We start from the raw sequence: 56856 nt of genomic DNA on the forward strand, positions 1-56856 counted from the left end.
TACAACAGAAGCTTGTGATTTTAGTCAAAATTATGATCGTTTTGGTGATAAAAATGCTGTGATATTAGGTGTAAGTCCAGATAGTATTTCTAGTCATGAAAAATTTATCTTTAAATTTGATTTAAAACATATTCTATTGAGTGATAGTGAAAAAGAGGTGGCAAAGCTTTATGGTGTCTGGGGGCTTAAGAAAAATTACGGAAAAGAATATGAGGGCATTATTCGTTCCACTTTTGTAATTGATGAAAATGGAAAAATTGCACAAATTTATAGCAATGTTCGTGTAAAAGACCATGTTTTAAAAGTGCTTGAAAGTCTTTAATGCTTGTACATATTTGTTGTAGCGTGGATAGTCATTATTTTATAGAGGAATTAAGAAAGGCTTATCCTAAGGAAGAAATTATAGGTTATTTTTATGATCCTAATATTCATCCTTTAAGCGAATATGAGTTGCGATTTTTAGACGTTAAAAGAAGTTGCAAAAAGCTTAAAATTAAACTTTATAAAGGTAAATATGAGTATGAAAAATGGCTTGATGCTGTGCGTGGATTTGAAGATGAGCCTGAAAAGGGAGCAAGATGTAAGATTTGTTTTGATTTAAGAATGGGATCTAGTGTAGAATTTGCTGCTAAATTGGGTCAAAAAAAACTTACAACTACGCTTTTAACAAGTCCAAAAAAAGATTTAGAACAATTAAAAAATGCTTTACAAAAAGAATGCGAACCTTATGGTATAGAATTTTTAGCTCCAGACTTTCGTAAAAATGGAGGCACTCAAAGACAGTTTGCCTTAGCTAAAGAACAAAAACTTTATCATCAAAATTATTGTGGATGTATTTATGGACTAAAAAAGCAAAAACAAGATAAAAATTTTATTGATGAATTAATGTCCCCAATCAATAGACAAATTTTGCCAGCAAGTATAGAGGCTAGAATAGCTTTTTATAAAAAAATTAACACTCTTGAAAAAAAAGGAAAAAAATTTGAAATTAAAAGGGATAAATTTTTAAATTATCGGCTTTTAAATGCTTTAATAAAATTTGATAAAAAACCGATTAAGTCCTATATTTTATTTTATTCTCATTTTAAAAATTCTTACACAAAATTGAGTATAGAAGAAGATAAAGCAGATTTTTATGTTAGTTTTAAAGATGAAATCAATTTTTGGAGTTTTAAATATTTTAATTCTTTGTTAAAAAATAAATTTAAGACTTTTGAAGAGTTTTTAAATAAACCTTTAAAAATTAATCAAGAAATCAATTTGAGACATAGGTTGTTTAATTCTTATAATCTTTCTCCTGTGATTATCTTGGATCAAATCTGTCAAGGGCGTTATGAGATTTATGCTAAAAGTGAGATTTATTTTGATACAGAGGAAAAAATTCTTTTAATTTAAAAATAATTTTTATGCTTTTGTTAGTATTTTTTTTGTAAAATTTCGATTTTCTATAAAAACACACATGAGGCTTAAAATGATAAATGTATCGCAAATTCAAGAAATTTTACCGCATCGTTATCCTTTTTTATTGGTCGATAGGATTGTTGATTTGAAGAAGAATGAAATAGTTAAAGGATATAAAAATATTAGCATTAGCGATCCTATTTTTTTAGGTCATTTTCCAGATCATCCTATTTACCCAGGTGTTTTAATTCTAGAAGGAATGGCACAAACTGGTGGAGTCTTGGCCTTTGAAAGTATGGATGATAAAGTAGATCCTAAAAGTAAAGTTGTATATTTTACCGGCATTGATGGGGCAAAATTTAGAAATCCAGTACGTCCAGGAGATAGACTTGATTATGAAATGAAAGTAGTGAAAAATCGTGGAAATATGTGGGTTTTTAAAGGTCAAGCTTTTGTGGATGAAAATTTAGTTGCAGAAGCTGAACTTAAAGCTATGATTGTGGATAAGTAATGACAAAAATTCATCCTAGTGCAGTGGTAGAAGAAGGTGCAATTCTTGGTGAAGATGTTACAATTGAAGCCTATGCATATGTGAGCAAAGAAGCAAAAATAGGGAATAATGTTACCATAAAGCAGGGGGCTAGAATTCTTTCAGATACGACAATAGGGGATGATTCTAGAATTTTTTCTTATGCTATTGTGGGAGATATTCCACAAGATATTTCTTATAAAGATGAGCAAAAGAGCGGTGTTATTATAGGTAAAAATGCAACTATAAGAGAATTTGTAACTATTAATTCAGGCACGATAAAAGGAGATGGCTTTACTCGTATAGGAGATAATGCTTTTATTATGGCTTATTGTCATATTGCTCATGATTGTATTTTGGGTCATAATATAATTTTGGCTAATAATGCAACCTTAGCGGGTCATGTTGAACTTGGAGACTTTTGTGTGGTTGGAGGCTTAACACCAATTCATCAATTTGTAAAAGTAGGGGAAAGCTGTATGATTGCGGGCGCAAGTGCCTTATCTCAAGATATTGTTCCATTTTGCTTAGCAGAAGGAAATCGTGCTAGTATTAAGAGTTTAAATTTAGTAGGTATACGCCGACGTTTTAATAAAGATGAAGTAGATATTTTAAATAAGGCTTTTAAATTTTTATTTAGAAAAGGGAATTTAAAAGATAATGCCCAAGAGCTTTTTAAAATTACCCAAAGCGAAAATGTTAAAAAAATGTGTGATTTTATTCTAACAACAAAGCGCGGAATTCCAGTATATAGAGGTAAGAGTAATGCCTAGAAAATGTAGTTTTTGTAATGAATTTGAAAATTCTCAAAGAAGAATTTTAGAAAATGGTGATCATAATTCTTTTATCTGTGAGTGTTGTGTTGAGGCAGCTTATAATATTATTTTTGGAGAAGAGAAAGAATCCAAAGAGGTTAAAGAAGGGTATAATATCAATTTTAATGATATGACACCAAAAATTTTAAAAGAGCATCTTGATCGTTATGTTATTGGACAAGAAAGAGCTAAAAAAGTTTTTAGTGTAGGCGTTTATAATCATTATAAAAGATTATTTAGATCAAAACTTGATGGAGATGACACAGAACTTTTTAAGTCAAATATTTTACTCGTAGGCCCAACTGGAAGTGGAAAAACTTTGCTTGCACAAACTTTAGCTAAATTTTTGGATGTGCCTATAGCAATTTGTGATGCAACATCTTTAACTGAAGCAGGTTATGTCGGAGAAGATGTTGAAAATATACTTACGCGTCTTTTGCAAGCTGCTGATGGGGATATTGAACGTGCTCAAAAAGGTATTGTTTTTATTGATGAAATTGATAAAATTGCAAGGATGAGCGAAAATCGATCTATTACTAGAGATGTAAGTGGAGAGGGAGTTCAACAAGCTTTGCTTAAAATTATAGAAGGTAGTCTTGTTAATATACCACCAAAAGGTGGAAGAAAGCATCCAAATCAAGATTTTATTCAAATAGATACTTCAAATATTTTATTTGTGTGTGGAGGAGCTTTCGATGGCTTAGATCTTATATTAAAACGCAAATTAGGCGATAAAGTTGTAGGTTTTTTTGATAATATTCAAGAAAATAAAGCTTTGCTTGATAAAATTGAACCAGATGATTTAGTTCATTTTGGTCTTATACCTGAATTAATCGGACGTTTGCATGTTATAGCATCTTTAAATGAACTTGATGAAGATGATATGGTGAGAATTTTAACAGAGCCAAAAAATGCTATTGTTAAACAATATCAAAAGCTTTTTGCAATTGATAATGTTAATTTGAAATTTGAAGATGAAGCCTTAAGGGAAATTGCCAAGTTAGCTCTAGAAAGAAAAACTGGAGCTAGGGGGCTTAGAAGCATTATAGAAGAAATGATGGTAGATTTAATGTTTGAATTACCAGAATATAAAAATTATGATATTATTATTACAAAAGAAGTTGTAAGAGATAATGCTAAAGCATTATTAATCAAAAAGAAAATAAGTTAAAATAAAGGAATGTGATGATTTTAGATCAACTTATAGGATTTTTTTCGAGCGATATGGGTATAGATCTTGGAACGGCCAATACTCTTATTTTAGTTAAAGATAAGGGTATTGTTATTAATGAGCCTTCTGTTGTTGCGGTTGAGCGTGAAAAATATGGCGCCAAGGCTAAAATTTTAGCTGTAGGAAAAGAAGCTAAAGATATGGTAGGTAAAACTCCTGGAAATATAGAAGCTATTCGTCCAATGAAAGATGGAGTGATTGCTGATTTTGATATCACTGAAAAGATGATTCGATATTTTATAGAAAAAACTCACAGAAGAAAGTCTTTTTTACGTCCTAGAATTATTATTTCAGTTCCTTATGGTTTAACTCAAGTTGAAAGAAAAGCGGTTAGAGAAAGTGCTTTAAGTGCTGGAGCTAGAGAAGTCTTTTTAATAGAGGAACCTATGGCAGCAGCTATAGGAGCAAATTTACCTATTGATGAACCTAAAGGAAGTTTAGTTGTGGATATAGGTGGTGGAACAACAGAAATTGGTGTAATTTCTTTAGGTGGTCTTGTAATTTCAAAATCGATTAGAACAGCTGGCGATAAATTAGATATGAGTATTGTAAATTATGTTAAAGAAAAATATAATTTAATTATCGGGGAAAGAACAGGAGAAGAAATAAAAATTACAATAGGATCGGCTATTCAACTTCCAAAAGAACTTTCTATGGTAGTTAAAGGTCGAGATCAAGTGAGCGGACTTTTAAGCCGTATAGAGCTTACAAGCGAAGATATCAGAGAAGCGATGAGGGAACAACTTAAAGAAATAGCAGATGCTTTAAAAATGGTTCTTGAAATGATGCCACCTGATTTAGCAAGTGATATTGTTGAAAATGGAGTTGTTTTAACTGGAGGAGGAGCTTTAATTCGTGGTCTTGATAAATATCTTTCAGAGATTGTTCGTTTGCCAGTATATATTGCTGATGAACCACTTTTGGCTGTGGCTAAGGGAACGGGTAAAGCATTGGAAGAAATTTCAATTTTGCAACAGCTAACTAATGAAGAATAAGCTCATTTTTATTCTTATTTTATTTTTTTTAATATTTATATCTTTTTATTATGGAGGGTTGATTAAAAAAAATATTCTTTTTGTAAATGATGTAGTTATAGAAAAATTTTACGGAATCAAGGATTTTATTTCTGAAGAATTTTCTAAACATTTTAATCAAGCAGAGCAAATTGAAAAACTCAAAGCTAGAAATCGAGAATTAGAATATATGGCAGTTTTAACCACAAGTTTTGCTAATCAACTCAATCGAATTTTGGAGGATAAAAATTCAACCAAATATTTACCTCAAGTTTCTTTAACAAGAGCTATTTCTTATGTACGATTAAATGATTATAAGAGATTGTGGCTTGATTTTGCTAGAGTTCCTCCTGATAAAAATAAAGGTTTAATCTATCAAGGATATACAGCTGGTATTGCTATAAATAAAAATGATAGGGCTATGGCAATTTTACAGGGTGATGAAAAATGTGTTTTTGCAGTCTATATAGGAAAAGATAAAATTCCTGGACTTCTTCAAGGTGAAAATGGTAAGATTATAGTTAATTTTATTTCAAAATCTGCAAAAATACATATAGGGGATGAAATTTTAACTAGTGGACTTGATAATATATTTTTTTCAGATATTCCAGTGGGTAAAGTGATTGAAATTAATAATGGAGAAATTTATAAAAGTGTTATAGTAAAACCTTATGTTAAAATCAATATTCCTGCCTATCTTTATATTGTTGATAGTGTATAATTAAAGAATTTTTCTTCTTATAAATTTAAAAAAATATATCAAAACTCAAAGTAAAATTTGTTATAATTATGGCTAAATTTACGCTACTTAGGAAGGATTTATGCCAAAAAGAACCGATATAAAAAATATTTTACTTATAGGAAGTGGACCTATTGTTATAGGACAAGCTTGTGAGTTTGATTATTCTGGGACTCAAGCAGCTAAAACCTTAAAAGAATTAGGCTATCGTATCGTGCTTATTAACTCCAATCCTGCAACCATTATGACAGATCCAGAATTTGCGGATGCAACTTATATAGAACCTATTACAAAAGAAAATATTTTAAATATTATTAAAAAAGAAAAAATTGATGCCATTTTACCTACTATGGGTGGACAAGTAGCACTTAATGTTGCAATGGAAGTTTATGAGAGTGGACTTTTAAATAATGTTAAGTTTTTGGGTGCTAATCCTGAAGCAATTAAAAAGGGAGAAGACCGTCAAGTTTTTAAAGAATGTATGAAAAAAATTGGTATGGATTTGCCAAAATCGATGTATGCGTATAATTATGATGATGCTTTAAAAGCTGTTGATGAAATCGGTTTTCCTTTAATGATACGTGCTTCTTATACTTTAGGCGGTGCTGGAAGTGGCGTTGTTTATAATATGGATGAATTTAAAGATCTTGCTAATACAGCTTTAGCTTTATCTCCTATACATGAAATTCTCATAGAGGAAAGTTTACTTGGGTGGAAAGAGTATGAGATGGAGGTTATACGTGATAAAAATGATAATTGTATCATTGTTTGTAGCATAGAAAATCTTGATCCTATGGGAGTGCATACGGGTGATAGTATCACTGTAGCACCCGCTCTTACCTTGACTGATAAAGAATATCAAGTTATGAGAAATGCTTCTTTTGCTATTTTACGTGAAATTGGAGTGGACACAGGCGGAAGTAATGTCCAATTTGCTGTCAATCCAAAAAATGGCAGGATGATAGTTATAGAAATGAATCCAAGGGTTTCAAGATCAAGTGCTTTGGCAAGTAAAGCAACAGGATATCCTATAGCAAAAGTGGCTACTCTTTTAGCGGTTGGTTTTACTTTAGATGAGATAAAAAATGATATTACAGGGACACCAGCCAGCTTTGAACCTGTACTTGATTATATTGTTACGAAAATTCCTCGTTTTACTTTTGAAAAATTTCCAAATGCAGATGCAACTTTAGGTACAGCAATGAAAAGTGTGGGTGAGGTGATGGCTATAGGACGGACTTTTAAGGAAAGCATCCAAAAGGCACTTTGCTCTTTAGAAAGATCTTTGAGTGGATTTGATGAGATTAAATTTGAAGATAGAAATGATCTTATATTTAAAATTCGAAATCCTAATGAAAAAAGATTGCTTTATATTGCACAAGCTTTTAGAGAAGGATTTAATATAAAAGATCTTTATGAATTAAGCAACATAGATCCTTGGTTTTTATCTCAAATTAAAGAAATTGTAGATTTTGAAAAACAAATTGACATGGATATTTTAAATGATAAAATTCTTTTAAGAAAAGCAAAAACTATGGGCTTTTCTGATAAGATGATCGCATTACAAGTTAATTTGAAAGACAATTTAGAACTTAGTCAAAATGATATTTATTATGCAAGAATGAAACATAAAATTATAGCAGAATTTAGCGAAGTGGATACTTGCGCGGGCGAATTTAAAGCTTTAACTCCTTATTTTTATTCTAGTATTAATGCGAGTGAATTAACTCAAAGCAAACAAGAAGCAAGAGATAAAAAAGAAAAAAAAGTTATGATTATAGGAGGTGGGCCAAATCGTATAGGACAGGGTATAGAATTTGATTATGCTTGTGTACATGCTTCTTTTGCTTTAAAAGATATGGGAATAAAAACTATTATGTATAATTGCAATCCAGAAACTGTTTCAACTGATTATGATACGAGTGATATTTTGTATTTTGAACCTATTGATTTTGAACATTTAAGAGCTGTAATTGAGCGAGAAAAACCTGATGGAATTATTGTGCATTTTGGTGGTCAAACTCCATTAAAATTTGCCAAGCGTTTAAGTGCTTTTGGAGCCAAAATTATAGGAACTAGTGCAAGAGTGATCGATATGGCTGAAGATAGAAAGAAATTTGCTGAATTTATTGAAAAATTAGGTATTAATCAGCCTAAAAATTCTACAGCAATTACAGTAGAAGAAGCAGTATTAAAAGCGGGAGAAATCGGTTATCCAGTTTTAGTTCGTCCAAGTTATGTTTTAGGCGGTAGAGCTATGCGTGTAGTAAGCAATGAATCTGAACTTCGAATTTATATGCAAGAAGCAGTAAGCGTAAGCGATAAAAGTCCAGTTTTAATTGATCAATATTTAGATAATGCTACAGAAATTGATGTGGATGCAATTTGCGATGGAAAAGATGTTTATATTGCTGGAATTATGGAACATATTCAAGAAGCAGGAGTTCATTCTGGTGATAGTGCTTGTTCTTTACCGCCTTGCAATATAGATGAAAAAATGCAAAGCTTAATTTCAGAAAAAACAGCAGATATAGCTTTAAATTTAGGAGTTGTTGGACTTTTAAATATCCAATTTGCTATTTATAATAACGAACTTTATATCATAGAAGTTAATCCTAGAGCGAGTCGAACTGTGCCTTTTGTCAGTAAAGCTACAGGTCTTCCTTTGGCTAAAGTAGCAACACGTATGATGTGGCAAGGTGATCTAAAAGAAGCTTTAAAATTTTATGATTGTTTTAAAGTTGTTGATTTTGCACGTAAAATTTTACAACCTAAAGCTTTAAGATATGTTAGCGTAAAAGAAGCGGTTTTTCCATTTGCAAAGCTAAGTGGTAGCGATTTGGAGCTTGGACCTGAAATGCGTTCTACTGGTGAAGTAATGGGGATTAGTAAAGATTTTGCTAATTCTTTTGCAAAAAGTCAAATTGCGTCATTTAATCATTTGCCAGAAAGTGGAGTTGTATTTATTTCTTTAAAAGAAAAGGATAAGAAGTATGCTAAAAAAATTGCTACAGAGTATGCTAAATTAGGTTTTAAATTAATAGCAACGAGTGGAACTTGTAAAGAAATACAAGCCAATGGTTTTGATTGTGAACTTGTGCATAAAATTTCTGAAGGTCGTCCAAATGTTGAGGATAAATTAAAAAATGGTGAAATTAATCTGGTGATTAATACAAGTGATAGCCATAGTTTTCAAGGAGATACGAAAAAAATCCGTGAAAATATTATACGCTTTAAAATTCCATATTTTACCAACTTACGTTCAGCTATGGCAGGTGCTAAATCAATTAAAGCTATACAGGAAAAAACTTATTTGGAAATAAAAAGCTTACAAGAACATTTAAAAGCTTAAAAATCCATGATCTATTTAGCGCAAACAGATACGACAGCTGGTTTTTTAAGTAAAAATTTAGAAGAAATTAATATCTTAAAAGGCAGGGCTAAAGATAAGCCTTGTCTTATTACTTCAGCAAAGTTAAGTGAGTTACAAAATCTCACAAGGGTGCCAAAAGGTTTTAAAAATTTAGTGCGCCGTGCTAAGAAAACTACTTTTATTTATCCTAATCATCAAGCTATTCGTATTGTTAAAGATTGCAAACATGCTGAATTTTTATCTCAAAATGGTTTTTTTTACTCGAGTTCTGCCAATCAACATGGAAAAAAATTTGATGAAATATGGGCTAAAAGCGTAGCTGATGTGATTTTAGATCAATTTTTTTTTGAAGGTACTCCCTCTAAAATATTAAAAATTAGAGGGAAAAGAAAACTAAAAATCCGATAAAGCTTTTAAAATTTCTTCAAAAGCTATACAAAATTGCTCTAAACCTTCTTGCAATAAAATATCATAAGATTGTTTTAACTCATTTTCTGCGATTATTTGATTAAGTTGTGTTTTAATTTCTGCATCATTTAATGGATTTTTAAAATTATATTCCCAATTAAATGCTTTTATAGCATCAAGTGGAGCAGTATTTACACTGTTTTCAAAAAGAAGTTCTTTAATATAATAATCTTTTACTAGATCATCTCCTTTTACTCCAGTGCTAGCAAAAAGTGCGCGGATATTAGGTTCATTTTGACTTACAATATAATTATAGGCTAAATTCGCATTTAAGATGCCTATGCGATTTTGTTCTTTTGCTTTTGCATTTAAGAGTCTATCAAAGCGACTTACAAAGATACTAATTACAGCTTTTGGAGTATTTAGATTTCCTTTTAAGTGAGCTTGAGATTTTCTAAATTCTACCAAGCCTTGGTTAAGAGCTTCAAAGCATTGTTTATTTTGTTCTTGTGAAAAAATTAGTGTTGCATTTACATTGATACCGTTTTTCATAAGTTCATACATGACTTCATAAGAAGCTTTAGTTGCTGGAATTTTAATCATAACGTTTTCTTTAGCGATGGCTGTATAAAGTTTTTTTGCCTCTCCTAAACTTAAAGCAGTATTATCATAAAATCTTGGATCTATTTCTATACTAATAAAACTATCATTTTTTTGATAAAATAAAGGGGCAAGTTTATCAGCAGCCTTTTTAATATCGCAAATAGCAAGTTCTTCGTAAATTTCTTTTGCTTTTTTACCTTTTAAAGCAGCAATTTTGCTTTGGTAAATTGGAGAATTTAAAATAGCATTTTTAAAAATTGCTGGATTAGAGGTTGCACCATTAATCCCAAGAGATAAAAGGTTTAAAAAATCATGATCTAAAAAACTATTTTCAATAAAATCACACCATAAAGAAAAATTTTTCATTTATATAGCCTTTATTATTTCTTTTAAATCTTTTTTATTTATACAAATATCGGCTTTAGATTGCAAAAGTTTATTGGCGCAAAATGCAATTTTTAAGCCACTTTCTTCAAACATAGCGATATCATTAAAGCCATCTCCAACACACATAACTTCTTCATTTTTTAAGCAAAGCATTTTTTTAAGTTTTTGAAGCATTAATCCTTTAGAATTTAAAAACATCATTTCTCCGCCTACACATCCAGTAAGAATATTATTCTTATGATGTAGATGATTAGCAAAACCTAAATCAATATTTAATTTTTGCATGGCTGGGTTAATACCTTCATAAAAACCACCGCTAAAAATTACTAAAAATATATTTTTAGATTTTAAAAATTCGCAGAGTTCATAAGCTCCATTCATCAAGGGAAGTTTTTGTCCTATTTCTAAAGTTTTTGTATAAGACATGCCTTTAAGATAAGATACTTTTTTAACAAGAATTTCAAAAAAATCAAGTTGTTCGTTAGAATTTGTGTAAGTGATATTTTTTACTTTATCACCTACACCATAAGAATCAGCTAAAATATCTATAGTTTCGCCATCCATCAAAGTGGAATCAAAATCAAAAATACAAAGCTTTATCATTAAAATTCACGTTTAAGTAAGGCTTCAACCTTTAAGATGGTTAAGATATTTTCATCTCTTTTGCCAATGCCATATATCATACCTTTTTCTTTTAATAAAGTTTCAGGTGGCGGATCAATGCGGTTTCTGTGAATTTTGATAGCTTCTGTTAATCTATCTATCACAAAACCCGCATTGCCAGAAGCATTACTACCCGCGTCAGTTGAACCTCTTAAAACGATATAACGAGTTTGAGGAGTCATTTTTGAACTACCTAAATGAAATCGTTGCGCTAAGTCAATAAGAGGCATAACATTACCACGCATATTAAATACACCTAGAACATAATCAGGTACACTTGGAACCCTTGTATATTCTATAGGTTTAATAATTTCTTGGATATTAAGGATTGGAATAGCATATTCTTCATCTCCAACCACAAATCCAACAAGTTGAATAATATCATCTTCTTTTTGATCGATATCAGGACCAGCTATCTGAGTTTGCTGTTTTTGCAATATTTGCTCTAATTTTTCATTACTCATATTCTTATCCTAGTTTTAAATTTTTTCTCACCACATTTTCCAAATATTCTGGAGAATAAGGTTTTGTAATATACTCAGTCATACCTACTTCTACCCCTCTTAAACGATCTGTTTTACTTGTTCTAGAGGTTACAGCTATGAGTGGTAAATTGCGATATTTAGAATATTTTCTAATTTCAGCTGCTAAGGTATAACCATCCATTCTCGGCATTTCAATATCTATAAGCATAGCATCGATATCGTATTCGCCAGATTTAACAATATTAAGCGCCTCAGCTCCATTAGTTGCTTCGATTAAACTTACTCCAAGTGGTTCTAATGCTTTTTGCATTAAAGTTCTATCCATTTTAGAATCATCTACGATTAAAACTTTATAATCGCTTGGTTGTTCTTTTACCTTTTTAGAACTAGCTTCGAGTTGAGCTTTAATATCAACTTTGATTTCTTTGGCCATATCCATCATAGCACCTACATCAATGATCAATGTTACTCTACCATCACCACGTATTGTAGCTCCAGCTATACCTTGTATATTTTGTAAATATTCTCCCATAGACTTGATAACAATTTCTTCTTGTCCTACGAGTGTATCCACTATAATACCAAGCTTACTTTCAGCTACACCGATAACTACAACATAGGTTTGATCGCCACTTTCAAGTACTTGTTTGACGCCAAATACATCAGAAAGTCTTACAAGAGATAAGACTTCATCTCTTAAGCGTAATACATTTTTACCTTCAATAGTATAAATATCATCAACCGGCACTCTAACTGTTTCAAGAACACTTGCCAAAGGAATAGCATAAAATTCCTCTTGAGTTCCAACAAGTAAAGATTGAATGATTGCCAAAGTAAGAGGAATTTTAAGTTTAAAAGTGCTTCCTTTACCTAATTCACTATCAATTTCAATAACACCATTGAGTTTTTCAATATTAGTTTTAACAACGTCCATACCAACGCCACGTCCAGAAACATTGGTAACTTTAGCTGCAGTTGAAAAACCTGGTTTAAAAATAAGTGCAAAGGCTTCCTTGTCTGTCATTTGATCCGCTTCTCTTTCTGTGATCAAATTTTTCTCCATAGCTTTTGCTTTTAAGCCATTTGGATCAAGTCCTTTACCATCATCAGTGATTTCAACAACTATATGATTTCCTTCATTGTAAGCTTTAAGTTGGACTATACCTTTCTCAGGTTTGCCATTGGCTACACGAGTTGCTGGATCTTCTACTCCGTGGTCGCAAGAATTTCTAATCATATGCATAATTGGATCGCCAATTTCTTCAACAATAGATTTATCAAGTTCTGTTTCTTCACCAGAAATTTCAAGCTCTATTTGTTTGCCAAGCTCACGACTTAAGTCTCGAACAACCCTTGGAAATTTATTGAAAACTTTTGCAATAGGTTGCATTCTGGTTTTCATAACTGCTAATTGAACATCAGTTGTAATAATGCTAAGTTGGCTTACAACTTGGTTAAGTTCCTCAAGGAATTTTTCACCTTCATAACGCTCTTCAACATCATCATAAATTTTAAGTAAGCGGTTTTTGCCAAGAACAAGCTCTCCAATTAAATTCATCAAATGATCTAATCTTTTAACTTCAACACGTATAGTTTGATCCATACCACCGCCACTACTTGATGCTGGAACTTTTTTTTCACCACCGCTATCTGTTTTTTGTGGAGTTGGTGTTGTTGCACTTTTCTTTTTTTGTGCGCGACGAGCTTGATCTTCAGCTTTTCTTACTTTTAATAATCTTTCGATTTCAGCTTCCACTTCAGAATCGCTTAATTGATTAACATCCACTTCTGGCTCTTGCGCAGGCTCTTCTTTAGGAGTTTCTACTGGTTTTTCTTCCACTGGAGCTGAATTTCCAACTGGAGCTTCTCCTTCTGAAATAGCCGTCAATCTTGTACAAATTGGATCTATATCCATGCCTATGGCTGTGTCATTTCCATTATCACGGATAGAGTTAAGCAAAGTTTTCATTCTATCAATAGATTCTAAAACTACGTCCATGATATCTGGAGTGATTTTTAATTCCCCGTGTCTTGCTTTATTTAAAACATCTTCCATATGATGGGTTAATTTTGTTAAAACATCAAAATTTAAAAAGCTTGATGAGCCTTTTACTGTATGTGCAACACGGAAAATTCTATTAAGTAATTCTAAATCTTCTGGATTTGATTCAAGTTCTACCAAATCATGGTCGATTTGCTCAACTAGCTCAAAAGCCTCAACTAAAAAGTCTTCAAGTATTTCTTGCATATCTTCCATATTTTACCCCTGTTCTTGTGATTGGTGTTTTTTTAAAACTTTAGTTATTTCGCTAAAGAAATCACTAGCATTAAATTTAACCAAATAGCCTTCTCCACCAGCTTCTTGGACACCCTTTTCATTCATAAACTCATTTGACAATGATGAATTAAAGACAATTGGAATATCTTTAAAACGTGCATCATCCTTAAGACGTGCTGCAAAATGGAAACCATCCATTTGAGGCATTTCAACGTCACTAATTATAATTTTTAAAATATCACATAAATTTTCACCATAAACTTGACTAAGTTCTTCAAGTTTATTTAAACCTTCAACACCATCTTTAGCTTCGATAACTTGCAAACCTAATTGTTGCATCATATCTTTTACACGTTTTCTAGCTGTTAAGCTATCGTCTAAGATAAGTGCTGTTCCGCTAAATTTTTCTAATTTATAATCAACATCGGTTTTAGGTGAATAAATTCCTAGTTCCTCTATCACGCTTTCTAAATCAAGTATTAATAATACTTCATCATTTTCTATACGTGTAACCCCAGTAATTTTACCTTTATCTAAGGCACCAGAACCTGCTGAAAAACTTGCTGGTTCTATATCTCTCCAATTAATACGACGAATTCTTTTAGCTTCATGAACGATAAAGCCTATAAGAATATTGCTAAATTCGGTAATAATTACTCTAGGTTTTAGCATAGTACTTTCTGGCTCAGTGATTTGCATCCATTTTGCAAGATTAACTACAGGAATAACAATACCACGAAGATCAAAAATTCCTTCGATATATTCAGGTACCCCTGGAAGTTCTGTAAGAGTTGGAATTTTGATAATTTCTCTAACTTTAGAGACATTTACTCCATAAATTCCTTCATAAATCTTATCTTGTCCTTGCTTAAAGATACGGAAATCGACAAGCTCCATTTCATTTGAACCCGTTTTCACGATATTTTCATCAAACATTTTGACCCCTCAATTTCTGTTCTCGAAATTCAATTTCTTGTTTGTATTCTACTAAAAAAAAACTTTCCTTATGTGCAAAACTATCAGGATTAAAATATTTAATGTTTTTTTTGTTAAGAATAAAATTTTGATGATAATGTCCCTCGCACACCCAAGAGCCTAAATTATTGTATTTGAGATATCTTTCATTAGCTAAATTTTCAAAATTTTGAATTTTATAAAATAGATTTTTTTGATTTTGATTTTTTAAGATTTTTTTTGATATAGCATGAAAACTAATTTGATTTATCCAATTTAAAAATACAAGTAAATAATGATTTCTAAGGCTTTTTAAAAGAATTTGTAAGCATGGAGATAAAAAAATATCTCCATGTGCTAAAAAAATATAAGAATTTTCATTTTTAACTTTACTTGTATGCAATTTAAGTTTTAAAGGTTGCGTTTTTATAGGAAAAATTTTTACTTTTTTAAAAAAGCAAGAAAGATTAAAATCATGGTTTCCTTCAAGATAAATAATTTCTATAGTTTGTGCTAATTCTTCAAGCAGATAAATATAAGGTTTTGCAAAATCATGAGTAGCAGAAATTTCTCCAATAAGCAGATCAAAAATATCACCCATTAAGATAAGTTGAGGCGTGGAAATTTCATTATTTTTCAAAGCTTGTAGAAATTTCCAAAAACCTCTTCGTTGAGTATTTTCATGTGCATCGGCAATTAAAATTGCTTTATCTTTTAGGATTAATTCTTGCATCCTTAGAATTTCAAAGGTTCATAGCTAATAGAAATGATTTCAAATTCGCTTTCACCTTTAGGTAAGCGAACTTTAAATTCATCGCCTTCTTTTTTTCCAAGCATGGCTTTTGCTATAGGTGAAGCAATGGAAATATAACCTTTATCAAGATCTCCTTCACAAATTCCAACAAGAGTGTATTTACTTTCTTTTTCAGTATCTAAATCCATAATCACAACACTAGATCCGAATTTTACGCTATCGTGTTCATAACTTGCAGGGTCTATAACTTGCGCACGAGCTAGCAAATCGCTAAGTTCTGCTATGCGACTTTCAATTAAGGCTTGTTTTTCTCTAGCCGCGTGGTATTCTGCATTTTCTTTTAGATCCCCATGACTTCTTGCAGTGTCGATTTCTATGACGACTGCTGGGCGTTGATTGTCTTTTAAGTCTTTTAATTCAGCAACTAATTTATCATATCCAAATTGACTCATTGGTTCTTTTTGCATAATTTATCCTTTTAATTTTCATCAAGTATTTTAGCTAAATTTTTTGCACTTCCAAATTTTAAATATTGTTTTAAAAAATTAACTTTAGCAAAAAAACTCTTATAATCGTATTTAAGATAAGCTTGATATAAATTTTCTACATTGACTTCATTTTGTAAGAATTCAGGGTTTAATTCTTCTTTTCCTGCAAAATCACAAAAAATATTTGCAAGACCGATGTGTTTTAATTTCACAAAAAGCTTTGCTATAAAAATATCAATCGCCTTTGCCTTGTAAGCAAGCACAAAAGGAGTTCCGACCAAAGCCGCCTCCAAAGTTGCTGTGCCGCTGCAAATAAAGGCAAAATCTGATTTTTTTAAAACTTTAGGTGTATTACTCTCTATTTTAAATTCGCTAATATCGCCATAAATATCGAGTTTATTAAGATTAAAAGGAGGGATACAAAGGATCTTTTCACCTTGAAAATTTTTAGAAAGCTCTTTAAAAATAGGCATTAAGCGTTTGATTTCACTTCTTCTTGATCCAGGTAAAAAAGCAACGATTTTTTCACTTTCTTTTTTTGAAAGTAAAATTTGTGCATCTTTTTCATCTTTAAATTCTTTGATTTCGTCTAAAAGCGGGTGTCCAACGTAAATACTTTTGCTAAAAAACTGATCGTCAAAAGGTAAGATAGAAGCTAAAACATCAAAGTGACTTTCTATGATGGGAATTCTTCCTTTTTTCCATGCCCAAACTTGAGGTAAGATATAATAAATTCTTTTTATTTTAGAATTTGCTTTTTTTAAAGCTTTCGCAAAAGGGATGTTAAAAGCGGGAGAATCTATGCACAAAATTGCATCAATTTTTTGAGTAAAAGCTAAATTCACAAGCTCTTTTATCGCGCGTTTTGCCTTAAAGATAAGAGGTAAGATCTCTACAAAACCCATAGCACTAAATTCGTGTGAGCTGTAGAGGGGTTTTGAGCTTAGATTAAACTCATCACATAAGTTTTCGTCATAAATTCCTACTAAATTAAATTCTCTATACTCATCTTTATAAGCTTTTAAAACTTCTTTGAGGTGCAAATTTGCTGAAGGTTCTAAGGCACAAACGAGAAAGGTTTTCATTTTTTACCCTCTTTTAAATTTTTAGAAAAAGAATCATAGCTAATTTTCACTTAAAGAATTTGCTTGAAAATTAAAATCATATATTATTAATAATTATTGTCAATAAATAAATTTTTACTTAATATTTTTCTGATATAATCTTTATCATGGAATTTACAATCAATCAAATTTTAATAGCGATGATTTTGACCATTTTGGCAGGATTTTCAACAGCTATTGGTTCAGTGATAGCATTTTTCAGCAAAAATGATAACCTTAGAATCCTTTCTTTTGGACTCGGTTTTTCTGCTGGTGTGATGATATATATTTCTTTCATGGAAATTTTACCTTCGTCTTTTATAGATTTTAAAAAATATTATAATTCAAGTTATGGAGAACTTTTGGCACTTTTGTGTTTTTTTGGAGGAATTTTTTTATCAGCTATCATTGATAAATTTATCCCTGAAGATGTTAATCCGCACGAACCAAAAGAGGATTTAAGTGAGCTTAAAATTTGTCCTTTGCCTAAGAAAAATGAAAAAGCTCCCGCTTTTCATGCAGGAGAACCTCTTAAAAAAATTAATACCAAGGCTTTAAAAAGAACAGGAATTTTTACCGCACTTGCAATAGCAATACATAATTTTCCTGAAGGTTTTGCAACTTTTATTTCAAGTCTTGATAATCTTAATTTTGGTGTAGCTATTGCCGTAGCTGTAGCGATACATAATATTCCCGAAGGAATGGCAGTTTCTTTGCCAATTTATCATGCTACAAATGATAAGAAAAAAGCCTTTGTTTATTCAGCACTTTCTGGTATAGCAGAGCCTATAGGAGCATTTGTTGGAGCATTTTTGATTTTGCCTATTATGAATGGACTTACTTTAGCTATTACTTTTGCTATAGTGGCTGGAATTATGGTATTTATTTCTTTTGATGAGCTATTACCTGCCGCAAAAACTTATGATAAAGCCCATGATAGTCTTTATGGACTTGTTTTAGGAATGGCTGTGATGGCGATAAGTTTGATTTTATTAAATCCTTAGGTTAAATCAAGAGTTAAAAACACCTTGTTTTGATTTCTTTTACTGGTTTTTTAATTAAAAAGTCATCATTTTGTAATAGAAATTTGAGATATTTTTTCTTAAAGATTATCTAAAATAAGTTTTTATATTTTATTATTTAGTGTTTTAAACCATTTATAAAATTTGTCCAATTCTTCACATTTGATAGAACTAGGATATTGCTGTCTTTTTAAAATCATCTTCTTGGCGAATTTTTAAATTTGCAAAAATTTTCTTTATTTAATTCTCTTTTTTAAAATACTCTTTTGCATCACTTCTATATTATAATTGAATTTAGAGTATCTTCGCTTTTACTTATATCAAAAATCTTTCCCAAATTAAAACAATTTTTAACTACTCAACAACATCTATGAGAATATTTTTTCTCTTATATCTTCTATGTAATTAAAGGCTTCAATTAGCTGTGTAAAAATAGAATAAATTTTCTAAGTTGTTCTCATCATTTAAAACACTTTTTAATATTTTTCCTGTATATTCCATGATAATATAAGCTGTATAAATATTTTCATAAAGATAATAATTAAAAATTCTAACAATATTTTTATGATTTAACTTATATAAAATTTTATCTTAGTATGTTATTGATGCATTTTTCTTGGTATTCTTATTTTTAAAAAAATTATTTAATTTCTTGCAGATAGTAGCGAAATTTGACTTAAAATGCAGAGAAAATCTCTGCGTAAATTATTTTCTATATCCGTATTTTTTAAATACTTTATAAGCATCATCACTTTTAAGATAAGTGATAAAATCTTGAATTTGTTTATCCGCATCATTTTTTGCGACTACATTAAAAGTTCTATATACGACTAATTTTTTTTCGATATTGACAACGTCGCCATAATCTGGATTTGCTTTAGCCCAATCAATCCAAGTGATCCACGCATCTGCTTTTTTTTCTAAAAATAATTTTTTGGCAGCACCACTATTAGGAGTGAAAGCAACGATATTGTTTCTAAAATCTTGAATCATTTTTATATTTTGAGTTCTTCCTATCATATCTTCCCAAACGCCAGTTCCTGAAGTATTGCTTTTTCCTGCACCTTCTGGGACAACGATTTTCACTCCTTTTTTGGCAAGATCTTCTAAGCCTTTGATTTTTAAAGGATTGCCTTTTTGAGTAAGAATGATGGCTTTTCTAAAATACAATGGTTCGATTTTTTTAACATCAAATTTTTTATCAAAATCTGTTGTAATAGCTAAAGCTGATTGATCTGAAGCGCCAAATAAAATATCTGCATCTTTTTTTGCTTTTTCTACCCAAGTGGCTTGAGGACCAAAGGTAAGATTAACTTTTGTGCCAGTTTTTTTCTCATATTTTTTTGCTATTTCTTGTAGGGCAAAGTGAGGACCACCTGGACCATACATATTAATATCTGCAAAAGCTAAGCTTGCAAAAACTGCACAAGCACCAAATAAATTTAGTATTTTTTTCATTTTTCATCCTATTAAAATTTTTAATGAAATGTGATTATAATACAAGATAATTAATTCTTTTTCCTAAATATAAAAATTTTTAAGGAGTTTTTATGGATATTGTTCAAAGATTTATTAATTATACTAAGATCAATACTACAACTCATAAAGAAAATGGTTTAGCGGGTATTATGCCTTCAAATCCTAATGAAATGCAACTGGCTAGTTTGCTAGAAAAGGAACTTAAAGAGCTTGGATTGAGTCAGATTATTAAAAGATCAAATTCTATCACAACAGCACTTTTACCTGCTAATGTTTCCAATGCACCTCGTATAGCTTTTTTTGCACATTTAGATACTAGCAGTGAGCAAAAAAATGATACTAAGGCACAAATTACGCATTATGAAGGTGGAGATATTTGTCTAAATAAAGAATTAGATCTTTATCTAAGGGAAAGCGAATTTAAAGAGCTTAAAAATTACAAAGGAGATGATATTATCCATACTGATGGGACGAGTTTGCTTGGAGCGGATGATAAAGCTGGTATTGCTGCAATTATGGATATGCTTGAATTTTTTGTTAAAAATCCTTCTTTAAAGCATGGAGATATTATTGTGGGTTTTTTACCTGATGAAGAGCAGGGATTAAGAGGGGCTAAAGCTTTTGATGTGAAAGAAGTTAATGCTGATTTTGGGTATTGTTTAGATTGTTGTGGCATAGGAGAATTTATCTATGAAAATTGGAATGCTGCAGATGCTATAGTAACTTTTCAAGGAGTTTCAGCACATCCTATGAGTGCAAAAGGTAAGCTCGTAAATTCACTTATTTTAGCCCATCAATTTATTTCTATGCTTCCAAGGGGTGAGGCGCCTGAATACACAGAAGGTAAGGAAGGGTATTTTTGGGTAAAAGAATTAAATGGAAATAGTGCAAAAACGATTTTAAAAATAGATATTAGAGAATTTGATGAAGAAAAATATAATCAAAGAATACAATTTTTAAAAGATTTGTGCAATTCTTGTGAGAAATTATGGGGCAAACAAAGCATACAAATTCATCTGTCTCATCGTTACAAAAATGTTTTTAATGCCTTAAAAACTAAGGATTGTCTTCCTGTAAAATTGGCCTTAAAAGCCTATGAAAATTTAGATATAAAAGCAAAGATTATTCCAATGCGTGGCGGTTATGATGGGGCTGTGTTATCTGAAAAAGGGCTTATGTGTCCAAATATTTTTACTGGAGCACATAATTTTCATTCTATTTATGAATACTTGCCACTTAAATCCTTAAAAGCAGCAAGTAAAGTTTTGCAAGAAATAATTCTTTTAGCAAGTGAAACTAAAGCATAATAAAAGCAATTACTATAAGAGAGATAATTGAACCTAATGCAGTTCTTTTTACAATTTCTATTGTATTAACTCCAGCGATACCTGCTACAATAATGCTTGCTGCCATGATAGGTGAAACAACCCTTCCAAGCACTCCAGCAACTGTAGCTACCATTCCCAATGCGACCTGATCAAATCCTAGAGCTTGTGCGTGTATGGTGATTGATTGATTAAAGGCCATAGTTGGAGCATCGCCTGAGCCTGTTACCATAGCCATTAAAAAAGGTATAAAAGTCCCTCCAAATCGGACGTAATGTTGTTCATTTTTTAAAATTTCAATCACAGCATCGATGGCTCCACAGGCTTTTAATCCAGCAGCAAAAACACTTGCAGCTACAATAATACCTACAACATTAGCATAAGAGCTTCCCATACCATTGAAAAATTCTTGACAAATTTTACTCGGACTACTCATGGTTATTACCATAGCTAAGATAGCACCTAAAAGCATTGCTTCTGCGACTTGAATTTTTGTTGTCCAGTCTAAAATAGGATTTAAAAATTCAATTTTTGGTAAATCACTAGCACCAATGATTAAAATGATAATAGGAACTAAAGGCATTAAAGCATATAAAAAATTTGCTTTTTGAATTCCTTCTTTTGTTTGTGTCTTACTCTCATAAACAATTCCTTTTGTATAGTCTTTAAAAATAAGAGCCATAATGATTAAAGAAATACAAGTGATGATTGCAGAAACTAAAGTATAATTAAACTGGACGCTTAAAACCTGAGGAATACTTAAACCACTCATATCAGCAATGATGCCATTATGAGAAGTTCCAGGGCTTAAAGCACTTCCTAAGGTTCCACTTACTACAGCAGTTGCCGCCATAGCAGGTTTTATCCCAGAAGCCATCAATAAAGGGATCAAGGTTGCCCCAACAGCCGCAGAACAACCTGCTGCAGAAGGAATAGCTATAGAAATAAAAAAAGTTATTATAAAAGCAATAGGAATTAAGAAAAAACCTAAATTCTTTAAAGGAGCAGTGAGTAATCGGACTAAATGAGCATCACATTGGGTAAATTTCATTACAAAAGCAAAGCCCATACTAGCACAAATAGCTTTAAGTAAAGAAGCTTGAGTCATTGAAAAAGTAAAAGCATTTAAAGCATCAATTGGTTTTAAAGAAACTAAGCAAAGAATAAAACCAACACCAAATAAAGTAGTTTTTGTTTCAGCTTTTTTAATAAGTAAAATAATAGTAACTAAAGTTCCTATAGCTGCTAATATCAGATAAAAATCATGCATTTTATTTTCCTTTAATAAAGATACTCTTGATCAAGATTTAAAGTTGTGCTTTTCATAGGATATTCAAATTTAAGTACTGAATTATGTCCTAGAATTTTGATTTTATCATCTTTTATTCTAAGGGCTGATCCTTCTGGTATAGCGTAAATTGTTTCTTTAGGATTGGCAATAAGAAATTCTTCCAAGCGTTCTTCGCGGCTTTCTCCATTATGTCCTTGAATTTTTCCACTGATAAAATGAGGATTGATTTGATGAGGAAAGAGATTGAGCGCATCAAAGCTTTTAGGCATAATAATAGGCATATCATTGGTTGTTTTTATGCTTTTTCCTGCTATATTAGAACCTGCACTCCAACCTATATAGCACGCTCCTTCTTTGATACGTTGAGTTAAACAATTTAGAAGATCATATTTGTAAAGTTTATATAAAAGCATAAAAGTATTTCCGCCACCTACTAAGATAACTTTGGCTTTTGAAATAGCTTCTTGGGGATTATTAGAATGATGAATTGAGATAATATTTTCTTTATTTAAACTTTCTTTTACTTTTTTTTCATATTCTTCGTTAGTTCTTCTTACTCCAGCATAAGGGATAAATAAGATTGGATCTTGTTTAACATCGCATTCTTCTAAAAAATTTTCTATAAGATTTTTAGCATGAGTTAAATAACCCGTTTCTTTGTAGCTTGAACTGCTTAAAAGTAAAATATTTAACATAAGAATTTCCTTTTTAAGATAATTTTTTGGCAATTATATCAAAAATCATTGTTTTTAAAAAAATATATTGTTTTAAAATTTTTACTTTATTTATAATTTAAATAAAAAATTAATTCTTAATTTACCTAAAAAGGTAAATTAATTAAGAGGAGTAGCTTCTACTATAGCAGGGGTAAAGAACATTAATTGAGATGGATCGATAAAAAATCCAGGACCAATGATACATTTTTTAATTCCTATGCGTTTTTCTAAAGCAACTTGAGGATTATAAAAAGTTGACATACATTCAACCCCGCCTAAAACTAAAGAACGAATTTGCAAAGCTGAACTTGTTGTAGGCATGATAGAAAAAACAGTTTCTAATTTTTCATCTTCTAAATCTTTTTTACAAGATTTAGCATCAAAAAAGCCACTTTCTAAGATGGCTAAGCAAATATCATCATCATTTGGATTAACAAATTGTACATATCCAAAAGGAAGTTTATCGGCTAAAGTGTCTTTTGCTTTTAATTTATCGCTTAAGATAATCTCTCTTAAAACCCAATTTTGATCAGTTAAATCTTGTGAACTTTCTCTAAAAACACTGACTGAAATACCTGTATCTAGTGACCTTATTGCAAACATAGGTGTGTAATCAGGTAAGTCTCCTTTGGGTTCAATACCAAAAGCTAAGCTCATTAATGCGGCACATAAAATTAAAATTTTTTTCATTTAAAACCTCCTAAAATTTACCGGAAAATGATCAGAAGCTAAAAAACTTCTAATACCTGCTAAAGCTAAAACAGCTGTAATTAAAGGAGGTCTATAAGCAGCAGCTTGGTTAGAGTTTCCTGTTACAGCATAATCAATTGTATTGCCCGAAGTTTGAGTAAAAGAAGGTGGATATACTACATTGATACGTCTTCTTAAATCAGGATCTAATAAAGGGGTTAGTTGATCAGGATTGCGATTAAAATCTCCCATAATCATCCAATTAATATCAGGCATATTTCTAAAATGCATATCTACAGCTGTTACTATAGCACCAGCGTCATTCCCACCCCTAGCTAAAGCATGGATACTAAAAAAAGCATCATTACCTATTCTAATTCCTATAATAGGTCGTGAGGCTACTGTTGGTGGAGGCAAAACGATGACTTCATCAGCTCTTATTCTACTAACTATGGCCATATTTACTCGATTGGCGCCAACATCTACTCTTGAATAGTAAATATAAGCAATATTTGGACGTGATAAAGAACCTAAATTCCACTCATATTCATGTATAGGAATTCCAACGCCTACGGGTTGGACTTGTCTTGTAGTCATAATAGCTGTTGCTGGCAAAACACCAGCTTCTTGTATGGCAACTATATCTAAAGGATTATCTCCAGTAACAAGCTGTCTTACACTGATATTCCATTTGCTTTCAGTTGAGGCTGAAGAACCTTGCATATTCCATGTTCCTGTAGAGTAATTCTCTAAAGCTGCAAAAACAAAACTAATATTAATAGCCAAGAATAAGATAATTTTTTTCATAATTGCTCCTTAAGATAAGGCGAATTTGTTCCATAAGCAGGAGTTGTAATATACCATTGTTTATCTAAAGTTGTTTCACCAGCCTTAGCACAATTTTGCAAAAAGATTTGATAAGAATCAAGATTAAATTCATGCATAACATCTTTTACAGGGGTTTGTATGCATTGTTCTGTGCCAAGATTTTTAATCTGATAAGCTCCATTGCTCATAGGAATGAGTTTCCAAAATTGTGCTTGATTGCTTTGGTCGCAAGGATAATGAACTATACCATTACCATAAGCATTTAAACAAGTATTTGTTTTGGCGTTTTTAATCATAACAATATCACTAGTAAATTCAATCAATTGCCATACTCTAGCATCTTCTAATTTTCTACTATTATATAGACTATAGCCCCATATCCAATTTCCTGGATTAATTCCCCATACAGTAAGCGCTGCTCCATTAGGATTCATAATGGTTACAAAATCACTCGTATAGCTAATACCTCCTACAGCTGAAACATCGTTAAAATCTCCATTTGATTTTAATCTTGGTCTTGGAGTTTGAGTTGAATTTGCATCAGCAGAATCAAAACGAATGACAGGTGGCACTAAAGGTATATCTGGAAATTTTTCTCCTTCAACTAAACTAGGAGTATCTTGCTTGGCTGGTTTAGTTGGCTCTTTACCTATTTTTAAAGGATCATTATCATACATATCTCCATAAGAGCGTCCTAGAGGATTGAGTTCTTTAGTCGAACAAGCCGAAAATATTACAGCAAAAACTAGAAAAAATAAACTATATTTAATTTTTTTCATAGGCAATATCCTTAATTTTGATATTTAATATCATAACATATATTTACAAATATTTACAAATAATTTAATTGAAAATTTAAGTAAATATTAATTAAAGTAATAAAAATTATTATTTTTTGAATATAATTTCATCTTAATTTTAAAAATAAATGCTATATTTAAAATTTTTAGATTCTTCAGTCTAAATTCTAAAGGGTTTAACTATGAAAGAAATTCTTATTACTAATGATGATGGATATGAAAGTAAGGGTTTAAAAAAACTTGTTGCAATGCTAAAAAAGGAATTTAAAGCAAAAATAACTGTAGTAGCACCATCAAGCGAAAAATCAGCCTGTTCTCACTCCATTACTTTGGTAAGACCTCTTCAATTTGTAAAGGTAAAAAAAAGATTTTATAAACTTGATGATGGAACTCCAGCTGATTGTATTTATTTGGCTTTACATGCTTTTTATAAAAAGAAATTGCCTGATCTTGTCATTAGTGGTATCAATAAAGGAGCAAATGTAGGAGAGGATATTACATATTCTGGGACTTGTGCGGGTGCTATGGAGGCTGTTTTGCAAGGAGTTCCTGCTATTGCTTTTTCGCAATTTTATAAAAATCATGAAAAGATAGATTATGAAAATGCATTAAAAATAATTAAAAAACTTGTAAAAAAAATTTTTAATCAAGGGTTCCCTTTGGATAAAAAAGAATTTCTTAATGTGAATTTTCCTTCTTCAAAAATTAAATTTAAAGGAATTAAAATCGCTAAAGTGGGAAAAAGAATTTATAATTATAAAGCCCATTGCAATACCAATCCAAGAGGAAAAAAATATTTTTGGCTTGCAAGTGCTAATTTGGATTTTGAGGAAGAAAAAAAATCTGATATTGCTCTTTTAAAAAAGGGCTATGCAACTATTACACCAATAATGCTTGATTTAACAGCTTATAAAAAATTAAAACAAACAAAAAAATGGCTTAAGGAAAAGTAATGTATGATAGATTTACACGTATTAAATGGTTAATTACAGAAGAAAATTTAGACAAAATTTTAAAAACCAAAGTTTTGGTTTGTGGTCTTGGAGGAGTTGGCGGAATTTGTGTTGATGCGTTATTTAGAAGTGGTTTTACAAATCTTACTTTAATCGATGGAGATTATTTTGAGGTTACAAATCAAAACCGTCAAATTCATAGCGAACATATAGGCGAGGAAAAAGCAAAAGTTTTTGAAAAAATTTATAAAGCACGGGGTATTGTAGCAAGAATTGATCAAGAATTTCTTGATCAATTTGATTTAAGTTCTTTTGATCTTATCATTGATGCAATTGATGATATTCCGGCTAAAGTAGCTTTAGCAAATTCGATTGATTTTGAAAAACAAATTTTTATTTCTTCTACAGGTGGAGCAAGAAAGCTTGATCCTACTCGTATTAAAACGACAAGTATTTTTAAAACTTATGGTGATGCTTTAGCAAAAAAATTTCGTTATGAACTTAGAAAATCAGGTTTTAATAAAGATTTTGATGTAGTTTTTTCAGATGAGGTGCCTTGTTGTAAAGATCTTGGTTCTTTTATGGGAGTTACAGCTTCTTTTGGTTTGGCTTTAGCTTCTTTAGCGCTTAAAAAAGTTATAGATAAAAAATGATAAGAATATTTATTTTATTCTTACTTTTTCAAAATTTTATTTTTGCTAAGAATTTGCCAGATTTTTTTAAAGAACAAAATCTTAGCGGAGTGATGATTTTTTATGATGGTAAAAATTTTTATAGCAATGATTTTTTAAAAGCCAAAGAACGTTTTTCTCCAGCTTCAACTTTTAAAATTTTTAATGCTTTAATCGCTTTAAATTCCCATGTAGTTAAAGATACAAGCGAAGTATTTTATCATTATGAGGGTAAAAAAGTTTTTTTGCCCTCGTGGGCACAAGATGCGAATTTAACTTCAGCCATAAAAAGATCTCAGGTTCCTGCCTTTAAAGAACTTGCAAGAAAAATAGGCAAGGTAAAAATGCAAGAAAATTTAAACAAGCTTAATTATGGTAATAAAAAAATTTCTAAAATAGATACCTTTTGGCTTGATAATGCTTTACAAATTTCAGCCAAAGAACAAGCGGTTTTACTTTTTAAACTTGCTAATTTAAAACTTCCTTATTCTAAAAAAATTCAAGAAGAAGTTATTAAAATGATTGAATTAAAACAAAATGATGATTTTATTCTCTATGGTAAAACAGGGTTTAATGATAATATCGCTTGGGTTGTGGGATTTGTTTATTTAAAAAAAGTTCATTCTTATCGTTCTTTTGCTCTTAATGTAAAAATTTCAAATTTTAAAGATTTGTATAAAAGAGAAGAAATTTTAAACCAATATTTAAATAAAATTTTTTAAGCTAATCTATACCTTAAATAAGGCATAGGATAATATTTATTTTTGAAAATACAAAATTATTTGGATAAAATAAACCAATTAAAAAGGTTTGTTATGTATGAAATTATTTATTATAATAATAAAATTATTAAATTTATAAACAATCTTGAGCCAAATTATAAAGAAAAAGCTTATAAAATGATACAAGAATTAGCCATAAACGGCAACAAGCTCGATGAACAACACAGCAAAACAAGATGTGATGATATTTTTAAGATCAGGTTAAAAACTCCAAGGCATTCGATCAGAATTTTTTATGCTTTTGAAACGAAATTATTTATTTTACATGCTTATGCTAAAAAAGACAATGCGACTAAAAATAAAGATCTTGAAATTTGTGTTAAGAGATTAAAAGATATTAAAAGAATGCTTGCTTAGCTATTCTTTTAAAAATCCATACTCATAAATTTTTGGCTCTATTTTTTTAGCTAGGGTGTTTAAAGATTCGTTGAGTTGGCTAAGTAAAAATTTATAGTGTTCATCTTTTGCTTTAGCAGGAGTATTCATCTTGCCTTTTTCATCCCTACCTTGAAAGAATTCTTTGATATCATAAAAAGAAGCATTGACTAGATAGTTTTTATCTTCGCTGTGCGTGTGATAGTATTTAAAAAGTTCTTTTCCCGCTTTTAAAAGTTCTTTGGCTTGGGGGCTAAATTCTATCTTTGCTAACTCATCACCAAATAAAGAATTCTCATCTTTGATTTTGCCATTTATAAATTTATACATAAAATCACTTTCGAAAGCTTCTTTTGTGATGTTTAATTCTTTTTCGCTAAAAGGGATGAAGTGATTTATCCCTTCTTTTGAGCTTATGCGATTTTGCCCATGAAAAAGCATAAAAGCTAGACAATCACTTTTAAATTCATCATCTTTATCGTATAGTTTATTTGGATACAAAAACTGATCTCTATCGTTTATCCAAGTAGCTGCTATAGCGTGACGCACTGAAAAATATATAGCTATATTAATTAAATTAGAAATATATATTTTTAAATTTATATCTCCATTTCCAAATGATTTTTTACTAGAACCAAAACATATTCTATTATTGTGCTGAAAATCATTAGCTTTAGCATTAAAAAAAATAATAACTTTTTTAGAATTTATATTTTTACAAAAACTATCCAACCATTGATTTATAAATAAACTATTCTTATAAGAGAAAAAATTTTTCTTACCTAAAAAATTTCCATTTTCATTAAATACATCAAGTTTTATTTTTTTAATTTCTTCTTTTTTGCTTGTATCCCATATCAAAAATCCTATGGGAAAATTTCCTTTTACATTATCAAAAGTATAAGCAGGTGTTATAAAACCTTTTAAAAACTTAGCCTTAAAACTCTCTCTAAATTTTATAAAATTGGTAGAATTGACATATTTTAATTTAGAAAAACTAGCCAGTATGGCACCTTCGATCTCACAATAAATTCTTATAAAAAATTGTGCAAATAACTCTCTACTAGATTTTCCTAATATATCTTTATATTTATCATATATACTAGAATATTGCACGCCTGTTTTATTAATCCCACCACTAGATAAACCTACCTCTGCATAAGGTGGATTGATAAAGATTATTAGTTTTTTGCGCTTGTTTTCATCCTTTAAAATCTCTTGCAAATTTAAAGGTAACTTTGATTTTTTGATAATATTTCCTTTATTGTCGCACTCATCAAAAAATTCATCATTTAAAAAGTCAAATTGAAAAACTTGCTTTTCAAATAAATTCGCTCCATTTTTTATACGCTCATGTATTACATCGATATCGGCTTTATCAAGAGTGGAGCAAAAAATATTTTTTTTATTTGTAAAATTGGCGAGTAAATTTCCAGTTCCACCAGCTAAATCCCATATATAATACTCATCTTCATAATCTTCCCCAAAAGTTTTTGATAGATATTCACAAGCCTTATCTACCCAAATTCTAGGAGTAAAAAACGCTCCCTTTCGCTCTCTTATATCTTGATCGACAAGCAAATCTCTACGTTTTATAATATAATCCCAAAATTCTTCTCTTGGCGGACGCTCATAAATAGCCCAAAATTCTTTATGGGCTTTTTGATGGTCTTTAAATCCTGTTTTTTCGGCGATGATAGAGCCTAATTCTGTCTTTTTTTCATTAAATTCATAATAATCTTTTTTCAAAACAGCAAAAAGCTTTTCAACTATGCTAACATTATCTTTTGATAATAAATCAGCCAAATAAAAATCAGCGTCGATTATCCCACTTTTTTTAGCCAAATCCCAGTCTATACTGATACTATCTTTTACACTTTTGCTCCATTTATAATATATACTTACAAAATTGTTTTTATCGATTTTAAATTTACTTATATTTTCGCTTGTGAGATTTTCTTTGATAAAGGCTTTTAATTCTTCATCATTTTTTTCATAGTAAAAAATTTGTGCTTCTTCTAAAATAGTGTTAAGTTGCTTTAAAAGTTTTAAAAATTGTTCGCTTTTGTGATTACTTGGCGTAACGCTAAAATCTATATCATTTTGATAAAAAACTTCTTGAATTTTTATAAAAGGTAAAAAAGCCATTTTAATGCCATCAAAGGCACAAAGTAAATTTGGAGTTTGTTCTGTGTAAAATTTATATTTTCCTATGGTGAGTATAAGCTGTATGAAGGATTTTTTTATATCGCTTTCTCCTTTTTTTGCTTCAGCCCAAAGTAAATTAATCTCGCCTAAATTTTTATGTTTGTAAGTTATGGTAAAATCGATTTTGGAACCAGAATAACTAAATTTTGTAAAATAGGTATCTTTGATTTTGCTTTTTAAAGGTTCTTCGCTTAAATGGATAAAATTCATTGTTTTTCCCTCTAAAATATTTATGAAATTATATTAACAATACTTAAAAAAATTATTTAATTTTCCCTACAATGATAGGATTAAAAGCTTTTATGGAAAGTAAAAGCGTATCGCCGATTTTTACATCTTGATAATCTTTTAAAAACTCTTCTTCGCTAAGTGTGATTTTAACGATATCTTGATTTAAAAGTAGGGTAAAAATGATCAAAATATCGCTTTTTTTAACTTCAAGCAAGGTTGCATTTAAGCGTAATTTAGCACTTAAATTTGCTTGTGTAAAAAATTCATTTTTGATTAAATTTTTAATGATTTTGCCATTTTGAATTTCTATGATTTTATGGCTTAGTTTGTAAATTTCAGCTATATCATGGCTTACGAGTAAGGTTGTGATTTTAAAATGATGTAAAATTTTTGCAAGTTCATCTTGTAAATTCATACGCATTTTAAAATCTAAAGCGCTTAAAGGTTCATCTAAAAGTAAAATTTTAGGTTCTCTTATTAAGGCTCTTGCTAAAGCGACTCTTTGAGCTTGTCCGCCTGAAAGTTCTTTAGGATACGCTTTGGCTAATTCTTTTAAATTCATAAGTTCTAAAAATTCATTGATTTTTGTTTCGTTTTTGTTTGCATAACTTAAATTTTCTTTGACATTCATATTAGGAAATAAGGCATAATCTTGAAACATAAAGCCTATTTTTCTTTTTTGTATGCTTAAATTGATATTTTTCTTACTATCAAACCAAATTTCATTATCTACTTCTAAGTACCCGCAATTTGGTTTGATTAGTCCTGCTATGATTTTAAGCAAGGTTGTCTTTCCAGCTCCACTTTCTCCAAAAATAGCTGTGATTTCTCCTTGATTGATTTGGGTTTTAAATTCAAATTCTTTAGAATTGATTTGATGTTTTAGATCAAGCTTTAGCATTAAAATTCCTAAAAATTTAACTTTTTATTGACAAAATATAAACTTAAGAGTATGGCAAAAGAAAGAATGAAAAGCGTAAAAGCGTATTGATGTGCTAGGGTATAATTTAAGGTTTCAAGTTCATCATAAATTGCAATACTAGCGACTAAAGTTTCTCCTTGTTTGTGTCCACCTATCATCATTACAACTCCAAATTCTCCCATAGTGTGAGCAAAACTCATTGCACAAGCTGAAAAGATACCTGCTTTACAATTGGGCAAAATGACTCTAAAAAGAGTAGTTATTTTGCTTTTGCCTAAAGTATAAGAGGCGTATAAGAGATTTTGATTGATTGATGAAAAAGCACTTTGTAAAGGATTTATCATAAAGGGTAGAGAAAAAATGATAGAAGCAAAAACGAGTCCTTCAAAAGTAAAAACTAAGGAAAGATGAAAATATTTTTGCAAAAATTCTCCTAAAAAAGTATTGGTTGAAAAAGCAATCAAAAGATAAAAACCTAAAACACTAGGAGGTAAAACCAAAGGCAAATTGATACAAGTTTGCAATAAAGCTTTAAAAGGAAAGCGAGTAAAGCTTAAAATATAAGCTAAAAAAACACCTATAAAAAAAAGTATAAAAGTGGTAATAAAAGCTAGTTTAAGAGTTAAAAAAAGTGTTTGCAAAAAAGCAGGATCAAGCATAATTGGTCCTTAAAATAATATCATTTGATTTAATAAAACAAAGCCATTCTTGTTCGAGAGAAAGTTTTAATTCTAAAGCTTTTTCCTTGGTGATCAAGCTAGAAATTTTTTGATCGTGGAATTTGAAAAATACATGATACAAAAGCTTTCCTTCTTTGATTTTTGAAATTTTTGCTTTAAAAGAATTTTCTACACTTAAACTAGAATTTAAGGTAGCAAAGCAAAGCTCATGTTCTTTAAAAAGCATCTGAATTTCTTGATCTAATTTAAGTTCTTTAAAGGGGCTAAGCATTAAAACTTGAAAAATTTCATCTTCGCAATTTATTTTTACAAGTATCAAATCATCTTGATAGATGAGATCACAAACCTTACCTTTTAAGGTATTCATGGAGTATCAAATCCATATTTTTTAAAAATTTCCCTTGCTTTAGCTGAACTAATAAAATCACTAAATTCAAAGGCTAGTTTTTTATTTTTGGCGTATTTTGTGATTACAAAACTTTGTTTTAATGGAGTGAAATATTTTGGATCGATAATACTTGCTTTACCTTTAGGATGGTTGATAGGAGAAACTAAAGAATAAGCTACAATACCAAGTTCAGATGCTTTAGAATCAACATATAAAACTGGCTGAGCAATGTTATCTCCTAGGATAATTTTATTTTTTAAACTTTCACCTAGATCAAGTTTTTCTAAAATTTCTTTAGCAGCAACTCCATAAGGAGCGATTTTTGGATTTGCTATGCTTAGATGATTGATTTTTGTTAAATTTTTTTTAAGATTTTCAAGATGGATTAAATTTGGGTCTAAGCTATATAAGGCTAAAACACCCAAAGCATAAATTTTTGGTTTTTCTAAAGCGTTTTGATCTTGAAAAATTGCCTCAGCGTATTTAGCATCAGCTGAAAAAAATAAATCAAATTTTCGCCCTTGCTTTAAAAGTTGGTAATATTTGCCAGAAGCGCCAAAAATCATTTCTATGGTATCATTTGGGTGAGTTTTTAAAAATTCATCTTTAATTGCACTCATAGCCTTTGAGGCTGAAGAAGCAACAAAAATACTAAGATTTTCTGCTTTAAGGCATAAAAATAAAAACATACAAAAAAATAATATTTTTTTCATGAGTAATCGTTCCTATCGAAATTTGCTAGGATTATAACAAAATAATTTTTATACTTTTTTTACATAAATAAAAATAGGATGATAGGTGAGTTTGTTTTGAAATTTTTTTTCATAGTCTTTTAAAAAAGTTTTCGTTAAGGTATGATGGCCTAAAGAATTTACCCCACTTAGTTTTAAATGCCTAAAAACTTCTAAAGGACTTTCAAATTCTAAAGTGATAAAATCTTCTTCTATAAGGATTTCAAAAAAATACTCTTGTAAGATTTTTTTTATTTCAAAAAGAGAAAGATATTTCAAAGAAAAGCCTGTGCTTTTTGTGATTTGTTCTAAATTTTTTTCGCCAAAAGTGGATAAAAGCAAAATACCTTTTGTATCAAGCATATTTGCAAGAGTGGGAAGTATTTTTTTAAAATTAAGCCATTGTAAAGTTGCATTTGAGGCGATAAGATCGAATTTTTGAGTGCTTAAAGGATGCTGAGCTATATCATTCATATCAAAAATTTCTACTTTATCTTGAGATTTATAATCTAAAATATCATTTAAAATGTATTTTTTAAAGATGATTTTCTTTTTTAATTTTCGTGTGAATTCTCCTTGTGCACAACCAAATTCAAAGACTTGATCAAAAAATTTATTTGCAGGGATTTTTTCGCAAAGTCTATCTCCCATCCAATTTTGCACTTTTGCAGCTTTTTCATAGCTTGATTTGGCTTTTAAAAAATTCAAAACTCATCCCAAGAATGAAAGTGAAAAAAAGCAAAATGAGGTTCATTTAAAAAAATTAAATTTTCAAAGCTTTTTTTTAAAGCATTTTGTGGAAAAATTTCATCTTGATTACTTGAGTAAATTTTATCCCAAGTTAAATAATCTTTTTGTTCTTTTAAAGCAAAATTAAAAAGCATATTAAGTTCATTTTTTAAAGTATTTTCATCTTTAAAGATAAAATTTTTAGTTTTTTCTTTATGATTTTTAAATAAAGAGTTTTTAAAATTTTCTAAATTAAATTTTTTTATAGTTTTACTAAAAAGTGTAGGATGGATACCTTTTTCTTTATCTATGCCTAAGTTGGTTCCATTGATGGCAATTTTTTGATCAAAATCATATTCTTTTAAAAGATAATTAGCAAGACAAACTCCCATAGAAAAAGCTATTAATTTAATTTTTGAAAAAGCTTTAAAATCGAATTTAAAATCTAAATTTTCAAAATCATAAAACAATACAACATTTTTTTCACTTTTTAAGTGTGAAAAATGGCTCGGATGACTTGCAAAACCTCCAAAAACAATAATAAGTTCATCGCAATTTAGATTTTTATATAAAAAAGTATTTTTCATAATAACTCCAAAATTTGCTCAAGATCATTTTGATCAAGTCCTGCGTGTAAAGAAAAGCGAATTCTGGCTGTATTTTTGGGCACAGTAGGTTCTTTGATTGCTGGAGCAAAGATACCACCTTTTTCTAAAATTTGAGCTATCGCTAAAGCTTTTTTATTATCTCCTAAAATCAAGGAAATAATATAAGAATCCCCTAAAATTTGCAGATTTTTTTCTTGGAGTTTATCTTTTAAAAATTGACTTAGATGATATAAATTTTCTCTTTTATTTTGAAATTTTGCCATATTTTTAAAAATAAAAAGTGTAAAAGCAACATTGATAGGAGGTAAAGCTGTAGAATAGATAAAAGCACGTGCTTTATTGATGAAAAAATCTTTATATTTTTTAGCACAAATCATACAAGCACCCATTGAAGCAACAGCTTTTCCAAAGGTAAAAACTAAAAAATCAATTTCGTTTTCTAAACCAAGGGATTTTGCAAATCCTAAACCCTTTTTATCAAAACATCCAACACTATGAGCTTCATCAATATAAAGTTTTATTTTTGGATAATTTTTTTTAAGTTCAACAAGAGCTTTTAAATCGCTAAAATCTCCATCCATGCTAAATAAAGCTTCGCTAAGTATGATGATATTTTCATATTTCTCATAATGTTTTTGGATCAAAGATACTAAATGATCTAAATCATTGTGTTTATAACGGAAAAAATCAGCCCCATTAAGTCTTAATCCATCAATCATACTCGCATGGATCAATTTATCAGCCAAAAAAAGAGTTTTATTTAAGCTTGAAAGTGCGGCTATGCAGGATAAATTTAAATGATACCCGCTGTTAAAATGAAGTATTTCTTTATCTTTAAAATCGGCTTTTAAATAATCTTCTAATTCTTCATAAATTCCAAAATTTCCACTTAAGCTTCTTGAGCTTGAGCTTGAAAAATAGTTATATTCTTTTTTTAAATTGCTTAAAAATTCTTCTTTTAATTCTTCATCATAAGAGAGTGCTAAGTAATCATTTGAAGCTAAATTTAAAAGTTTTTTACTTTCTTTGTAAACAAATTTTCCCTCATGACGTAGATGAGGTAGAGTTCTAAAATTGTGATCATTTTTTAAATCTTGTAAGATTTTATCAACGGACATTTTTTTCCTAAAAATTTAGAATTTTAAAGTATTATTTTGCCACATTATTTTTAAAAAAGAAGTTAGATTATGGATAATGAATTTTTAAAACAGCTTGATTTAAAACATATTTGGCACCCTTGTACTCAAATGAAAGATCATGAAAATGTGCCTTTAATCCCTATAAAAAAAGCTAAGGGAGTTTGGCTTTATGATTTTAATGATAAAAGATATTTAGATTGTATCAGTTCTTGGTGGGTGAATCTTTTTGGGCATTGTAATGAAAAAATCGCAAATGCCATTAAAAAGCAAGTTGATGAGCTTGAGCATGTGATTTTAGCCGGTTTTACGCATGAGCCTATTATAAAGCTTTCAACTAAGCTTTGTGAAAAAGTTGGGAGAGATTTTAATAAATGTTTTTATGCGGATAATGGATCAAGTGCTGTAGAAATAGCACTTAAAATGAGTTTTCATTATCATTTAAATCAGGGTTTTAAAAAAAATAAATTTTTATCTCTAAGCAATTCTTATCATGGTGAAACTTTAGGAGCATTAAGCGTAGGAGATGTTGCGCTTTATAAAAATACTTATAATCCTTTGCTTTTAAAATGCCTTAATACTCCAGTTCCAAAAAGTAAAAATTATGAAGAAGAGCTTTTTATTTTAAAAGAGATTTTAGAAAAGCATTCTAATGAAATTTGCGCTTTTATCTTAGAACCTTTAGTGCAGTGTGCTGGAAATATGCATATGTATGAGGCAGGATTTATTGATGAAGCCATAAAACTTTGTCATGAATTTAATGTGCAAGTTATCTTTGATGAAATTGCTGTAGGTTTTGGACGCACAGGGACACTTTTTGCTTTACACCAATGCAAACAAACTCCAGATTTTATTTGTCTTTCAAAGGGAATTACTGGCGGATTTATGCCTCTTTCTGTAGTGCTTACTAAGGACGAAATTTATCAAGCTTTTTATGCGCCCTATAAAGAGTATAAAGCTTTTTTGCATTCTCATAGTTATACAGGAAATACTTTAGCTTGTGCTGCTGCTAATGCGGTTTTAGATATATTTGAAAATGAAAATATTTTAGAAAAAAATAAAATTTTAAGCACCTTTATCGAGCAAGAATTTTCAAGACTTAAAAAATTTGATTTTCTTGGTAATTTTAGAATTTGCGGGATGATTAGTGCTTTTGATATTTTAAATGCAAAGTATGAAAGAGCTGGGCTTGAGGTTTTTAAAAGAGCTTTAAAAAAAGATTTGCTTTTAAGGCCGCTTGGAAATACGATTTATTTTATGCCTCCTTATGTGATTACAAAGGAGCAAATTTCTTATGTAGTGGATAGTTTAGAGCAAATTTTTAATGATTTTTGAAAGTTTTTCGCAAACTCTATCATTAAAATCTATGATAGGAATTTGTGTGTATTTGCTGATAAAATCCTTACTAAAATGATCCTCACTTTTTAAAACTAAAGCAAGGATAGGTATATCTTTTTGTTTTAAAGCTTCTATACTTAAAAGAGTATGATTGATGCTTCCTAGATAATCTTTTGCAACTAAAATAGTAGGGCGTTTAAATTTTTGCATAAAATCAATCATGGTTTTTTCATCATCAATAGGTGAAAAAAGACCACCTGCAAGCTCTATAATGAGTTTATCACTTTGAGGCAAAGCAATATCAAAAGCTTTATAATTTAATCCTTCTAAAGTTCTTGCCTTATGGGGTGATACAGGAGTTTGTAAAAATATACCTTCTTTAAAAATTTTAGTTTTTGGGCTAAATTGAGCTATGATATCACTATCTTTTGGAGTGCCTGCTTGAATGAGTTTAAAATAATCAAAATCCAATTCTTTGCAAATTCTAGCGCTTAAATATGTTTTTCCAACATCAGTATGAATACCGCTGATATAAATTTGCATTTTAATCCTTTAAGAAAGTAATTTTAAAGCTATAGTAGAAACTAAAATCACTAAAATAAAAAAGAGCTTTAAGAAATTTTTACTCTCTTTAAATAAAACCACACCCACTACAACGCTACCCACAGCACCAATACCCGTCCAAATAGCATAAGCAATACTCATTGCAATGCTTTGCATACTCAAACTCAAACTCATAAAAGAACACATAAAACACACTATAAGAGCTAAAAGATATTTTTTTGCGTGTGTATTTACGTATTTTTTCATGATGATAACACCTATAATTTCACAAATTCCAGCAATGATTAAAAATACCCAAGCCATTAATTCTCTTTAGAACTGAATTTTAAACCTATTACACCGAGCAATAAAAGCAGTATGAAAAAGATTTTTAAAATAGAAAATTTTTCATGAAAAATAGCAATTTCAGCCACTACAATACCAGCGGTTCCAATGCCTACAAAAACACTATAAGCTATGCTAATTTCTATTTTTTTGCATGCTTTTAAAAAACAATTAAAAGAGATAAAAATTCCAATAGCTGTTAAAAGATAGTGCCAAATTTCATAGGAGTATTTTAAACCACTCACCCAAAAACATTCTATTAAGGCTCCAAAAATAACCCATAACCAAGCAGTATTTAATTCTTTTTTCAAAAAAATATCCCAAATACAGTTTTAAATCGTAATTATATACTTTTTTACTTTTAACTAAGCCAATATTAGATAAAATTAACGCTTATTTTTTTGAAAGGATAAAAAGATGTTAGAAGGTATCGTTAGAGAGAGTATCGGTAGAAAAGCAGCTAAAGCTTTAAAAAGAGATGGTTATCTAATAGCAAACATCTATGGTAAAGGACTAGAAAATATCCATGCTGCTTTTAAGGTCAATGAATTCATTAAAGAAGTTCGTAAAAAAACAACTTTAGCTTTTGATGTTAAAGTAGGTTCTCAAACTTTAAATGTTGTGGTTGTGGATTATCAAAAAGATCCAGTTACAAGCGATTTAAAACACGTGGACTTAAAAGTTGCACAAAAAGGTGTAATTTCTAAATATATGGTTCCAGTTAAAATCACAGGAACCGCTATCGGTCTTAAAAATAAAGGTGTTTTAATCCAATCTAAAAGAAGATTAAAAGTTAAATGCAAGGCTGAAAATTTACCAAATTTCTTTGAACTTGATGTTAGCAAACTTGATGTAGGTGATGCTTTACTTGTTCGTGATGTAGTAGTTCCTGAAGGTGTTACTATTTTAGACGCTGATAGGATAGCGGTTGTTGGCGTAGAAAAAGCTAGATGATATTAGTCGTAGGGCTTGGCAATATAGGCGAGGAATATAAAAATACTCGCCATAATGTAGGCTTTATGCTCATTGATTTAATCTTAAAAGATCAAAATTTTACAAATCTTACGAATTCAAAATTTAAAGGAGAACTATTTAAAATCGGTTCTTCTTTGCTTCTTCTTAAACCTAGTACTTACATGAATAATTCAGGCATTAGTGTTAAAGCGGTTAAAGATTTTTACAAATGTGAAAGAATTATAGTTATACATGATGATATCGATATTAATTTAGGGGCTTTGCGTTTTAAAAAAGGTGGATCAAGTGGTGGACATAATGGGCTAAAAAGTATCGATTCTTTATGCGGAAATGATTATGAAAGAATACGTATAGGAGTAGGAAAAGGAGAGGATGTTATTTCGCATGTTCTAGGACAATTTAACAATGAGGAAAAAATAATTTTAGATAAAATCTTAGAGCACTCTAAAAAAGCATTATTTAAACTAGTTGAAAAAGATTTATCAAGTGTTTCATCTTTGTATAGTTTAAGAGCTTAAAATGTGGATTTTTTTTCGTTTTATTTCAGAAATTTATCTTAAGAATTTTTTTATAATATTTTTATCTTTAATTGGTTTTTATTGCGGTATTGATTTACTTTTAAATTTTAAAGATTTGCCACAAAGTGTGAATCTTCAATTACTCTATACAGTTTTTTTAGCTTGTTCTGCTGTACCTTATATTTTACCACTTTCTATTGTTTTTGCATTTATATTATCGCTCATTTCAATGATTAGAACCAATGAGTTTGTAAGTTTTTATGCTTTGGGTATCAGTAAAAATTTGGTTGTTATTTTCCCTTTTTTATGGGCTTTGTTTTTTTGCTGTATTTATATTGGTTTAAATTTTACTTCTTTTGCTTATGCAAATGATTATAAAAAAAATATTTTAAAAAATGGAGTTTTAAATAAACAAGGTGGAGAAGTTTTTTTAAAATTTAATAATGATTTTGTTTATATTTCCAAAATAAATAATGGTCAAAATAGTGTCCAAAATATAAAAATTTTTGATCTTAATAACTCAACCTTAAATTCTTTTGTTGAAGCTAAAACAGCATCCTTTAAAGATGGAAATTGGATCTTAAAAGATGGAAATTCAACCACACTTCCTAAAGAATATATTCTTGGAGCCAAAGGGCTTGATGTGCAAGAATTTAAGGAATTGAGTGCCTTGGAAGGTTTTAAACCAAAAATTATTGAAAGTGTTGCAAGCAACAGTAATTATTCTATTTTAGATGCTTGGGAGAGTTTAAAGCTTTTTAAAGATCAAAATATTAGTATAGAAACACTAAAGATTAATCTTTATAAACTTATATTTATGCCTTTTTTTGCCCCTTTTTTAATGCTTATTATGTATTATTATTTTCCTGTTATTTCTAGATTTTTTAATCTTGCTTTTGTCGCTTTTGTCGCTTTTATTGTGACATTACTGTCTTGGGGGCTTTTATTTTTGTTTTCAAGATTAAGTGAAAATGGTGTTATAATCAGTGAAATTGGTATTGTTTTACCTATTGTATTATTAGGTTTTTTTAGTTTAATGAAATTTTATAAAAATCGCTGATTAAATATTAAAATTTAAAGAAGGAAAATATGGATTATAAAAAACTTAAAAATGAATTTCAAACCCCTTTTTATATTTATAATTTTGATGCGATTAAAGAAAAATTTTTAGAATTAAAAAATGCTTTTAAAGCTAGAAAGTCACAAATTTTTTATGCAGTAAAAGCTAATTCAAATTTAAGTCTTTTACAAATGCTTGTAAAATTAGATAGCGGATTTGATTGTGTAAGTATAGGTGAAGTTAAACGCGCTTTAAAAGTTGGTGCAAAACCTTATAAAATTATTTTTAGCGGAGTGGGTAAAACTGCAGAAGAATTAAAACTTGCTTTAAAATATAATATTTTATATATTAATCTTGAAAGCGAAGCTGAAATGATGCTTTTAGAACAAGTAGCTAAAGAATTAAATACTAAAGCAAGAATTAGCATCAGAGTTAATCCTAATGTAGATGCAAAGACTCATCCTTATATTTCTACTGGATTAAATGAAAATAAATTTGGAGTTGAAATTGAGTGTGCTAAGAAGATGTATATTTATGCAAATAATTCTCCTTTTTTAGAGCCTGTTGGGGTGCATTTTCATATAGGTTCTCAGCTTTTAAATTTAACTCCTATATATGAGGCAGCTAGTATTGTTTCAAAACTTGTTAAAGAATTAAAGGCTTTAAAAATTAATCTTAAATTTTTTGATATTGGTGGAGGACTTGGTGTAGCTTATGAAAAACAGGATTTAGAGCCTAATCTTTATGAGTATGCTCAAAGAATTTTATCTAACCTTAATGGACTTGATGTGACTATTGGAATGGAACCTGGACGATTTTTAGTAGCCAAAAATGGAGAATTTGTTTGCTCAGTTCTTTATGAAAAATATAATAAAACAAAGCGTTTTATCATTGTTGATGGAGCGATGAATGATTTAATACGTCCAAGTTTATATGAGGCTTATCATGAAATTTATATGCCTTACAATCAAGGAGAAGAAACCCCTTGTGATGTTGTGGGCGGGGTTTGTGAAAGTGGTGATTTTTTTGCTAAAGCAAGATTGTTACCTTATACACAAAATGGTGATATAATGGTTATTAAAAATGCTGGAGCATATGGCTTTAGTATGAGTAGTAATTATAATACTAGAAATAAAGTTTGCGAATTAGCTTTAGAAGATGGTATAGTAAGATTGATTCGCCAAAGAGAAAGCTTTGAAGATCAAATTGCTTTAGAGGAGAAGTTTATAAAGGTTTAAAATGTTTTTTTTAGATGTTCAAGGAACGCTTATTTCAGATGCTGATAAATCTTTAATTTTTGGAGCCAAAGAATTAATTGATTTTTTAAATACAAATAATTTTGCTTATGTGATTATCACAAATAATACTAAAAAACTTGATTTTTTAGAAATTTTAAGACAAAAGGGCTTAAATATAAAAGATAATGCTTATTTGGATCCTTTTTGCATTTTAAAAACTCTTTTTAAGCCTTGTAAAGTTTCTGCTTTTGGTGCTAATGAGTTTTTGCAAAGTCTTGAAATGCTTGGCTTTAAGTTGGATTTTAAAAATCCAGAATTAGTTCTTATTGCTAGTTTTGATGATTTTAAATTTAATGATTTTGCTAGCATTATAAAAATGATTGAAAATGGAGTTAAAATTGTGGCTATGCATGAAAGTAGCATTTATAAAAAAGACAATAAATCTTACCCAGGGGTAGGAAGTATAATGGCTATGCTTAAAAACGCAATTCATTTTGAATATGATGTTGTGGGTAAGCCAAGTGTGATTTTTTATAATGAGGCTTTGAAATTGTTAAAAACGCAAAATCAAAATGCTCGATTTGAAGATATAAAAATAATCAGTGACGATTTTAAAGGGGATTTGTTTAAAGCAAAAGAATTAAATATGAAAACTTATTTAGTTTTAAGTGGAAAACTAAATAATACTAAAGGCATTGATACAAGCGTTCTTGATGGAGTTTATCCGAGTGTTTTTGAAATTTTAAAGGAAGAGCAATGCTTGATTTAAAAGAATTAAGAGAAAAAATTGATAAAATAGATGATGAAATTTTAGAGCTTTTAAATGAAAGAATGACTTATGTTAAAATTATAGGAGAAATTAAAAAAAAACATAATAAAGAAATTTATTATCCCAAAAGAGAAAAAGAGATTATTGATCGTTTAAAAAATAAAAATTTAAAAAATTTAGATCATGATGCTATAGAATTGATTTATGACAAAATTTTTGCCATTGCAAGAACTTTGGAAAGATTTTAAAATAAACTTTATATTTTTTATAACAAAAATATAAAATTAAATGTAAATTTTTAAAAATTATAAAGTGCTTTTTGCTAAAATGTTTGATAATGTAAAATAATTTATGAGTTTAATAAATAAATTTGGTAAAATTACATTAAAATTGATAAAATTTGCTGATTTTATTGAAATTTAAAGAATTAAAAATATAAAAATCATTAAGCTGGGGACTAGAAATTAATGGATTTTAAAGAAATGCTACACCAAATCGGACAACTTTTTCAAAAATTAACTCGTAAGCAATTGATTGTTATTGCTGCGTCTATAGTAGTGGTTGTAGGTTTTTTGGTATTTTTAGCATTATTTCGCGGAGGTGGAAACGGTTCTAGCGATGGATATGCAGTTTTAGTAGAAAATGTTAGTCCTAGCTCTTCAGCTGCTATTGTAGCTAAGCTTGAGCAAAACAATATCCCTTACAAACTTGCTAGTGAAAATAAAATTTTAGTTCCTAAAGATCAGGTTTATCGCCAAAGAATGTTCATTGCAAGCGAAGGACTTATTAAGGATAGTCGTATAGGTTTTGAAGCTTTTGATCAACAGCAATTTGGCGCAACCGATCAAGATATCGCTATAAAGTATAGAAGAGCCCTTGAAGGGGAACTATCAAGAACAATTGAAACTTTAGAGCCTATTCGTAGTGCAGTCGTGCATATAGCTATTCCAAAAGATTCTGTTTTTACAGAAAGACAAATTCCGCCAACCGCTTCAGTAGTAGTTAATGTTAAAGAAGGTCTAAGGCTTACGACAAAGCAAATTGATGGGATTAAAAATATCGTTTCGGCTGCAGTTGCAAATCTTAAAAAAGACAATATTAAAATCAGTGATCAAAGAGGTATTCCTTTAGATGATAAAGATAACAGTGATGATTTAGTTCGAGAGCAGATCAAATATAAAAGCGATCAAGAAAAAGCCTTAGAAGATAAAATTATAGAGAATTTAGCCCCTTTTGCAGGAGGCACAGATAAGGTAAAAGTGAGTGTAAATATAGATTTTGATTTTTCTAAACAAGAATCTCAAAGCGAAATTTATGATCCAAATACTGTTATAAGAAGTGAGCAAACTTTAAATGAAGAAAGAACTGGAAGAAAAGATCGTGAAATTCAAGGTGTTCCAGGTGCGGTTTCAAATATAGGTCCTGTTGAAGGGCTTGATAATAAGGGAGAAATTGATACTTATAAGAAAAATCAAGTTACAACCAATAATGAAATTTCAAAAACAATTACCAATACAAAAAAACAATTTGCAACCATTATTAGAACTTCAGCTGCAGTTACGATTGATGGAAAATATCAAGATGTTGTTGATGCAAATGGAGATGTTAAAAGTGAATATGTTCCTCTCACAAAACAAGAACTAGCTAGTATAGAAAGTATCGTTAAAAGTACTATTAATTACAATCAAGCTAGGGGTGATAGCGTTGTAGTGCAAAATTTACCATTCCATCGTGAAACTATTAGAGTTGAAAGTAAGGTTAAAACATTTTACAATCGTTTCGTTGAGCCTTTCATTCCACCTGTTAAGTATTTTATTGCAGCGTTTTTGCTTTTTATCTTTTACAAAAAAGTCATTACTCCATTTACGCAAAAAATGCTCGAGGATATGGCTGCACAAGAAGAGGCTCAAGAAGGAGGAGTCAATGCTATTATTGATGATGCTGAAGATGCATTAGAGAAATTTAATGCAGCTAGGAAAAAAGTTGAAGAACAACTTGGTTTTGGAGATGGCTTTAATGAAGATACCATCCAGTATGAGGTTTTACTTGAAAAATTAAGAGGTTTGGTAAGTGATAAGGGTGAAGAAATTGCTGCACTTTTACAGAATTTAATTCAAAATGATAGTGAATTTGGTGATAAGGATATATAGATGATCAAGCTTAGTGAAGAACAAAAAATGGTTTATGATGATTTATCGATGCCTGAAAAGGTAGCGATTTTTCTTATACAGCTTGGTGAAGATGCTACAACTTCTGTTTTTTCGCATATGGAAATTGATGTTATTACAGAAATTTCACGATATATTGCTATGGCAAAAAATGTTGATAGATCTGTAGCAACAGCTGTTTTGGAAGAATTTTATACCTTACTTCAATCTAATCAATATATTAAAAGTGGTGGTTTAGAATACGCTAAAGAAATACTATTTCGTACTTTTGGTCCTGAAATTGCTAATAAAATTCTTGAAAAACTTACTAAAAGTATGGAAAATAATCAGAATTTTGCTTATTTGGCACAAATTAAACCTCAGCAACTTGCTGATTTTATTGTAAAAGAACATCCACAAACTATTGCTCTTATTTTAGCACACATGGATTCAATTCATGCTGCGGAAACTTTAGAGTATTTTAGTGATGAATTAAGAGCTGAAGTTGTGATCAGAATGGCAAATCTTGGGGATATTTCTCCAAGCATTATTAAAAGGGTTTCTGCTGTATTGGAAAGCAAGCTTGAAAGTCTTACTTCTTATAAAGTTGAAGTGGGTGGTCCAAGAGCCGTGGCTGAAGTGCTTAATCGCTTGGGACAAAAGGCTTCTAAATCTACTATTACTTATATTGAACAAAGTGATGAGAGGCTGGCTGAAACTATTAAAGAACTTATGTTTACTTTTGATGATATACAAAAACTCAGCACTCAAGCAATAAGAGAAATTTTAAAAGTAGCAGATAAAAAAGATCTTATGATAGGTCTTAAAGGAGCTAGTGAAGAATTAAAACAAAAATTCTTAGCAAATATGTCTACACGTGCGAGTGAAGCTTTTCTTGAAGAAATGGGATTTTTGGGAGCTGTGCGTGTGAAAGATGTTGAAGATGCGCAAAGAAAAGTGGTTGAAGTGGTTCAAAAATTAGCAGAACAAGGCCTAGTTCAAACAGGCGATGCTGATGAAATGATAGAGTAGGTAGAAAATGGCTAGTCGTAGTAATGTTATTTCAGGTGCAACTTCAGAACAGCATGTTGTTGAAGGTTATCATTTTAAGGTTATTTCAGAATTTGATAATAAAGTAGAGAAAAATACTCAAGAAAATGAGAAAGCAATTCCCACTCCTACAACGCCAGAATTAAAACAAGAAGAAGTGTCCAATTTAGAACCTATACAAAATGAATCCAATACAATACCTGCTTTTCAACCAAGTTTTGTAGAGGATTTACTTAAAAAAACTGATGAAATGTCAAGCAATATTATAAAACTTCAAATGCAAATTGAAAGTCAAGAAAATGAATTTAACAATCGCTTAAATTCTGAACTTGAAAATGCTAAAGAAAAATTTTCAAAAGAAGGATACGAAAAAGCTAAGATAGAATTCCAAAAAGAATTAGATGAATTAAAAGATAAATATTTAAAAAGCATTGCCAAGCTTGATGAAGCTTGTATAAAATTAGATTCTTTTATAGAAAAAAATGAAAAAGAATTAGCTGATACAGCTATAGATATAGCTAAAGAAGTTATTATTAAAGAACTTGAAAATAATTCTAGCAAAATCGCATATGCTTTAGCTCAAAATTTAGTGAGTGAATTAAAAGGGGCTAATGCAATTGAAATTAAGGTTAATTCTAATGATTATGATTATTTAAAAGAGCATTTTAATGAGTTTAAACACATAAAAATAAGCCTTGATGATGCTATTAGCAAAGGAAGTGTGATTATCTTAAGTGATGCTGGAAATATAGAATCTAATTTAAATTCTCGTTTGACTAAAATTAAAAAGATGATCAATAATGAATGAGATTTTTACCCACACTCAAGAAAAACTACAATCTTTAAGCATTAAAGAACTTGAAAATCTTGCTCAAAAAATTAGAGAAGAAATTATAAAAATTGTTTCTAAAAATGGTGGACATTTAAGTTCTAATTTAGGAGCAGTAGAGTTAACAATAGCTATGCATACAGTTTTTGATGCAAAAAATGATCCTTTTATTTTTGATGTTTCACATCAATCTTATACTCATAAACTTTTAAGCGGAAAAGAAAAAATTTTTCATACTTTAAGACAAATAGATGGGCTAAGTGGTTATACAAAGCCTAGTGAAGGAGACTATTTTATCGCTGGACACTCTAGCACATCTATTTCTTTAGCAGTTGGAGCTTGTAAAGCTATAGCTTTAAAGAATGAAAAACGCATCCCTGTGGCACTCATAGGTGATGGAGCTTTAAGTGCAGGAATGGCTTATGAAGCTTTAAATGAGTTAGGAGATTCTAAATTTCCTTGTGTTATAATCTTAAACGACAATGAAATGAGTATTTCAAAACCAATAGGCGCTATTTCAAAATATCTTTCTCAAGCAATGGCGACACAGTTTTATCAGAATTTTAAAAAACGAGTCGTAAAAATGTTAGATGTTTTACCTGATTCTGCAACTTATATGGCTAAGCGTTTTGAAGAAAGTTTTAGATTGATTACTCCTGGGCTTTTATTTGAAGAGTTAGGACTTGAATATATAGGTCCTATAAATGGACATAACTTAACAGAAATTATTTCTGCTTTAAAACAAGCAAAAGCAATGCAAAAACCTTGTGTAATTCATGCTCAAACCTTAAAAGGTAAGGGTTATGCTTTAGCAGAAGGTCAGCATTCTAAATGGCATGGCGTAGGAGCTTTTGATATTAATAGTGGTGAACTTTTAAAAAAAAGTTCTACTAAAAGTGCAACTGAAATTTTTTCTCAGAAATTATTAGAATTAGCAACAAAATATGAAAATATTGTAGGTGTTACAGCTGCTATGCCTAGTGGAACAGGTCTTGATAAATTAATTGAGAAATTTCCTAAAAGATTTTGGGATGTTGCAATTGCTGAGCAGCATGCAGTGACTTCTATGGCAGCCATGGCAAGAGAAGGATTTAAACCTTTTATAGCTATATATAGCACTTTTTTACAACGTGCTTATGATCAGGTGATTCATGATTGTGCTATTATGAATTTAAATGTTGTTTTTGCTATGGATAGAGCTGGTATAGTAGGTGAAGATGGGGAAACACATCAGGGTGTTTTTGATGTGAGTTTTTTAGCACCTTTACCTCATTTAACTCTTGTTGCCCCTAGAGATGAGTTAATGATGGAAAATATTATAGAATATGCTTATTTTCATAAAGGACCTTTAGCTTTTCGTTACCCTAGAGGTAGTTTTATTTTGGATAAAGAATTTAATCCTTCTAAAGTAGAATTAGGCAAAGCACAATGGCTAATAAAAAATGAAAAAAGCGAAATTGCTTTTATAGGTTATGGACAAGGCGTGGGCAAAGCTTGGCAAGTCTTAAATGAAATGCAAGAAAACATTGATCTTATAGATTTAATTTTTGCTAAACCTTTGGATGAGATGCTTTTAAAAGATTTGGCTAAAAAAAGTAAAATTTGGTTTGTATTTAGTGAAAATGCTAAAATTGGTGGAGTAGCAAGTTTACTGCAAGCTTTTATTCAAAAAAATGATTTGGAGATTAAGATCATTTCTTTTGAATATGAAGATGAATTTATCGAGCATGGAAAAACAAGTGAAGTAGAAAAAAAATTAAAACTTGATATTGAAAGTATAATAGAAAAAATAAAATTATATTTGTAATAATTAATTTTATTTTATTAGATGATAAAAAATATTACTTGATATAAACTTCTTTTAATGAAAAATTTATTATCATTCCTTTCATTATAAATTTTTAAGGATTGTTGATAATGGAAATATTACAAATGCTTAAAAAGCATGATTTAAAAGCTACTCCACAAAGATTGTGCATCTTAAAGATTTTAAAAAGACATGAACATCCAAATATTGAAGAGCTTTATGAAGAAATCAAACAAGAATATCCTTCCATATCGCTCGCTACGGTTTATAAGAATTTAAATACTTTAAGAGAACAAGGTTTAGTTGTTGAAATCAATGCTTTAAATCAAAAAACTTGTTATGACATTTATGAAGAAGAACATATGCATATTGTTTGTTCTAAATGTGGAAATATAGAGGATCTTAGTTTTAAGGATGTGAAACTTAAGGAATATCAAGAATTTTTAGAAAAGAAAATAGGAAGCTTGATTAATTATTTAGCGGTTTGCACCTATATTGATAGTTGCAAAAAGTGTCATTAAGGAAAATAAAGTTAAAATAACCTATTAATTTAAAGGTTATTTTAATGGTATATGAAATTCAAAAAAATTTTTTACTTCCAGATACTACGCTTTTAAAAAATCTTCAAGAAGACGGTATTTTATTTAAAATTCACGAACTTGAGATTTTTTATACCAAAATAACCTACTCTCAAAGTGTAAAATTTAAGAGTCTTGATGGCTTTTACTATAAAATTATAGAAACTAATGATAAAATTCTAGAGCAGAATCAAGAAGAACAAATATCGAAAAAAGAATTTGAAAAAGCTCGTAAAAAAAGTATAGGAAAAGGTATTAAAAAGAAACGTTACGAGTTTAAATTTTGTTCTTTGAAAAGTTTTATTGAGGTTTATAATAAATCTAAAATTTGTATTTTAAAAATTTTTTTTCCAACTTTAGATGAGGCAAATCGTTTTATCTTGCCATATGAATTTAAAATTCAAAAAGAATTTGATTATATTTTAGATTCTAAATTTATAACTCTTTATGGTTGTGATTTTGAACAAATTAACATAGAAAAATATTTTAAAAGTATTGAAAAGAATCAGGTCTTTGATTTAAAATTTTCAGGTTTAATCAATGCTTTTGAAGGTTATAGAATTTTTCTATTTTATCTTTTTAAAAAATTAAAATTTTATTGGAATTTAGCTTTAGATAAGAAAAAAGAAGAGTATTTTTATCAATTTATTTCTTATGCTGATAAAATCAATATAATTTTATCTGATACTGAAGAAATTTTTGATAAGAATTTGAATACAAATTTATCTTTAAGATTTCAAGAAATTGTTGAAAAATCTAATATTTTTTTTCAAAATGATAAAAATATTGAAGCATTACTTTTATTTTTAAGTAGTGAAAATTTACAAAGTTTGTTTAGCGATTTTGATTTTTTTATAAAAGAAAATTCTTTTTATGAAGGTTCTCAAAAGGATAAACTTTTTAAACAAATTTTAGCGGATGAATTTAGAAAAAAATTGATTTTTTTTAAAAAAAATTTATTGAAAAATTTTGAGAATGAAAAATTTTCAAGAAGTTTTTCAGGATTATTAATTTTTTTAGAATATTTTTGTAATTTTTTTGATATAAAACCTTTAAATAAACTCAATGAAAAATTTTTTCTTTTTAAAGACAGGGAAAAAATAATTGTAAAAATCATAAAAAAAAGGGAAAAATTTTTTAAATTAATCTCTCGAATAAATAGAGAATTAAAAATTTACAAAGGGTATTAATGCAAAAACAAGATAAAATCATAGAAATGTTCAATGAAATTGCTCCAAGTTATGATAAGGCCAATAGAATTTTAAGTTTTGGAGTTGATATAAGTTGGCGTAAATACGCTTGTAAAAAGGTTTTAAAGTATTATAAACCAGATTTTATCAGTATAGTCGATGTTGCATGTGGAACAGGCGATATGATTGCCATATGGCAAGAAAAAGCTAGAATGCTTTCTAAAAATATTACAAGTATTAAAGGTATTGATCCAAGTGAGGGTATGTTAGAAATTGCTAAACAAAAATTTCAAAATATTGATTTTATACAAGCAAAGGCTCAAAATTTACCTTTAGAAAACCAAAGCGTTGATATTGTAAGTATAAGTTATGGAATTCGTAATGTAGTAGAAAGAAAACAGGCTTTAAGTGAATTTTTTAGAGTCTTAAAAAAAGGAGGAATTTTTGTTATTTTGGAATTTACAAAAAGAGAAAAAGGTGGATTTATAGCAACTTTAAGAGATTTTTATTTGAAAAATATTTTACCAACTTTAGGTGGAATTATCAGTAAAAATAAAAGTGCGTATGAATATTTGCCTAATTCTATTGATGAATTTTTAAGTAAGGAAGAATTTATAAAAGAATTAAATGATTGTGGTTTTGAAATATTAGATTTTAAAAGCTTTAGTTTTGGTGTTAGTTCAATGTTTATAGCTAGAAAATTATGACCCCAAGTGAATTAAATTTAAAAGCTAAGGCTTTATTAGAAACACATTTTATTGATATTGTACTTAGTGGTGAAATTTCAAAAATCACTATCCATGGTTCAGGACATTGGTATTTTGACTTAAAAGATGAGAAATCAAGCATAGCTTGTGTTATGTTTAAAAATAATAATTCAAAAGTTCACTTTAAACCCGAAGTAGGGGATTTACTAGAGTTAGTTGGCAATGTTAGCTTATATTCTGAAAGTGGACGATATCAATTTGTTGCCAATAGTATGAAAAAATCTGGATTTGGCGATTTGGAAAGCCAATTTATTGCCCTAAAAGAAAAATTACAAAAAGAAGGTATGTTTGATAGTATTCATAAAAAAAACTTACCTAAATTTCCAAAAAAAGTAGGAATTATCACTTCGAAAACTTCAGCTGCTTTGCAAGATATGTTAAAGCTTATTTATCAAAAAGAATATTTTTTAGCCAAAATTTATGTATTTAATGCTTTAACTCAAGGTAGTACAGCGCCAAATTCTTTGATTAATGCTCTAAAAAAAGCTGATACTATGAATCTTGATGTCCTTATTATGGCTAGAGGAGGCGGTAGTCGGGAGGATCTTTTTTGCTTTAATGATGAAAATTTAGCAAGAGCAATTTTTAAAGCCCAAACTCCTATTATTTCAGCTATTGGACATGAAATTGATTATGTTATTAGTGATTTTGTTGCTGATCTTAGGGCTCCAACACCTTCAGCAGCTATAGATTTTTTATTTTATTCCAAGTTAGATTTAGAGCAAAATTTGGACAACTTAGAAGAAAAATTTAGAAAAGAAATAAATCAAAAGATACAAAATTATCAAGATTTGCTTTTAAATTTATATCAGATTTTTAAAGCTAAATCTTTTAAAAAAACTATAGGAGATAAAGAAGAACAAATTACATTTTTGATTAAACAGATTAGACTTTTAATTAAAAATAAATTAGAAAAAACGAATTTAAAATTAGAAAAAATAGAAAATTCTTTTTTTCAACACGAAAATTTTTTAAAAAAAAGTGAAAATTTAATTTCATTAAGCCATAATGGTAAAATAGTAAAATTACAAGATTTAAAACATGGCGATACGGTGCTTTTAAGCTCTCAAATTATACAAAAAAAAGCAAAAATTTTAGAGGAGTGAAGATGAGAAAGATTAATTTTAGTGCAGGTCCTTCTACTTTACCTTTAGAAATTTTAGAGCATGCAAGAAATGAATTATGTGATTATCAGGGTAAAGGTTATTCTATTATGGAAATTTCACATCGCTCTAAAGTTTTTGAAGAAATCCATTTTGGAGCTATGAAAAGGGCTAAAGAGATTTATGGTTTAAATGATGAATATGAAATTCTCTTTTTGCATGGAGGTGCTAGTTTACAATTTGCAATGATACCTATGAATTTATCTTTAGGTGGAATTTGCGAATATGTTAATACAGGAATTTGGACTAGTAAGGCTATTAAAGAAGCTCAAATTTTAGGCGTTAATGTTAAAGTGGTTGCTAGTAGTGAAGAAGATGAATTTAATCATATTCCAAATATTGATTTTAGTGATCATGCTGATTATGCTTATATTTGCTCAAATAATACTATTTATGGAACACAATTTAAAGATTATCCTAAAACAAAAAGTCCTTTGATCGTAGATGCTTCGAGCGATTTTTTTTCTAAAAAAATTGATTTTTCAAATATAGCTCTTTTTTACGGTGGAATACAAAAAAATGCTGGAATTTCTGGATTAAGTTGTGTTTTTATACGCAAGGATATGGTTGAAAGATCACGCTATAAAAATTTAACTAGCATGCTTAAATATTCTATCCATGCTGAAAATCAGTCTTTATATAATACACCTCCAACTTTTGCTATTTATATTTTTGATTTGGAAACAAAATGGATTTTAAAGCAAGGTGGACTTGATCAAATATATAATAGAAATTTAAAAAAAGCTACAATGCTTTATGATTGTATAGATTTAAGTGAAGGATTTTATAAAGGGCATGCTCATAAAAAAGATAGATCTTTGATGAATGTTAGTTTCTCGATTAATAAAGATCTAGATCCTATTTTTGTTCAAGAGGCTGAAAAAGAAGGATTGATAGGTTTAAAAGGACATAGAATTTTAGGTGGAATTAGAGCGAGTATTTACAATGCTATCTCTTTAGAACAGGTGCAAATTTTATGTGAATTTATGGAAGAATTTAAAAGGAAATATCAATGATAAAACGTTATGATGAATGTCAAAGAATGTCTCAAATTGTTGTTTATGATGATTATTTTACAACAGCTGGGCAAGTAGCTTTTGATCCTAAGGGTGATATTAAAAAACAAACAAAAGAAGCTCTAGAAGAAATTGAACTTTTACTTAAAAAAATAGGTGCTGATAAAAATTCTCTCATACAAATTCAAATATGGCTTTCCAATATGGAAGATTTTGAAGCTATGAATGAAATTTATGATGAGTGGATTAAAGAATATGCTAAACCTGTAAGAGCTTGTGTTCAAAGTATTTTAGCAGAAGGTTACCTTATAGAAATTCAAGCTTTTGGTAAGATAAGCAATAAATAATAAATTTTTATTGCTTAAAGTTTTCTCCTCCAAATTTTAATAAAGCAGAACCCCAAGTAAATCCCCCTCCAAAGGCGTCAAGTAAAATCAAATCCCCTTTTTTAAGACGTCCTTCTTCATAGGCATCATTCATAGCCATAGGTATAGATGCTGCTGAAGTGTTGCCATATTTATGCACTGTAACAACACATTTTTCATCGCTTAAATTTAGCCTTTCTTGAACAGCTTTGATTATGCGTAAATTCGCTTGATGAGGAATAAAAAGATCTATATCTTTAGAGCTAATATTGTTTTTTGTTAGAATATCAATAACATCATTGCTAAGTGTTTGTACTGCTATTTTAAAGACCTCATTTCCTTTCATTTGCATCATTAAAGGATGGCAAATGCTAGATTTTTTGGATCTTTGTGTCATTAAAAGATGTCCAAAGTTACCATTGCTTGCTGTGTGAATATCAAGGATAGTATTTTGTTTATCAAGACTTACAATACCTGCTCCTGCACCATCTCCAAAGAGAATACACATGCTTCTATCATTATAATCAATAATAGAGCTTGTTTTTTCTGCTCCTATAATAAGAACATTTTTTTTAAGACCACTTTCTACAAAAGCTTTAGCTTGTTCTAATAAATAAATAAATCCAGTACAAGCAGCTGAAATATCAAAAGCTGTGATATCTTTAAGTCCTAAATTTGCAGCAATTTTGCAAGCAGTAGATGGCATAGTAAAATAATCAGGACTTAAAGTTGCAACAAGTAAAGCATCAATATCTTCAATTTTTAAATTCGCTCTTTGAATAGCTTTTATAGCCGCTTTGGTTCCTAAATCACTGGTTTGTTCATCATCATCAGCAATTCTACGTTCTTTTATTCCAGTGCGTTTAACAATCCATTCATCGGTTGTATCTACCATTTTTTCAAGATCAAAGTTATTTAAAATTTTATTAGGTATATAAGAAGCTATACTTTTTAAACTTGCTTTAGCCATTGTATTTCTCTAGTTCATTTTCGATTAAAGTATTAATATTAGATTTTCCAAAATTGATCGCTTGAAAAATAGCATTTTTAATTGCCCTAGCATCGCTTTTTCCATGACTGATTATCACACAACCATTTACTCCTAACAAAGGTGCTCCACCATATTCTTGCCAATCCATATGTTTCTTAAGCTTTTTAAAACAAGGTTTCATCATCAAAGCACCTAATTTTGCGAAGATTGATTGTCGAACTTCTTTTTTTAAAATTTGAAAAATAGCTGTCGCCACTCCTTCGCACGCTTTTAGAATCACATTGCCACTAAATCCATCACAAATTAAAATATCAATTTCGCCATTAAAAATATCTCTACCTTCAGCATTTCCAATAAAATTTGGGATTTGTTTCATCATTTGATGTGCTTCTTTGGTAAGTTCATTTCCCTTACATTCTTCTTCTCCATTGGATAACAATGCTAGACGAGGTTTAGAAATTTTCATCAATTCTCTAGCATAAATATCTCCCATAATAGCAAATTGAAATAAATGTTCGGCCTTGCAGTCTGTATTCGCTCCTACGTCTAAAAAAAGAGTTTTGTTGACTACATTTGGCATTAAAGTAGCAATTGCAGGTCTTAAAACCCCTTTTAATCTTCCAAGTCTTAAAGTAGCTAAAGACATACTTGCTCCACTATGACCAGCCGAAACAATAGCCTTAGCTTTGCCATCTTTAACTAATTCTATAGCTTTATAAATTGTAGTATCTTTGCGTTTTAAAGCATCAGTGGCATTTTCTTCCATAGAAAAAACTTCACAAGCTTCTTCATATTGGATATATTGCTCAAAATCTTTTGGAATTAGGGGTTTTAAAATTTTAGGATTGCCTACAAGTATAGCATTAAAAGGTTTTTCTTTTAATGCTTCAATAACGCCTTCTATAATAGGTTTTTCCCCAAAATCTCCCCCCATTGCATCAACAGCAATGCTTATCATTGATTTTAATATTCCTTGGTATTTGGGTTAGCGCGATGTGGCATTTTATAACTGCCATCTTTATCTTTTATAGGCATAGGAAGATTAACTTTATAGTGAGTTCTTCTTTTTGCTGCACGAGTTTTACTTACTCTTCTCTTAGGTACTGCCATTTTATCTCCTTTTAATATAAATTAATTTTTATTTTTACAGTGATTACAATAAAAATAATCACTCAAATAAGCTTCAAGTTCACTAATCGCAACTTCTATAATATCAATTTGTCCATCAAAAAATTCTATGGTATTGCTTAATTTATTGTCTTCGTCTTTAAAGATACCATCACTTGCAAAAAGTTCTAAATTCTCATGAACATGAAGTTCCAATTCTTCACCACAGCTATCACAAGGTCTATAAACAAAACCTTGCATTATTGCATTTATTTTAACAAGTTTTGTATTTATTTTTGCTAAATTTCCTTCAAAAATTATATTTTCAAGATTAAGTTTAAAAGGATAGTTTGTATTATTAATCTTTGAAAAATTAATTTTCATTTAGCAAATTTCGTTTGATTTAAAGAAAAACTCAATTTCGTTATTTGCGTTTTCTAAACTATCACTTCCATGAACGGCATTTGCATCAATACTTTCTGCAAAATCTGCTCTAATGGTTCCTGATTTAGCTTCTTTTGGATCAGTTGCTCCCATTAATTCTCTATTTTTCATTACAGCATTTTCACCTTCCAATATAGAAACAACAACTGGACCACTAATCATAAAATTTACTAAATCTTTAAAAAAAGATCTTTCTTTGTGAATAGCATAAAAATTTTCTGCTTGTTCGCTTGTAAGTTGAATTTTCTTTAATGCAATTATTTTAAGCCCATTGCTTTCAAAGCGATCTAGAATTTTACCTATAAGATTCTTTCGAACAGCATCTGGTTTGATGATCGATAAAGTTCTTTCCATGATAAACTTACTCCTAAAATAATACCAAAAGTAATTAAGATTTGTTTTTTTGTATATTAAGCAAAGTTGAAATTATACTGGATTTTTTTTAAAAAAAATTAAATAAAAGCTAGTAAAAACTAGCTTTTTTATAGATTAAGCAAAAACTGGAGTATCTCCATTTCTCATATCTGCACCGATATTATCACGGCTTGGTTGCCCAGAAGCAACTTCACTCCATACTATACATCCATCAGTTGGGCAAGCGCTTGCACAGGCTGGTTGATCATTGTGACCTACACACTCAACACATTTATCTGCATAAACATAATAACTATCTTGTCCTTCTGGATTGCTAGCATCATCAACAATAGCACTCACAGGACACTCATCAATACAAGAGCCACAAGCAATACAAATATCTGTAATTTTTACAGCCATCTTTTTTCCTTTTAATTTGAGATTTTACAAAAAAATTGTATCATACTATTCTT

The 56856-nt window shown here is 29.5% G+C and carries 62 protein-coding genes and 1 pseudogene (1 of these 63 cut by a window edge); 32 read left to right on the forward strand and 31 right to left on the reverse strand.

Features of this window, described 5'->3' with window-relative positions; all coding sequences use genetic code 11:
- The 9 genes from bcp to CMOL_RS00290 all read left to right on the forward strand — a co-directional run.
- On the forward strand, positions 1-322 hold the 3' portion of the coding sequence (gene bcp / locus CMOL_RS00250) for a thioredoxin-dependent thiol peroxidase (RefSeq protein WP_239820322.1). Its footprint begins 137 nt before the window's first position; the window shows 322 of its 459 coding nt (coding positions 138-459); its start codon lies off the left edge, out of view; it ends in the stop codon at positions 320-322.
- Positions 322-1395: an epoxyqueuosine reductase QueH gene (locus CMOL_RS00255; protein WP_239820323.1), complete on the forward strand. Its 1074-nt coding sequence runs from the start codon at positions 322-324 to the stop codon at positions 1393-1395. Before bcp ends, CMOL_RS00255 begins: the two co-directional genes overlap by 1 nt.
- A 76-nt stretch (positions 1396-1471) precedes the next feature.
- Positions 1472-1912: a 3-hydroxyacyl-ACP dehydratase FabZ gene (gene fabZ / locus CMOL_RS00260; protein WP_200281291.1), complete on the forward strand. Its 441-nt coding sequence runs from the start codon at positions 1472-1474 to the stop codon at positions 1910-1912.
- Positions 1912-2703 carry an acyl-ACP--UDP-N-acetylglucosamine O-acyltransferase gene (gene lpxA / locus CMOL_RS00265; RefSeq protein WP_200281294.1) on the forward strand — a complete coding sequence of 264 codons (792 nt, stop codon included), beginning with the start codon at positions 1912-1914 and terminating at the stop codon, positions 2701-2703. The genes fabZ and lpxA overlap by 1 nt, the downstream gene beginning before the upstream one ends.
- Positions 2696-3916: an ATP-dependent Clp protease ATP-binding subunit ClpX gene (clpX, locus tag CMOL_RS00270; protein WP_239820324.1), complete on the forward strand. Its 1221-nt coding sequence runs from the start codon at positions 2696-2698 to the stop codon at positions 3914-3916. Before lpxA ends, clpX begins: the two co-directional genes overlap by 8 nt.
- Before the next feature lie 14 nt (positions 3917-3930).
- On the forward strand, positions 3931-4971 hold the full coding sequence (locus tag CMOL_RS00275) for a rod shape-determining protein (RefSeq protein ID WP_137623335.1): 1041 nt from the start codon (positions 3931-3933) through the stop codon (positions 4969-4971).
- Positions 4961-5710: a rod shape-determining protein MreC gene (gene mreC / locus CMOL_RS00280; protein WP_200281300.1), complete on the forward strand. Its 750-nt coding sequence runs from the start codon at positions 4961-4963 to the stop codon at positions 5708-5710. Before CMOL_RS00275 ends, mreC begins: the two co-directional genes overlap by 11 nt.
- Before the next feature lie 100 nt (positions 5711-5810).
- Entirely contained in the window at positions 5811-9080 is a 3270-nt protein-coding gene (gene carB, locus CMOL_RS00285; RefSeq protein WP_239820325.1) for a carbamoyl-phosphate synthase large subunit, read from the forward strand.
- Positions 9081-9086: 6 nt separating this feature from the next.
- A complete protein-coding gene (locus tag CMOL_RS00290; protein WP_239820326.1) occupies positions 9087-9509 on the forward strand; it encodes a Sua5 YciO YrdC YwlC family protein in 423 nt (140 codons plus the stop codon).
- Here the strand turns inward: CMOL_RS00290 and CMOL_RS00295 are convergent.
- Genes CMOL_RS00295 through lpxB form a run of 8 tightly spaced genes read right to left on the reverse strand, consistent with a single transcriptional unit; the run spans position 9495 to position 17206 of the window.
- Entirely contained in the window at positions 9495-10478 is a 984-nt protein-coding gene (locus tag CMOL_RS00295) for a transaldolase (protein WP_239820327.1), read from the reverse strand. The genes CMOL_RS00290 and CMOL_RS00295 overlap by 15 nt on opposite strands.
- A complete protein-coding gene (serB, locus tag CMOL_RS00300; RefSeq protein ID WP_200281325.1) occupies positions 10479-11102 on the reverse strand; it encodes a phosphoserine phosphatase SerB in 624 nt (207 codons plus the stop codon).
- Positions 11102-11626 carry a chemotaxis protein CheW gene (locus CMOL_RS00305; protein WP_137621902.1) on the reverse strand — a complete coding sequence of 175 codons (525 nt, stop codon included), beginning with the start codon at positions 11624-11626 and terminating at the stop codon, positions 11102-11104. Before CMOL_RS00305 ends, serB begins: the two co-directional genes overlap by 1 nt.
- A 4-nt stretch (positions 11627-11630) precedes the next feature.
- Positions 11631-13904, reverse strand: coding sequence for a hybrid sensor histidine kinase/response regulator (locus CMOL_RS00310; RefSeq protein WP_200281329.1), 2274 nt, complete (start codon positions 13902-13904; stop codon positions 11631-11633).
- Positions 13905-13907: 3 nt separating this feature from the next.
- Entirely contained in the window at positions 13908-14861 is a 954-nt protein-coding gene (locus CMOL_RS00315) for a chemotaxis protein (protein WP_200281332.1), read from the reverse strand.
- Entirely contained in the window at positions 14854-15612 is a 759-nt protein-coding gene (locus CMOL_RS00320) for a metallophosphoesterase (protein ID WP_325100683.1), read from the reverse strand. Before CMOL_RS00320 ends, CMOL_RS00315 begins: the two co-directional genes overlap by 8 nt.
- Positions 15613-15614: 2 nt before the next feature.
- Entirely contained in the window at positions 15615-16100 is a 486-nt protein-coding gene (gene greA / locus CMOL_RS00325; RefSeq protein ID WP_200281335.1) for a transcription elongation factor GreA, read from the reverse strand.
- 11 nt (positions 16101-16111) lie between these two features.
- Positions 16112-17206, reverse strand: a complete 1095-nt coding sequence (gene lpxB / locus CMOL_RS00330) for a lipid-A-disaccharide synthase (RefSeq protein ID WP_239820328.1) — start codon at positions 17204-17206, stop codon at positions 16112-16114.
- 146 nt (positions 17207-17352) lie between these two features.
- Between lpxB and zupT the strand changes: the two genes are divergently transcribed.
- Positions 17353-18228, forward strand: coding sequence for a zinc transporter ZupT (gene zupT, locus CMOL_RS00335; RefSeq protein ID WP_239820329.1), 876 nt, complete (start codon positions 17353-17355; stop codon positions 18226-18228).
- 723 nt (positions 18229-18951) lie between these two features.
- Here the strand turns inward: zupT and CMOL_RS00340 are convergent.
- On the reverse strand, positions 18952-19704 hold the full coding sequence (locus tag CMOL_RS00340) for an extracellular solute-binding protein (RefSeq protein WP_239820330.1): 753 nt from the start codon (positions 19702-19704) through the stop codon (positions 18952-18954).
- Positions 19705-19796: 92 nt separating this feature from the next.
- On the opposite strand from CMOL_RS00340, the gene pepT reads away from it, so the two are divergent.
- Complete coding sequence (pepT, locus tag CMOL_RS00345) at positions 19797-21032, forward strand: peptidase T (protein WP_239820331.1); 1236 nt, start codon at positions 19797-19799, stop codon at positions 21030-21032.
- Here pepT and dcuC read toward each other — a convergent pair.
- The 5 genes from dcuC to CMOL_RS00370 all read right to left on the reverse strand — a co-directional run bounded on the left by dcuC (position 21022) and on the right by CMOL_RS00370 (position 25354).
- Entirely contained in the window at positions 21022-22320 is a 1299-nt protein-coding gene (gene dcuC / locus CMOL_RS00350) for a C4-dicarboxylate transporter DcuC (RefSeq protein WP_239820332.1), read from the reverse strand. The genes pepT and dcuC overlap by 11 nt on opposite strands.
- Positions 22321-22331: 11 nt before the next feature.
- Positions 22332-23036 (reverse strand): dipeptidase PepE, encoded by a 705-nt coding sequence (gene pepE / locus CMOL_RS00355; RefSeq protein WP_239820333.1) that lies wholly within the window; start codon positions 23034-23036, stop codon positions 22332-22334.
- A 138-nt stretch (positions 23037-23174) separates the two neighbouring features.
- The gene (locus CMOL_RS00360; RefSeq protein WP_200281357.1) at positions 23175-23747 is read right to left on the reverse strand and encodes an RICIN domain-containing protein; all 573 of its coding nucleotides are present in this window, start codon (positions 23745-23747) and stop codon (positions 23175-23177) included.
- Positions 23748-24554 carry a cytolethal distending toxin subunit B family protein gene (locus CMOL_RS00365; RefSeq protein WP_239820334.1) on the reverse strand — a complete coding sequence of 269 codons (807 nt, stop codon included), beginning with the start codon at positions 24552-24554 and terminating at the stop codon, positions 23748-23750.
- Positions 24551-25354, reverse strand: a complete 804-nt coding sequence (locus CMOL_RS00370; protein ID WP_239820335.1) for an RICIN domain-containing protein — start codon at positions 25352-25354, stop codon at positions 24551-24553. The genes CMOL_RS00365 and CMOL_RS00370 overlap by 4 nt, the downstream gene beginning before the upstream one ends.
- A gap of 203 nt (positions 25355-25557) precedes the next feature.
- Here CMOL_RS00370 and surE point away from each other — a divergent pair, with 203 nt between their 5' ends.
- From surE to CMOL_RS00390, 4 genes are all read left to right on the forward strand, one after another.
- Positions 25558-26328, forward strand: a complete 771-nt coding sequence (gene surE / locus CMOL_RS00375; protein WP_200281367.1) for a 5'/3'-nucleotidase SurE — start codon at positions 25558-25560, stop codon at positions 26326-26328.
- Positions 26328-26981: a ThiF family adenylyltransferase gene (locus CMOL_RS00380; RefSeq protein ID WP_239820336.1), complete on the forward strand. Its 654-nt coding sequence runs from the start codon at positions 26328-26330 to the stop codon at positions 26979-26981. The genes surE and CMOL_RS00380 overlap by 1 nt, the downstream gene beginning before the upstream one ends.
- Positions 26978-27721, forward strand: a complete 744-nt coding sequence (blaOXA, locus tag CMOL_RS00385; RefSeq protein WP_239820337.1) for a class D beta-lactamase — start codon at positions 26978-26980, stop codon at positions 27719-27721. Before CMOL_RS00380 ends, blaOXA begins: the two co-directional genes overlap by 4 nt.
- Positions 27722-27814: 93 nt before the next feature.
- A complete protein-coding gene (locus CMOL_RS00390) occupies positions 27815-28138 on the forward strand; it encodes a type II toxin-antitoxin system RelE/ParE family toxin (protein WP_200281373.1) in 324 nt (107 codons plus the stop codon).
- Here the strand turns inward: CMOL_RS00390 and CMOL_RS00395 are convergent, their stop codons facing one another.
- From CMOL_RS00395 to CMOL_RS00430, 8 genes are read right to left on the reverse strand one after another with little or no spacing between them, the layout of a single operon-like run.
- Positions 28139-30574 carry a hypothetical protein gene (locus tag CMOL_RS00395; protein ID WP_239820338.1) on the reverse strand — a complete coding sequence of 812 codons (2436 nt, stop codon included), beginning with the start codon at positions 30572-30574 and terminating at the stop codon, positions 28139-28141.
- A gap of 52 nt (positions 30575-30626) precedes the next feature.
- The gene (locus tag CMOL_RS00400; protein ID WP_239820339.1) at positions 30627-31496 is read right to left on the reverse strand and encodes a sulfate/molybdate ABC transporter ATP-binding protein; all 870 of its coding nucleotides are present in this window, start codon (positions 31494-31496) and stop codon (positions 30627-30629) included.
- Between the two features lie 8 nt (positions 31497-31504).
- Positions 31505-32176 (reverse strand): molybdate ABC transporter permease subunit, encoded by a 672-nt coding sequence (gene modB, locus CMOL_RS00405; RefSeq protein WP_239820340.1) that lies wholly within the window; start codon positions 32174-32176, stop codon positions 31505-31507.
- Positions 32169-32564, reverse strand: coding sequence for a TOBE domain-containing protein (locus CMOL_RS00410; protein WP_200281389.1), 396 nt, complete (start codon positions 32562-32564; stop codon positions 32169-32171). Before CMOL_RS00410 ends, modB begins: the two co-directional genes overlap by 8 nt.
- Positions 32561-33298: a molybdate ABC transporter substrate-binding protein gene (gene modA / locus CMOL_RS00415; protein ID WP_239820341.1), complete on the reverse strand. Its 738-nt coding sequence runs from the start codon at positions 33296-33298 to the stop codon at positions 32561-32563. Before modA ends, CMOL_RS00410 begins: the two co-directional genes overlap by 4 nt.
- A 48-nt stretch (positions 33299-33346) precedes the next feature.
- A complete protein-coding gene (bioC, locus tag CMOL_RS00420; RefSeq protein ID WP_239820342.1) occupies positions 33347-34024 on the reverse strand; it encodes a malonyl-ACP O-methyltransferase BioC in 678 nt (225 codons plus the stop codon).
- On the reverse strand, positions 34021-34632 hold the full coding sequence (locus CMOL_RS00425; protein WP_239820343.1) for a pimeloyl-ACP methyl esterase BioG family protein: 612 nt from the start codon (positions 34630-34632) through the stop codon (positions 34021-34023). The genes bioC and CMOL_RS00425 overlap by 4 nt, the downstream gene beginning before the upstream one ends.
- Positions 34629-35771 carry an aminotransferase class I/II-fold pyridoxal phosphate-dependent enzyme gene (locus CMOL_RS00430; RefSeq protein ID WP_200281398.1) on the reverse strand — a complete coding sequence of 381 codons (1143 nt, stop codon included), beginning with the start codon at positions 35769-35771 and terminating at the stop codon, positions 34629-34631. Before CMOL_RS00430 ends, CMOL_RS00425 begins: the two co-directional genes overlap by 4 nt.
- 69 nt (positions 35772-35840) lie before the next feature.
- Here CMOL_RS00430 and CMOL_RS00435 point away from each other — a divergent pair, with 69 nt between their 5' ends.
- Complete coding sequence (locus tag CMOL_RS00435) at positions 35841-37124, forward strand: adenosylmethionine--8-amino-7-oxononanoate transaminase (protein WP_239820344.1); 1284 nt, start codon at positions 35841-35843, stop codon at positions 37122-37124.
- On the opposite strand, the gene bioD is transcribed toward CMOL_RS00435, so the two are convergent.
- From bioD to CMOL_RS00450, 3 genes are read right to left on the reverse strand one after another with little or no spacing between them, the layout of a single operon-like run.
- The gene (gene bioD / locus CMOL_RS00440) at positions 37098-37670 is read right to left on the reverse strand and encodes a dethiobiotin synthase (RefSeq protein ID WP_239820345.1); all 573 of its coding nucleotides are present in this window, start codon (positions 37668-37670) and stop codon (positions 37098-37100) included. The genes CMOL_RS00435 and bioD overlap by 27 nt on opposite strands.
- A 9-nt stretch (positions 37671-37679) precedes the next feature.
- The gene (locus CMOL_RS00445; RefSeq protein WP_239820346.1) at positions 37680-37994 is read right to left on the reverse strand and encodes a DMT family transporter; all 315 of its coding nucleotides are present in this window, start codon (positions 37992-37994) and stop codon (positions 37680-37682) included.
- Positions 37994-38326, reverse strand: a complete 333-nt coding sequence (locus tag CMOL_RS00450) for a DMT family transporter (protein ID WP_234284793.1) — start codon at positions 38324-38326, stop codon at positions 37994-37996. Before CMOL_RS00450 ends, CMOL_RS00445 begins: the two co-directional genes overlap by 1 nt.
- Before the next feature lie 106 nt (positions 38327-38432).
- On the opposite strand from CMOL_RS00450, the gene CMOL_RS00455 reads away from it, so the two are divergent.
- The 16 genes and pseudogenes from CMOL_RS00455 to CMOL_RS00530 all read left to right on the forward strand — a co-directional run bounded on the left by CMOL_RS00455 (position 38433) and on the right by CMOL_RS00530 (position 53469).
- On the forward strand, positions 38433-38969 hold the full coding sequence (locus CMOL_RS00455) for a 50S ribosomal protein L25/general stress protein Ctc (protein ID WP_137623301.1): 537 nt from the start codon (positions 38433-38435) through the stop codon (positions 38967-38969).
- The gene (gene pth, locus CMOL_RS00460) at positions 38966-39508 is read left to right on the forward strand and encodes an aminoacyl-tRNA hydrolase (protein ID WP_200281410.1); all 543 of its coding nucleotides are present in this window, start codon (positions 38966-38968) and stop codon (positions 39506-39508) included. The genes CMOL_RS00455 and pth overlap by 4 nt, the downstream gene beginning before the upstream one ends.
- A 1-nt stretch (position 39509) precedes the next feature.
- On the forward strand, positions 39510-40568 hold the full coding sequence (locus CMOL_RS00465; protein ID WP_200281413.1) for an LptF/LptG family permease: 1059 nt from the start codon (positions 39510-39512) through the stop codon (positions 40566-40568).
- A gap of 29 nt (positions 40569-40597) precedes the next feature.
- On the forward strand, positions 40598-41806 hold the full coding sequence (gene lysA / locus CMOL_RS00470; protein WP_239820347.1) for a diaminopimelate decarboxylase: 1209 nt from the start codon (positions 40598-40600) through the stop codon (positions 41804-41806).
- Between the two features lies 1 nt (position 41807).
- Positions 41808-42575, forward strand: a complete 768-nt coding sequence (locus CMOL_RS00475) for an HAD-IIA family hydrolase (RefSeq protein WP_239820348.1) — start codon at positions 41808-41810, stop codon at positions 42573-42575.
- Positions 42563-42814: pseudogene (pheA, locus tag CMOL_RS00480) on the forward strand (chorismate mutase); the annotation flags it as partial. The gene CMOL_RS00475 and the pseudogene pheA, both read left to right, overlap by 13 nt.
- 228 nt (positions 42815-43042) lie before the next feature.
- A complete protein-coding gene (fliF, locus tag CMOL_RS00485) occupies positions 43043-44725 on the forward strand; it encodes a flagellar basal-body MS-ring/collar protein FliF (protein ID WP_239820349.1) in 1683 nt (560 codons plus the stop codon).
- Entirely contained in the window at positions 44726-45754 is a 1029-nt protein-coding gene (fliG, locus tag CMOL_RS00490; RefSeq protein WP_200281438.1) for a flagellar motor switch protein FliG, read from the forward strand.
- 7 nt (positions 45755-45761) lie between these two features.
- Complete coding sequence (gene fliH / locus CMOL_RS00495; RefSeq protein WP_239820350.1) at positions 45762-46580, forward strand: flagellar assembly protein FliH; 819 nt, start codon at positions 45762-45764, stop codon at positions 46578-46580.
- Positions 46573-48408, forward strand: coding sequence for a 1-deoxy-D-xylulose-5-phosphate synthase (gene dxs / locus CMOL_RS00500; RefSeq protein ID WP_200281444.1), 1836 nt, complete (start codon positions 46573-46575; stop codon positions 48406-48408). The genes fliH and dxs overlap by 8 nt, the downstream gene beginning before the upstream one ends.
- Before the next feature lie 110 nt (positions 48409-48518).
- The gene (perR, locus tag CMOL_RS00505; RefSeq protein WP_137623291.1) at positions 48519-48929 is read left to right on the forward strand and encodes a peroxide-responsive transcriptional repressor PerR; all 411 of its coding nucleotides are present in this window, start codon (positions 48519-48521) and stop codon (positions 48927-48929) included.
- A gap of 44 nt (positions 48930-48973) precedes the next feature.
- Complete coding sequence (locus tag CMOL_RS00510) at positions 48974-50176, forward strand: hypothetical protein (RefSeq protein WP_239820351.1); 1203 nt, start codon at positions 48974-48976, stop codon at positions 50174-50176.
- The gene (ubiE, locus tag CMOL_RS00515; RefSeq protein WP_239820352.1) at positions 50176-50883 is read left to right on the forward strand and encodes a bifunctional demethylmenaquinone methyltransferase/2-methoxy-6-polyprenyl-1,4-benzoquinol methylase UbiE; all 708 of its coding nucleotides are present in this window, start codon (positions 50176-50178) and stop codon (positions 50881-50883) included. The genes CMOL_RS00510 and ubiE overlap by 1 nt, the downstream gene beginning before the upstream one ends.
- Complete coding sequence (xseA, locus tag CMOL_RS00520; RefSeq protein WP_239820353.1) at positions 50880-52049, forward strand: exodeoxyribonuclease VII large subunit; 1170 nt, start codon at positions 50880-50882, stop codon at positions 52047-52049. The genes ubiE and xseA overlap by 4 nt, the downstream gene beginning before the upstream one ends.
- A gap of 2 nt (positions 52050-52051) precedes the next feature.
- On the forward strand, positions 52052-53122 hold the full coding sequence (serC, locus tag CMOL_RS00525) for a phosphoserine transaminase (protein WP_239820354.1): 1071 nt from the start codon (positions 52052-52054) through the stop codon (positions 53120-53122).
- Complete coding sequence (locus CMOL_RS00530) at positions 53119-53469, forward strand: RidA family protein (protein ID WP_200282115.1); 351 nt, start codon at positions 53119-53121, stop codon at positions 53467-53469. Before serC ends, CMOL_RS00530 begins: the two co-directional genes overlap by 4 nt.
- A gap of 7 nt (positions 53470-53476) precedes the next feature.
- Here the strand turns inward: CMOL_RS00530 and CMOL_RS00535 are convergent, their stop codons facing one another.
- From CMOL_RS00535 to CMOL_RS00560, 6 genes are all read right to left on the reverse strand, one after another.
- Positions 53477-54457 carry a beta-ketoacyl-ACP synthase III gene (locus CMOL_RS00535; protein WP_239820355.1) on the reverse strand — a complete coding sequence of 327 codons (981 nt, stop codon included), beginning with the start codon at positions 54455-54457 and terminating at the stop codon, positions 53477-53479.
- On the reverse strand, positions 54450-55436 hold the full coding sequence (gene plsX / locus CMOL_RS00540; protein ID WP_239820356.1) for a phosphate acyltransferase PlsX: 987 nt from the start codon (positions 55434-55436) through the stop codon (positions 54450-54452). Before plsX ends, CMOL_RS00535 begins: the two co-directional genes overlap by 8 nt.
- A gap of 5 nt (positions 55437-55441) precedes the next feature.
- Complete coding sequence (rpmF, locus tag CMOL_RS00545; RefSeq protein ID WP_200282106.1) at positions 55442-55588, reverse strand: 50S ribosomal protein L32; 147 nt, start codon at positions 55586-55588, stop codon at positions 55442-55444.
- A gap of 21 nt (positions 55589-55609) precedes the next feature.
- Positions 55610-55969, reverse strand: a complete 360-nt coding sequence (locus tag CMOL_RS00550; protein WP_239820357.1) for a hypothetical protein — start codon at positions 55967-55969, stop codon at positions 55610-55612.
- A complete protein-coding gene (ndk, locus tag CMOL_RS00555) occupies positions 55970-56383 on the reverse strand; it encodes a nucleoside-diphosphate kinase (RefSeq protein ID WP_239820358.1) in 414 nt (137 codons plus the stop codon).
- Between the two features lie 135 nt (positions 56384-56518).
- On the reverse strand, positions 56519-56803 hold the full coding sequence (locus CMOL_RS00560) for a DUF362 domain-containing protein (protein ID WP_137623281.1): 285 nt from the start codon (positions 56801-56803) through the stop codon (positions 56519-56521).
- Between the last annotated feature and the right edge of the window lie 53 nt (positions 56804-56856).

This window comes from Campylobacter sp. RM10537 (assembly GCF_022369435.1).
Taxonomy (GTDB): Bacteria; Campylobacterota; Campylobacteria; order Campylobacterales; family Campylobacteraceae; genus Campylobacter_D; species Campylobacter_D molothri.

Excerpts from the sequence above, each read along its gene's own strand:
- CMOL_RS00310 (WP_200281329.1), bottom strand. The coding sequence starts at position 13,904 with ATGGAAGATATGCAAGAAATACTTGAAGACTTTTTAGTTGAGGCTTTT.
- fliG (WP_200281438.1), top strand. The coding sequence starts at position 44,726 with ATGATCAAGCTTAGTGAAGAACAAAAAATGGTTTATGATGATTTATCG.
- CMOL_RS00430 (WP_200281398.1), bottom strand. The coding sequence starts at position 35,771 with ATGTCCGTTGATAAAATCTTACAAGATTTAAAAAATGATCACAATTTT.
- greA (WP_200281335.1), bottom strand. The coding sequence starts at position 16,100 with ATGCAAAAAGAACCAATGAGTCAATTTGGATATGATAAATTAGTTGCT.
- mreC (WP_200281300.1), top strand. The coding sequence starts at position 4,961 with ATGAAGAATAAGCTCATTTTTATTCTTATTTTATTTTTTTTAATATTT.
- CMOL_RS00510 (WP_239820351.1), top strand. The coding sequence starts at position 48,974 with ATGGTATATGAAATTCAAAAAAATTTTTTACTTCCAGATACTACGCTT.
- fabZ (WP_200281291.1), top strand. The coding sequence starts at position 1,472 with ATGATAAATGTATCGCAAATTCAAGAAATTTTACCGCATCGTTATCCT.
- CMOL_RS00435 (WP_239820344.1), top strand. The coding sequence starts at position 35,841 with ATGGATAATGAATTTTTAAAACAGCTTGATTTAAAACATATTTGGCAC.
- serC (WP_239820354.1), top strand. The coding sequence starts at position 52,052 with ATGAGAAAGATTAATTTTAGTGCAGGTCCTTCTACTTTACCTTTAGAA.
- CMOL_RS00255 (WP_239820323.1), top strand. The coding sequence starts at position 322 with ATGCTTGTACATATTTGTTGTAGCGTGGATAGTCATTATTTTATAGAG.
- plsX (WP_239820356.1), bottom strand. The coding sequence starts at position 55,436 with ATGATAAGCATTGCTGTTGATGCAATGGGGGGAGATTTTGGGGAAAAA.
- lysA (WP_239820347.1), top strand. The coding sequence starts at position 40,598 with ATGGATTATAAAAAACTTAAAAATGAATTTCAAACCCCTTTTTATATT.
- CMOL_RS00290 (WP_239820326.1), top strand. The coding sequence starts at position 9,087 with ATGATCTATTTAGCGCAAACAGATACGACAGCTGGTTTTTTAAGTAAA.
- lpxA (WP_200281294.1), top strand. The coding sequence starts at position 1,912 with ATGACAAAAATTCATCCTAGTGCAGTGGTAGAAGAAGGTGCAATTCTT.
- clpX (WP_239820324.1), top strand. The coding sequence starts at position 2,696 with ATGCCTAGAAAATGTAGTTTTTGTAATGAATTTGAAAATTCTCAAAGA.
- blaOXA (WP_239820337.1), top strand. The coding sequence starts at position 26,978 with ATGATAAGAATATTTATTTTATTCTTACTTTTTCAAAATTTTATTTTT.
- pepT (WP_239820331.1), top strand. The coding sequence starts at position 19,797 with ATGGATATTGTTCAAAGATTTATTAATTATACTAAGATCAATACTACA.
- rpmF (WP_200282106.1), bottom strand. The coding sequence starts at position 55,588 with ATGGCAGTACCTAAGAGAAGAGTAAGTAAAACTCGTGCAGCAAAAAGA.
- lpxB (WP_239820328.1), bottom strand. The coding sequence starts at position 17,206 with ATGAAAACCTTTCTCGTTTGTGCCTTAGAACCTTCAGCAAATTTGCAC.
- CMOL_RS00370 (WP_239820335.1), bottom strand. The coding sequence starts at position 25,354 with ATGAAAAAAATTAAATATAGTTTATTTTTTCTAGTTTTTGCTGTAATA.
- CMOL_RS00425 (WP_239820343.1), bottom strand. The coding sequence starts at position 34,632 with ATGAAAAATACTTTTTTATATAAAAATCTAAATTGCGATGAACTTATT.
- CMOL_RS00455 (WP_137623301.1), top strand. The coding sequence starts at position 38,433 with ATGTTAGAAGGTATCGTTAGAGAGAGTATCGGTAGAAAAGCAGCTAAA.
- CMOL_RS00475 (WP_239820348.1), top strand. The coding sequence starts at position 41,808 with ATGTTTTTTTTAGATGTTCAAGGAACGCTTATTTCAGATGCTGATAAA.
- zupT (WP_239820329.1), top strand. The coding sequence starts at position 17,353 with ATGGAATTTACAATCAATCAAATTTTAATAGCGATGATTTTGACCATT.
- CMOL_RS00295 (WP_239820327.1), bottom strand. The coding sequence starts at position 10,478 with ATGAAAAATTTTTCTTTATGGTGTGATTTTATTGAAAATAGTTTTTTA.
- CMOL_RS00445 (WP_239820346.1), bottom strand. The coding sequence starts at position 37,994 with ATGGCTTGGGTATTTTTAATCATTGCTGGAATTTGTGAAATTATAGGT.
- bioD (WP_239820345.1), bottom strand. The coding sequence starts at position 37,670 with ATGCAAATTTATATCAGCGGTATTCATACTGATGTTGGAAAAACATAT.
- pepE (WP_239820333.1), bottom strand. The coding sequence starts at position 23,036 with ATGTTAAATATTTTACTTTTAAGCAGTTCAAGCTACAAAGAAACGGGT.
- CMOL_RS00320 (WP_325100683.1), bottom strand. The coding sequence starts at position 15,612 with ATGCAAGAATTAATCCTAAAAGATAAAGCAATTTTAATTGCCGATGCA.
- modA (WP_239820341.1), bottom strand. The coding sequence starts at position 33,298 with ATGAAAAAAATATTATTTTTTTGTATGTTTTTATTTTTATGCCTTAAA.
- CMOL_RS00550 (WP_239820357.1), bottom strand. The coding sequence starts at position 55,969 with ATGAAAATTAATTTTTCAAAGATTAATAATACAAACTATCCTTTTAAA.
- CMOL_RS00535 (WP_239820355.1), bottom strand. The coding sequence starts at position 54,457 with ATGGCTAAAGCAAGTTTAAAAAGTATAGCTTCTTATATACCTAATAAA.
- surE (WP_200281367.1), top strand. The coding sequence starts at position 25,558 with ATGAAAGAAATTCTTATTACTAATGATGATGGATATGAAAGTAAGGGT.
- serB (WP_200281325.1), bottom strand. The coding sequence starts at position 11,102 with ATGATAAAGCTTTGTATTTTTGATTTTGATTCCACTTTGATGGATGGC.
- dcuC (WP_239820332.1), bottom strand. The coding sequence starts at position 22,320 with ATGCATGATTTTTATCTGATATTAGCAGCTATAGGAACTTTAGTTACT.
- CMOL_RS00380 (WP_239820336.1), top strand. The coding sequence starts at position 26,328 with ATGTATGATAGATTTACACGTATTAAATGGTTAATTACAGAAGAAAAT.
- CMOL_RS00365 (WP_239820334.1), bottom strand. The coding sequence starts at position 24,554 with ATGAAAAAAATTATCTTATTCTTGGCTATTAATATTAGTTTTGTTTTT.
- CMOL_RS00275 (WP_137623335.1), top strand. The coding sequence starts at position 3,931 with ATGATTTTAGATCAACTTATAGGATTTTTTTCGAGCGATATGGGTATA.
- CMOL_RS00360 (WP_200281357.1), bottom strand. The coding sequence starts at position 23,747 with ATGAAAAAAATTTTAATTTTATGTGCCGCATTAATGAGCTTAGCTTTT.
- CMOL_RS00560 (WP_137623281.1), bottom strand. The coding sequence starts at position 56,803 with ATGGCTGTAAAAATTACAGATATTTGTATTGCTTGTGGCTCTTGTATT.
- CMOL_RS00390 (WP_200281373.1), top strand. The coding sequence starts at position 27,815 with ATGTATGAAATTATTTATTATAATAATAAAATTATTAAATTTATAAAC.
- xseA (WP_239820353.1), top strand. The coding sequence starts at position 50,880 with ATGACCCCAAGTGAATTAAATTTAAAAGCTAAGGCTTTATTAGAAACA.
- pth (WP_200281410.1), top strand. The coding sequence starts at position 38,966 with ATGATATTAGTCGTAGGGCTTGGCAATATAGGCGAGGAATATAAAAAT.
- CMOL_RS00530 (WP_200282115.1), top strand. The coding sequence starts at position 53,119 with ATGATAAAACGTTATGATGAATGTCAAAGAATGTCTCAAATTGTTGTT.
- carB (WP_239820325.1), top strand. The coding sequence starts at position 5,811 with ATGCCAAAAAGAACCGATATAAAAAATATTTTACTTATAGGAAGTGGA.
- CMOL_RS00410 (WP_200281389.1), bottom strand. The coding sequence starts at position 32,564 with ATGAATACCTTAAAAGGTAAGGTTTGTGATCTCATCTATCAAGATGAT.
- CMOL_RS00465 (WP_200281413.1), top strand. The coding sequence starts at position 39,510 with ATGTGGATTTTTTTTCGTTTTATTTCAGAAATTTATCTTAAGAATTTT.
- ubiE (WP_239820352.1), top strand. The coding sequence starts at position 50,176 with ATGCAAAAACAAGATAAAATCATAGAAATGTTCAATGAAATTGCTCCA.
- fliF (WP_239820349.1), top strand. The coding sequence starts at position 43,043 with ATGGATTTTAAAGAAATGCTACACCAAATCGGACAACTTTTTCAAAAA.
- CMOL_RS00400 (WP_239820339.1), bottom strand. The coding sequence starts at position 31,496 with ATGCTAAAGCTTGATCTAAAACATCAAATCAATTCTAAAGAATTTGAA.
- CMOL_RS00305 (WP_137621902.1), bottom strand. The coding sequence starts at position 11,626 with ATGAGTAATGAAAAATTAGAGCAAATATTGCAAAAACAGCAAACTCAG.
- modB (WP_239820340.1), bottom strand. The coding sequence starts at position 32,176 with ATGCTTGATCCTGCTTTTTTGCAAACACTTTTTTTAACTCTTAAACTA.
- ndk (WP_239820358.1), bottom strand. The coding sequence starts at position 56,383 with ATGGAAAGAACTTTATCGATCATCAAACCAGATGCTGTTCGAAAGAAT.
- CMOL_RS00340 (WP_239820330.1), bottom strand. The coding sequence starts at position 19,704 with ATGAAAAAAATACTAAATTTATTTGGTGCTTGTGCAGTTTTTGCAAGC.
- CMOL_RS00315 (WP_200281332.1), bottom strand. The coding sequence starts at position 14,861 with ATGTTTGATGAAAATATCGTGAAAACGGGTTCAAATGAAATGGAGCTT.
- fliH (WP_239820350.1), top strand. The coding sequence starts at position 45,762 with ATGGCTAGTCGTAGTAATGTTATTTCAGGTGCAACTTCAGAACAGCAT.
- perR (WP_137623291.1), top strand. The coding sequence starts at position 48,519 with ATGGAAATATTACAAATGCTTAAAAAGCATGATTTAAAAGCTACTCCA.
- dxs (WP_200281444.1), top strand. The coding sequence starts at position 46,573 with ATGAATGAGATTTTTACCCACACTCAAGAAAAACTACAATCTTTAAGC.
- CMOL_RS00395 (WP_239820338.1), bottom strand. The coding sequence starts at position 30,574 with ATGAATTTTATCCATTTAAGCGAAGAACCTTTAAAAAGCAAAATCAAA.